Source organism: Rodentibacter myodis (assembly GCF_001999305.1).
GTDB lineage: Bacteria > Pseudomonadota > Gammaproteobacteria > Enterobacterales > Pasteurellaceae > Rodentibacter > Rodentibacter myodis.
This window is the reverse complement of record NZ_MLHQ01000001.1, coordinates 57,672-115,342: the sequence shown is the minus strand read 5'-3', so window position 1 is coordinate 115,342 and position 57,671 is coordinate 57,672. Positions and strand designations below refer to the sequence as shown.

The following is a 57,671-nucleotide window of genomic DNA, read 5'->3' as shown; positions in this document are numbered from 1 at the left end:
TGATAAGGCTCAACGGTTGCCCCTTCCACGGATTTCATTAAGTGTGGGGTATTGACTTTCCCATTATTGGCTAAAATTGCGGTAGCTTTTGCCACTTGTAACGGCGTTGCCGTCCAATAGCCCTGCCCGATCCCCACCGAAATGGTATCCCCCTGCACCCAAGGGCGTTTATAACGTTTTTGTTTCCATTCTTTGCTTGGCATATTTGCCGAGGCTTCTTCGTTAATTTCAATGCCGGTCGGCATACCAAAGCCAAAACGTTTCATCCAGTTTGATAGGCGATCAATCCCCAAATTGTAGGCAACCTGATAAAAATAGGTATCGGAAGATTCCGTAATGGCTTTATTTAAATCCGTGTAACCGTGACCGGATTTTTTCCAATCGCGGAAACGTTTTGTGGTGTTAGGCAACATCCAATAGCCGGGATCAAAAACCGTAGTATGTTGATTAATCACATTTTCTGTCTGTGCCGCCACCGCAATAAATGGCTTCACCGTTGATGCAGGCGGATAAACCCCTTGTGTAGCACGGCTGTAAAGGGGGCGATCGGGATCTTCCAACAACCGTTTGTAATCGGTGCTGGAAATGCCATCCACAAACAAATTGTTGTCATAACTTGGTGTGGAAACCATCGCCAACACACTGCTGTCTTTCGGATCTAACACAACCACCGCCCCTTTTTGTCCCGCCAGTAAATCGGTGATATAGCGTTGCAGCGGCAGATCGATGGTCAAATGAATACTTTTCCCTGCCACCGCAGGTTGCTCGCGTAATTTGCGAATCACCTTGCCACGGTTGTTAATTTCAACTTCTTCAAATCCGGTAATGCCGTGAAGTTGATCTTCATAGTAGCGTTCAATACCCAGTTTTCCCATATCGTGTGAGCCGGCATAATTGGCAAATTTCTCGTCTTTTTTGAGTTTTTCCACATCTTTATCATTAATTTTGCCCACATAGCCCAAAATATGCGTCATCACATCACCGTATAAATAATTACGCTTAAAATAAGGGCGAACTTCCAGACTCGGAAATTGATATTGATTGACGGCAAAACGTGCCATTTGTTCTTCCGTTAAATTTGGCTTGAGCATAATGGAAGTGTAACGGGTACCGCGGCGGCGTTCCTTTTTGAACAGCTCAATGTCTTCGTCTGTCAAGCCCACAATATAGCGAAGTGCTTCAAAAGTGCGGTCTAAATTTTCGGTTTTTTCCGGCACAATATATAAGCCGAAGAAGGTGAGATTTTCGGCTAATAATTCGCCATTACGATCGTAAATCAGCCCACGGGTGGGCGGAACGGGTAACAGTTTAATTCGGTTGCCGTTAGAACGGGTTTGGTAAGTCTCGAAATTAACAACTTGGAGATGATAAATATTGGCAAAAAGCACGCAGGTCAAGGCAATAATCCCAACAAACGCCACCAAAGTACGGCGTGCAAAAAGATTCCGCTCCGCTTTTTTATCGCGAATCGGCTCATTCGTAGGCGTTACAAAGAATTTCTTAAAATTCATTGAAAATTGACCGCACTTTTATTCTCGATGATAAGGATGATTGGTGGTGAGTGACCACGCACGATATAAACTTTCTGCCACCACCACCCGAACAAGAGGATGTGGCAAGGTTAAAGGTGAAAGCGACCAACTTTGCTCGGCAGCCGCTTTACATTCGGGAGAAAGCCCTTCCGGCCCACCAATTAATAAGCACAAATCACGTCCATCGTTTTTCCACGCTTCCAACTGTTCGGCAAGCTGTGGCGTTGTCCAAGGTTTGCCCGGAATATCCAATGTCACCACTTTTCCCTTTCCACAAGCCGCCAACATTGCTTTACCTTCTTGCTCCAAAATGCGTTTAATATCTGCATTTTTCCCCCGCTTACCTGCCGGGATTTCAATCAGTTCAAAAGGCATCTCTTTCGGGAAACGGCGTTGATATTCCTCAAAACCGGTACTGACCCACGCCGGCATTTTTGTTCCCACTGCGATTAATGTGATTTTCACAAGGATTCCTTAATGAATAAAAATTCCGTCAAAATTGACCGCACTTTACGCCCAAAGTTTCTCTAATTGGTACATTTCCCGAGCTTCACGTTGCATAATGTGAACAATGGTTTGCCCTAAATCCACCACAATCCAATCGGCGGTATTCTTCCCTTCTTCACCAAAGGTTTCGACACCGGCTTTTTTACATTCTGCGATTAAATTATCCGCCATCGCAGAAACCTGACGACCGGATGTACCGGTGCAAATCACCATATTTTCCGTGATAGACGATTTTCCACGCACATCAAAATGTACAATATCCGTGCCTTTTAAATCGTCCAATTTATCGATGACAAATTCAACTAATGACATTCTTTTCCTCACTTATAAAAGCGCGAAATTCTACCATTGAATAAGCGGAAGGACTAGGTGAAGGGGAAGAAAAACCCCAATAAATAGAAAAAACAAGTAAAAAAATAACCGCACTTTAAAAAGTGCGGTCGATTTAACAATTATTTTTATGCCAACGCCCAACCGCCCGCATAAAACACCACTAACACAATCGCAATAAGTACAGTGCCAAGGTTTAAACATTTAATCTCACCGCTGACAATTCGACCAATTACTAAAGCGGCAAAGCCAAGCATAATGCCGGTGACGATATTGGCGGTGAGGACAATAAATACCGCACAAATTAAACCGCTCATTGCTCCCTCAAAATCCTCAAAATCCAGCTTGCTCACATTGCTTAGCATTAACAACCCTACATACATTAATGCCGGAGCAGTGGCATAGTTTGGTACTAAGAAAGCCAATGGTTGGAAGAAAAGCATAAATAAGAACAGAACACCCACCACAATCGCCGTGATCCCTGTTTTACCACCGGCCGCTGTGCCTGCAGCAGATTCAATATAAACGGCAGCGGGCGCGGTGCCGAATAATCCCGATAATAAACTGCTGACAGAATCGGACGTTAAGGCTTTACCGCCGTTGATGATTTGTCCGTCTTTGTCCAATAAATTTGCCTGCCCTGCCACCGCACGGATTGTCCCTGTCGCGTCAAAAACCGCAGTCATTACCAAGGCAAAGACCACAGGTAAAATTGCCGGTTGTAATGCACCTTGTAGATCTAACTGTAAGAACAGGGAATTTTCACCAAAGGTTGGCATTTTGAATACTTCACCGCCAAATTTTACGTTGGGATCAAAAATCAATCCGATAATGGTGATGGCAATAATCACCCATAAAATACCGCCTTTCACCTGCATTTTTTCTAAGCCGACAATAAATGCCAAACCAATTAATGACATCATCACCGGGAAAGAAGTGAATTCACCAAGTTTTACCGGCAAGCCGGCTTGGTTGCTCACTACCAACCCCACACCATTTGCGGCGATTAACAGTAAAAATAAACCGATACCGATTCCCGCACCATGCGCAATATTGGCAGGCAAATTGCGAAGAATCCACGCCCGAATCCCTGTTGCAGAAATCAGGGTGAATACCAATCCCATTGAGAACACCGCACCTAAAGCAACCGGAATGGATACGCCTTGGCCAATCACCAAACTAAACGCAGTAAATGCTGTGAGGGAAATGGCACAACCAATCGCCATTGGTGCATTCGCCCATAAGCCGATTAAAATTGATCCCAACCCCGCCACCAAGCAGGTTGCGATAAACACAGATTCTGCCGGAAAGCCTGCCGCACCAAGCATATTGGGTACGACAATCACCGAATACACCATCGCTAAAAAGGTCGTTAAACCTGCAATGATTTCTTGACGAATCGTTGAGCCACGTTTTTGAAGTTCAAAGATTTTTTCTAACTTGGACATCGTTGCCTCTAAAAATAGATAAGTATAAAAAAGGGCGGTATTTTACCGAAAGTCTATAAGATGTAAACGTTTGCGTAAAAGCAAAGTGCGGTGATTTTCTTCAATAAAAATTTAGTGCGACAAAATCACTGAAAAACTGCTATACTTCCGCCGTTTTTAACTCAATCAAAGAAAGGAAAAACAATGGCTGATTTTAATCAAATTTTAACGCCCGGTGATATTGATGCGGGCATTATCAACGTTGTAAACGAAATCCCTGAAGGTAGCTGCCACAAAATCGAGTGGAATCGTAAAGTTGCCGCATTCCAATTAGACCGTGTTGAACCGGCAATTTTTGCCAAACCAACCAACTACGGTTTCATCCCACAAACTTTGGATGAAGACGGTGATGAATTAGACGTGTTATTACTTACCCGTCAACCGCTTGCCACAGGTGTATTCCTTGAAGCAAAAGTGATTGGTGTAATGAAATTTGTTGATGACGGTGAAGTGGACGATAAAATCGTGTGTGTACCGGCAGATGATCGCGACACCGGCAATGCTTACAACAGCCTTGCAGATGTACCGGCACAATTAATCAAACAAATTGAATTTCACTTCAATAACTACAAAGCATTGAAAAAACCGGGTTCAACCAAAGTTACCCACTGGGGTGATGTAGAAGAAGCGAAACAAGTGATTCGTGAATCTATCAAACGCTGGAATGAGCGTTAATTCAAAATAATGATGAAGAAAAGGCATCTGTTGATGCCTTTTGTCATATTGGGTGGGAACGACACAAAGTGCGGTCAAAATAGCGAAAGTTTTTGCAGCACGCATAAATGTTATGATCCCCCAAAATAAGGAGTAAAAAATGGCAATTTTAGTCACCGGTGGCGCAGGCTATATCGGTTCGCATACCGTTGTAGAATTATTAAACGCAGGCAAAGAAGTCGTAGTATTGGATAATCTTTGCAATTCATCCCCAAAATCCCTTGAACGGGTCAAACAAATCACAGGCAAAACCGCAAAATTTTATGAGGGCGATATTTTGGATCGTGCCTTACTACAAAAAATCTTTGCCGAAAATAAAATTCAGTCGGTGATTCATTTCGCAGGGTTAAAAGCTGTGGGCGAAAGCGTACAGAAACCGGCTGAATATTATATGAATAATGTCGCCGGCACGGTGGTACTGATTCAAGAAATGAAAAAAGCAGGCGTATGGAATTTTGTGTTTAGTTCTTCCGCCACGGTTTATGGCGATCCGAAAATTATCCCGATCACCGAAGATTGCGAAGTGGGGGGAACAACCAACCCTTACGGCACATCAAAATATATGGTGGAACAAATTCTGCGTGATGTGGCAAAAGCCGAACCGCAATTTAGTATGACGATTTTGCGTTATTTCAATCCGGTAGGCGCACATTCAAGCGGTTTAATTGGCGAAGATCCGAACGGTATTCCAAATAATTTACTGCCTTATATCAGCCAAGTCGCCATTGGAAAATTGGCACAACTTTCCGTATTTGGTAGCGATTATGAGACTCACGATGGCACGGGTGTGCGTGATTATATTCACGTAGTGGATTTAGCGATTGGTCATTTAAAAGCCCTTCAACGCCACGAAAATGATGCCGGCTTGCATATTTATAACCTCGGCACAGGTCACGGCTATTCTGTGTTAGATATGGTAAAAGCCTTTGAGAAAGCCAATAACATCAACATTCCTTACAAACTGGTTGATCGCCGACCGGGGGATATTGCAACCTGCTATTCTGACCCAAGCCTTGCCGCCAAAGAATTAGGCTGGACGGCAGAACATGGGCTTGAACAAATGATGCAGGATACTTGGAATTGGCAAAAAAATAATCCACAAGGCTATCGCGATTAAGCCTTTACAATAACGCAATAATACTTAACCTAGGGTAATCCATTACCCTAGGCTTTCTAATTAAAACACTATGTCAAATTCTCTTTTTTCCCAAATTTTTACCCGCAAGATGTTAATTTGCGTATTCACCGGTTTTAGCTCCGGCTTGCCGTTATTTGTGTTATTGCAAATGCTGCCTGTGTGGCTAACGGATAAACATCTTTCCGTTGAACTTATTGGCGTGGTCACGGGGGTGATGTTGCCTTATGGATTAAAGTTTTTATGGGCGCCACTGTTGGATCGTTATTTTCCGTCTTTTTTAGGCCGCCGCCGTAGTTGGTTGCTGATTTCACAAGTTGTCTTATTGGTTTTGCTTTATCTCATTAGTCTGTTTGATCCTCTCACCCAACTCACTACGGTTGCCAATATTGCCTTACTCATCGCCTTTTTTTCTGCCACACAAGACATTGTGTTGGATGCCTATCGCCGTGAAATTTTAACGGATCACGAACTTGGTTTAGGCAACACCATTCACATTAATGCATATCGTATTGCGGGTTTAATCCCCGGTGGGCTTTCGCTTTACCTTGCGACCCTGTACCCGTGGGAAACGGTGTTTTTATGGACTGCGCTTTGTATGCTTGTCGGGATCTTTATGACCCTTTTTCTCGCCAAAGAACCTCAAATTGAAATCGCCAAAAATCCGCCACCTTTTTATCAAACCTTTTGGATTCCACTGCAAGAATTTTTTCAGCGTAAAGGTGTCGCACAGGCTATTGGCTTTTTACTCTTTTTATTTCTGTATAAATTTGGCGATTCTTTTGCCACAACCCTCCAAACCAAATTCATCTATGATATGGGATTCGGCAAGGAAGATATTGCCCTTGTGGTAAAAAGCACCTCACTTTGGGCAAGTATTTTATCGGGGCTTGCAGGCGGCGTGATTATGCTGAAACTCGGCATTAATCGTGCCTTGTGGCTATTTGGTTTAGTGCAAATGGTGACGATTGGTGGCTTTATTTGGCTTGCCGCATTCGGGCATTTCGCCAGCATTGGTTCATCAGAATTATGGAAACTCGGCGTTGTCATTGCGGCGGAATACATCGGTGTTGGACTTGGCACGGCAGCATTTGTGGCATTTATGGCTCGTGAAACCAATCCTCTTTACACCGCCACCCAACTTGCCCTTTTCACCAGTCTTTCCGCCTTACCCGGCAAAGGATTAGGAATGCTTTCCGGCTATGTAGTGAGTGCGGTGGGCTATTATCAATATTTTTGGCTTTGCCTGTTTTTAGCTATTCCGGGAATGATCTGTTTATACTGGGTTGCCCCTTGGAACGAGAAAAAATCGGCATAGTGGAAGTGCGGTGAAAATGACAAATAATTTGACCGCACTTGGCTTTATCAGTATCTTACCACCTTTATTTACATCGATTGATTAATGGAGATTTCTATGAAAATTATTCTTTTAGGCGCACCGGGCGCAGGCAAAGGCACGCAAGCACAATTTATTATGAACAAATTCGGCATTCCGCAAATTTCAACGGGCGATATGTTCCGTGCCGCCATCAAAGCGGGAACAGAACTTGGCAAACAAGCCAAAGCCTTAATGGACGAAGGAAAACTCGTACCGGACGAACTTACCGTTGCATTGGTGAAAGATCGCATTGCACAGCCTGATTGTGCCAACGGTTTCTTACTGGACGGCTTCCCTCGCACCATTCCTCAGGCGGATGCCTTAAAAGATTCCGGTGTAAAAATTGACTATGTTTTAGAATTTGACGTACCCGATGAAGTGATCGTTGAACGAATGAGCGGTCGCCGAGTACACCAAGCTTCAGGACGTTCCTACCACATTGTTTACAATCCACCAAAAGTGGAAGGCAAAGATGATGTCACCGGCGAAGATTTAATCATCCGTGCAGACGATAAACCGGAAACCGTGTTAGATCGTTTAGCGGTATATCACAAACAAACCCAACCATTAGTGGATTATTATCAAGCAGAAGCCAAAGCAGGCAATACGCAATATTTCCGCTTAGACGGCACACAAAAAGTAGAAGAAGTAAGCCAAGAATTGAACAAAATCTTAGGCTAAAATGTCTTAAAATTTGACCGCACTTTGATGTTCTGTAGCATTTGTACAATGAAGTAAACATAGGGACGCCACACTTGGCGTCCTTATTAAAATGCAAATAGTTTCAATAGGTTAATATAAAAAACGCCAAGCGTGGCATTTCTACCATTCAGGTTATTTTCCCTTTGTACATTGAGACATCATATTGAACATTCAACTTAAAGTGCGGTCATTTTCTTGCTTATTTTAAACATTGCTCGGAGAGAATATGACGAAAAGAAAAAAAATCACCTTAACACTTGCCGCTATTCTTGTCGCGATTGCCGGTGGGGCGCAGGTTTATACCAATCATAAAGTGGATCAGGTGTTACAAAAATTTCCTTATTCATTAGATACCCAAGCGATGTTGAGCGTGACGGAAAGCAATAAAAACTTTTTTAGCCGTGAACTCATATTTAAAGTGCAAGACAGCAGCATACAAAGCACAGAAATTATTTCCACCAAATTAACCACTCTGCCTTTCTTTATTACGGCGGAATCCCAATTATCCGATCAATTTGTTCGCCAATTAAACAAAACGTTAAACATTACAATTGATAAAAATACAATCAACAGTAAATTTTCACCGGTGGGGGATTATTTACAATCGAATATTTTGACGGAATTTCGTGATTTTGCGAATAAACCACAACAAATTGAGATTGCCTTAAACCTGCTTAACAATAATGAAGTAGAATTGAAAGCCAACTTGAGCGGTTTTCACTACGACAACGACAGTAAATTGGAAAAGGTGGAAGGTAAAGCACGCCTTGTTCCCATCCATCATAATCAATATGAGATCACGAATATTGAAGTCACTGCAGAAAATGCTGAATTGGCGTTATTGAATGGTGAAAATACACATCTTCAATTAAAAAATACCACCTATAAATTCAACACCAAACGTGATGAAAACACGGCAAAACGTGATTTAATGACAAAATTCAGCAGTGATATTTTGCGTATTTCCAATAAAAACCGCACCACTAAAGAAAACCAAACCACTTTTGGCGGTTTAAACCTTTTCTTAACCCAACAAGGCGTGCCAAGTGCGGTCAATTTTTACAACGAATTTAAAAAACTCAACGCCAACAATCAAAATATTAAAGACGGCGTGCATTTGCTCACCGCTATCTTGACAAAAAACGATTATTTTGACGGAAAATTATCCGTGCTTTCGGTCAATGCGCCGAAAAATCAAAAACCTTATTTCAATTTGAAAGAAGGGGAAGTGGCATTGAAATTGATCAATACGGATCTTACAAAAGCCAATCTTCATTTCCAATTCAATGTGGAAAATGTTAAACAAACCCCGGAAGATGAAAACCAAAAATGGGAAGCTAAAAAAGGAAAACTGGCAATCCAACTGAATGATTACAACCTTGCCAATGAATTAGCTTTCGTGCCGTTGTTTTTAGAAACCTTAACAATGAAAGCACCGCCACAAAAAGACAATAAAGATTTACTGAATTTAAAAGAAAAGTGGGCAAAAGAATTTTCTGGTAATACGAATATTGATTTCTCACTGGATTCTTTTAATTTAGCCGCATTTACGCTCGATCAGCTTACATTTAGCGATAAAAACGAATCCTTAGAAAAAGATCAATATAATCAAAATATTACACTGGATGTGAAAAAAATTGCTCTACCGGATAATCAGGCACAACTTGAATCCTTCAGGTTTAGCCTACCCTTAAAAGGGAATTATCGCCAATCTTCATTATCTTCCACATTTTGTTCCGGCTATCACACCGTACTTTGCGCTGCTTATTTAACCAAAGAAACACAGGAAAAATATGCTGCGAACAAATGGAAAGATTTAGATCTGATTGTTGATAATGCCAAGTTGGCTTTTCATTTGAATACACTTCCGGAAACGAAAGGTTATCCTATTAATCTTGAACTCAACGGCATTATTAGTAAAACGCCGGAAGATCAATCCCCAACGAATACCCAAGAATCATTCACCTTATTGCAAAATAGCGAGGGAACACTGGAAATAAGCCTTGATAAAAAATTAATTGATGATCCGAATGAAAAAACAGCACAAATCAGAAAATCAAGTGGCTTATGGACGTTCCTAAAAGACAACATTAAACCACAAGGGAATTTATTGCCTTTCTTTGCGGAAGAAGAAAACAATTACATTCTAAAAATCGAAAAAAATGAAAATACCTACCAAATTAACGGCAGAACCCTTGAAGATATACAACAAGAAAGCCTAATGAAACAAGAAAACGAGCCTCAAATCAAAATATCGGAATAGGGCAAATGCCCGCAAATCAAGCGGGTGTTTTTTCAAGAATCATCCTAAAAAATACCCCAAAATTAGACCGCACTTTTCCTTTACAAATAATGAAATCCGCCTACAATACGGGGCTTTTGCACGGTCTGCCGAAAGCAGACTACTGACTTGAAATCAGACAAGAGAACATTATGACAACCTCATTCAAACCCGAATTACTTTCGCCGGCAGGCTCTTTAAAAAATATGCGTTATGCTTTCGCTTATGGGGCTGATGCCGTTTATGCCGGTCAACCGCGTTATAGTTTACGCGTACGCAACAATGAATTTAATCACGCCAATTTAAAAATCGGCATTGATGAAGCCCACGCCCTTGGCAAAAAATTCTATGTGGTCGTCAACATTGCGCCACACAATTCTAAATTAAAAACCTTTATTAAAGATTTGCAACCTGTCATCGATATGAAACCGGATGCCCTCATTATGTCGGATCCCGGTTTAATTATGCTGGTGCGTGAACATTTTCCCGATATTGATATTCATCTCTCCGTACAAGCCAATGCCGTAAACTGGGCGACCGTGAAGTTTTGGAAACAAATGGGGTTAACCCGTGTGATTTTATCCCGTGAACTTTCTTTGGAAGAAATTGCAGAAATTCGCCAACAAGTACCGGATATTGAATTGGAAATTTTCGTACACGGCGCACTTTGTATGGCGTATTCCGGTCGTTGTCTGCTTTCCGGCTACATCAACAAACGCGATCCAAACCAAGGCACTTGCACCAATGCTTGCCGTTGGGAATATAAAATGGAAGAAGGCACCACAGATGATGTGGGAAATATCGTGCCAAAAATCGATCCTGCCCAACAAATCGAGGTGAAAAACGTTGCGCCAACATTGGGGGAGGGAAGTGCTACCGATAAAGTATTCCTGTACACCGAATCACAAAAACCGGATGAACAAATGACGGCATTTGAAGACGAACACGGCACTTATTTTATGAATTCAAAAGATTTACGTGCCGTTCAGCACGTAGAAAAATTGACCGCACTTGGTGTCCATTCCTTAAAAATTGAAGGCAGAACCAAATCTTTCTACTACTGCGCGCGTACCGCCCAAGTTTATCGTAAAGCCATTGATGATGCGGCAGCAGGTAAACCGTTTGATGAAAGTTTAATGGATACTTTGGAATCACTGGCACACCGTGGTTATACGGAAGGCTTTTTACGCCGCCATACTCACGATGAATATCAAAACTATGAATATGGCTACTCCATTTCCGATCGCCAGCAATTTGTCGGTGAATTTACCGGTAAACGTAATGAACAGGGAATGGCGGAAGTTACCGTTAAAAATAAATTTTTATTAGGTGATAACGTAGAAATGATGACGCCGCAAGGCAACATCAATTTCAAAATTGAGAGAATGTTAAACCGTAAAAATGAAAATGTGGATGCTGCACTCGGGGACGGGCATTTTGTGTTCTTGGATGTGCCGGAGGACATTCATTTAGACTATGCACTCTTAATGCGTAATCTCGTTAATACAAACACACGCAATCCTCACAATTAATTGTAAAAAAAATGTTGCATTTATTTTAAATATTACTATAATACACCGCATACCTGATTTGTTAATTCAACAACTCATAGTATGACTCCAAATGTTTTGCCCTTTCACCTTTCGAAAGGGCTTTTTTTATCCCTAAAAATAAAAAAGTGATATTCAAACTATTAAACGAAATTTAAGTTTAGAATGTTTATAAGATGAGAAATATTACAAAAGGAGAATAATCTAAAACAACATGCAAAGTTCAAAATGAACTTGCCCTCTCCCTTACTTTTTTGTCATTTTCGTATTAGATTTTCTGATTATTCTTTATCATTTAATCTTTGCTGTACTTTTTCCCTTTTCTTCTGTTCACGTCGTTTTTGGAAAAATGCACTAAGTTTTTGACTACATTCTTCCGCAAGTACGCCGGCTGTGATTTCTAACGTGTGGTTCATTTTATAATCATCGAAGAAGTGAAAGCGAGAACCCACTGCGCCGGTCTTATAATCTGAAGCGCCGAATACCAAGCGTTTAATGCGACTATGCAAAATCGCCCCTGCACACATTGTGCAGGGTTCAAGGGTGACATAAAGGGTGGTGTTGAGCAGGCGATAATTTTGGCGGTGTTGTGCGCCGTTGCGTAGTGCCATAATTTCAGCGTGTGCAGTGGGATCGTGATGAATGATAGATAAATTCCAGCCCTCACCAACAATATTGCCTTCTTCATCTACCAACACCGCCCCAACGGGAATTTCGCCCAAGGCTTCCGCCTTATCTGCAAGCACAAGGGCGTGGCGCATAAATTTCTCGTCTAAATCCGACCGCACTTTGCCGCCTTAAACCGAGAAGGGATATTTGATCGGTGCGTGAGATTGGTAGCCCACCACCTTGAAATCATCCATCGTGACCCAGCTTTCCAAATCTTCCAATGTTTTAATATCCGGATTAATTTCAAGTTTTGGCAGTGGGAAAGGTTCACGTTTTAGTTGAACATCACGCATCAATTCCAGCTGATCTTCATAAATATGTGCATTCACAATTTTATGGAAGGCTTTTCCGGCTTTTTTGCCGGTGATTTGTGCCATTAATGCCAAGAAGGTAAACACTTGGATTTGATTGAAATTTAAGCCTAACGGCACATCGCAGGAACGTTGATAACTGGTGAGATGAAGGGTGTCGCCCACAAGTGAGAAAGTATGGGTGTGCATACAAGGACGTAAGCAACCAAGATCGATTTCCCCCGGGTTGAAAAAGGTCATTATTTCACCACGATCGTCAATTCCTTTGCTAAGGTTATTTACAATTTTACGCAGTTGATCCACCGTCTCGCCGTTCGGCTTGCGCCAAGCACGCCCTTGAACGCCATACACACGTCCCATATCGTCAGTGCCTTTGCGGTGCGGGTTTGCAAGCCAAGCGGCATTTTCATTTGCATTTGCATCCCAAGTTTTGGTACCGAGTTTACGAAAATCTGCCGCATTATCATAGCCACGAATATAGCCCAAAAATTCCGCAATCGCCGCTTTCCAATAGCTTTTACGGGTTGTGATGAGTGGAAATTGGTTATTCGCCACATCGTATTCTAAATCCGCATTAATCACGGTTAAGCACCGTTTTCCGGTACGCTCATTTGCCACCCATTCGCCTTCATCCACAATACGGCAACAAAGATCAAGATATTGTTTCATCAAAACTCCTTAGGATTTAACCGCACTTTTGCGTGAATACGCCCAAAACATAATAAGCCCGCCGCCAATGATCATTGGCAAGCATAACGCCTGACCACGTGTCATAATGCCTAAGAAGGATTCCACTTCGGGTTCGCGTACATATTCCACCATAAAACGGAACACGCCATAGCCGATTAAAAATAAGCCGGCGACCGATCCCATTGGACGTGGTTTTTTGATAAAAAGATTAAGAATGGCAAACAGCACCACCCCTTCTAAAAAAGCTTCGTAAAGTTGTGAAGGGTGGCGTGGTAATAATTGTGGATCTGTTGGGAAAATCATTGCCCAAGGCACTTGGGTTTCTCTGCCCCAAAGCTCGAGGTTGATAAAGTTACCGATACGTCCTAATCCTAAGCCAAAAGGAATAAGTGGTGCCATAAAATCGGCGGTTTGCCAGAAACTTCGTTTTTGGGAACGGGAAGTCCAGATCATTGCCACAATCACCCCAAGTAAACCGCCATGGAAAGACATTCCGCCTTCCCAAACGCGGAATAAATAAAGCGGATCTTGTAAGAAATGATCAAAATTATAAAAGAACACATCCCCAATACGACCGCCTAAAAATACCCCCATAAAACTATTAAAAAGTAAGGTATCCACTTGTTCAAGCGTCCAGCCGCTATTAGGGCGATTCGCACGGCGTACTGCCAACCAACGGGCAAACACAAAGCCGAGCAAATACATCAATCCGTACCAACGCAAGCCGATATTGCTATCACCAATGGTGAAAATAGTCGGATCAAAGTGAGGAAGCATTAAATACTGGTTCATAATTTTCCTTATTGTAGAAACATATCAATGGCAATCACAATGAGTAATAAGGCAAAGCCTTTTTTCAAGGTTGGAACCGGTAATTTAGCGGTCATGGTTGCCCCTAATTTAGAGGTAAAAAATGAAGCGCCGGTAATACTGAATACTGCCGGTAAATAAATATAGCCTAAGGAATAATCAGGTAAGTTCGGATTTCCCCAGCCGCTCGCCATATAACTCAACATACCGGAGATACCAAGTAACATTCCGCAAAAAGCGGAAGAACCGATGGCTTTTTTCATATCCAAACCGCGTGAATTTAAAAATGGCACAATAAACCCGCCGCCACTGATACCCGCCGCACTTGAGATTAATCCAATGATTACACCACCGATAACTGAGGATGTTGGGGTAAGGGTTTTAGATGATTCGGCAGATTTTGGTCGAACAGACATCGCCATTTTCACGGCTAAATAAACCACCAAACAAGCGAATAATTTTGCCGTAATTTCACGATCTAAATTACCGATAAATAATCCGCCGATAAATACGGTGATGACAATCACAGGGGCAAGAATTTTTACCGCATCCCATACAATATTGCCTAATTTATGATGGCGTTGTGCCGAAGAAAAACCGGTGATCACAATACTGGCAAAAGATGTGCCAAGTGCCGTTGACATTAACAAGGATTCGGGAATACCCACCATAGGTAATAAATAAACCAATGCAGGGACAACAATTAAGCCGCCACCGATACCGAAAAGTCCGGCAAGAAAACCGGCAAGACTACCTACAAATAAACAAATAACAATAAAAGTCAGCATTATTTTCCCCCTTTATTATTAAACTGACGCTTGGAATATTTAGAATAATTAGATTTACGGGAAGGGATAAATTTGGGTTCATACACCGGCGAATATTCCACAGATTTTTCTTTTTCACCCGAAAATAAAAATCCGGCAAATTCTTTCATTGCACGGCGATACACTTCCTTCTTAAAAGACACGACTTGACGTACGGGATACCAAAAACTCACCCAACGCCAACCGTCAAACTCCGGTGATTTGGTGGTTTTCATATTGATATTTTTTTCATCGGCAACCAACTGTAATAAAAACCATCGTTGTTTTTGTCCGATACACATTGGCTTGCTGTCATAACGCAATAAACGCTTTGGCAATTTATAGCGTAGCCAATGTTTTGATACATATAAAATACGCACGTCTTTTGGTTGCAAGCCAACTTCCTCGTATAATTCGCGATACATTGCTTGCTCGGCACTTTCGTTATCATTAATGCCGCCTTGCGGGAACTGCCAAGAATTTTGTCCGCAGCGTTTCGCCCAAAGCACCTGCCCTTTGCGATTGCAAATCACAATACCCACATTTGGACGGTAGCCATCAAAATCGAGCACGATCGTTCTACCTTAAATTTTTTACACAAAAATAATCTGCGGATTGTTTCATAAATTAGGGTTTTTATCAACCGAGGGGCAAAAGCCCCCAGCCCTCTTTACATTGTGGATAAAACTGTGATTAACCCTAAAGTTATACACAATAATATTGTGTAAAAGATCTTGAAGATCCTTTTCTAACCTTATGTTATTTCATTTTGTAAATATCTTGTGAAAAAGATTCTTTTAAAAATTAAACCGCACTTTATTTAAACAAAGTGCGGTCAAAAAACCTTCTATTTTTAAAAAGGAAGAGGAAAGATAAAGAGATCTGATCAGTCTTGTGAGTTATTCAATATTTCTGTGGATAAAATTGTGGCTGAGAAAATTAGTAATAGGGTATAACTTTTTCAAACGACCTTATTCAATTTTTAAAGCAAACTTAATGCTTTATAATTCAGTAAGTTACAAATTCAAACCTGAGAAAATTGAGGTGTGAATAAGCACCTCAAATTCAGTGTTTATTTTTTAACCAATAAAATGAAGGCTGTTTAAATAACGTTTCCAATCAAAATATTGACCGGGATCGATCTTACGATCGGGGGCAATATCTGCGTGGCCGACAATACGATCTTGGGTGATTTTTGGATAAGCCTTTATGATCTTTTGCGTAAGTTGTTGTAATGCCTGATATTGGGCTTCCGTGAAAGGTTGTTCGTTACTGCCCTCAAGTTCAATACCAATAGAAAAATCATTGCATTTTTCCCGCCCCTGAAAACTTGAAACACCCGCGTGCCAAGCCCGATCATTAAAATTCACATATTGGGTAATCACGCCATCGCGATCGATGAAACAATGTGCCGAAACACGAACTTGGTAGATCGATTCAAAATAGGGGTGAATGTGAGGATCAAGTTTGCCTTGGAAGAAATCATCAACATAGCCACCACCAAATTGCTCCGGTGGCAGGCTGATGTAATGAATCACCAACAACGAAATATCTTGCGGATCGGGGCGTTTATCAAAATGAGGGGAAGGGATTTGACGACAATCTTGCAGCCAACCCGATTCAATATTCTTCCGTTTTTTCATTTTTTCTCCTTATTTTTGCGATATGGCTCGCAGAAAAAGTGCGGTTGTTTTTACAAATATTTTTCCTTTTTTCATAATCTCGGCGTTCATATTTGTTCCCCTAAATTTAACAAAAAGGAAAACCAATGAAACTGACATTTCAACGAAAATTAAAAAAAGGCTTTACGCTTATTGAGTTAATGATTGTGATTGCAATCATCGCAATTCTCGCCACCATTGCAATTCCTTCTTATCAGAATTATACAAAAAAGGCGGCTATGTCTGAATTGTTGCAAGCCGCATCTCCTTTTAAATCCGATGTAGAACTCTGCATTTATGGCACAGGAAATGCCGCAAATTGTAGTAGCGGTTCAAATGGAGTTGCTACCGATATTACTACGCCAAAAGGCTATGTGAAAAGTATCACTACCAATGCCGGCGTGATTACCGTGGTCGGTAACGGCACATTAGACGGCGTACAATATACCTTAACCGCAACAGGTGATAATGCCGGCGGCATTAATTGGACAACCGCCTGCACCGGCGACAGTGCATTATTTCCGGCAGGATTCTGTACAAGATGACGGATTATTCGTTACTTCACACACCTCGTGCGATGGCACAAAATGGCGAGATCTTTGTGATCCCGCCTGATTTGTGGGAACGTAACCAACATCAACACGCCCTTTTCTTACGCTACTTTGCTCTTCCTTTGCGGGAAGAAGAAAACCGTTTATGGCTTGCCGTTGATTCTCTTTCCAACCTTTCCGCTTGTGAAACCATTGCTTTTATGAGTGGGAAATTGGTTGAACCCGTTTTACTGGATAGCCCACAACTTAAAGCCCTTTTACAACAACTTGCACCGCAAACACTGCAGGTGGAAGAGCAAATGAGTTTTTATCATCATCAAGAACAGGCGCAAGATGCAAATGATGATGAACCGGTGATTCAATTACTCAATCAGATTTTTGAATCGGCAATGCAAAAAAATGCCTCGGACATTCATTTAGAAACATTGCAACACAGTTTTCAAGTGCGGTTCCGAATTGATGGTGTGTTACAACCTCAAGTGCCGCTCAGTAAAAACTTGTCTAACCGTCTTATTTCACGTTTAAAATTGCTTGCCAAATTGGATATTAGTGAAACCCGACTGCCGCAAGACGGACGTTTTCAATTTAAAACCACCTTCTCCGATGTGCTTGATTTCCGTTTATCCACATTGCCTACCCATTGGGGTGAAAAAGTCGTGCTTCGTGTGCAACAAAATAAGCCGATAGAACTGAGTTTTGCCGAATTAGGAATGACAGAATCCCAACAGCACGCCTTTCAACAGGCATTAAGTCAACCACAAGGGCTTATTTTGGTGACCGGCCCGACCGGCAGTGGAAAAAGTATCTCACTTTATACCGCCCTTCAATGGTTGAATACTCCCGACAAGCACATTATGACTGCAGAAGATCCTATCGAAATAGAATTAGACGGTATTATTCAAAGTCAAATTAATCCACAAATTGGGCTGGATTTTAGCCGTTTATTGCGTTCATTTTTACGACAAGATCCCGACATTATTATGCTTGGGGAAATTCGTGATGAAGAAAGTGCCGCAATGGCATTACGAGCCGCACAAACGGGGCATTTAGTGCTTTCCACATTACACACCAACGATGCCATTTCTGCCATTTCACGCCTACAACAACTTGGGATTAAACAACACGAAATCGAAAGCAGCCTACTTTTGGTGATTGCACAGCGTCTGTTGCGCAAACGTTGTCAAAAGTGCGGTCAATTTTCTGCAAGTTCTTGTGATTGTCATCAAGGTTATCTTGGACGTATTGGGGTATATCAATTTTTGCATTGGCAACAAGATGGCTACCAAACAGATTTTGTCGATCTCCGACAAAGCGGATTGGAAAAGGTGAAGCAAGGCATCACGGATGAAGCGGAAATTTATCGTGTTTTAGGCGTGGCATAATATGGCGAAAAAACTTTTCTACTATCAAGCACAAAACACGCTAAAGCAAGTGCAAAAAGGTTCAATTATTGCGGATTCTCAACAACTGGCGCAATTTCAATTAATCAATCGTGGTTTGACAAATATTAAACTGCAACAAAATTGGCAACTGAACACGAAACCAAAAAATACAGAAATTAGCACCCTATTAAATCAACTTGCTACGCTATTGCAATCAGCCATTCCTCTCAAAAATAGCTTACAAATTTTACAACAGAATTGTACTCAACTCGCTTTAAACGCGTGGTTAGAACAGCTTTTGCAAGGCATTGAAAGCGGACTTTCCTTTTCACAAAGTATCGAACAACAGGGAAAATACCTCACCCGGCAAGAAATTCAATTAATTCAAGTGGGGGAAATGACGGGCAAATTAGCCCTTGTTTGCGGCAAAATTGCCTCCCGACGAAGTCAATCATTAGCATTGCAACGAAAATTGCAAAAAATTATGCTTTATCCCTCAATGGTATTGGGAATTTCTCTATTGCTCACAATCGCCCTTTTGCTCTTTATCGTGCCACAGTTTGCCGAAATGTATCAGGGCAATAACACGGATTTACCGGCATTAACCGGTGTATTGCTGGCAATGTCCCATTTTCTTAAAAATAGTATGGGAAAAGTAACGATCATATTCACGCTACTCTTATTGCTTTATCATTTCAAATTTAAGCACTTTCCTTGGTTTCAGCAATTAAAAGCACGGATAATTAGTGCAACACCTATTTTCGGCAATATTCAACAGCTTTCCCGCTTAGTCAATTTCAGCCAAAGTTTACACATTATGTTGCAAGCGGGCGTACCGCTTAACCAAGCATTGGAGAGTTTTCTACCGCACACTCAAACGTGGCAAACCCAAAAGACGGTGATAACGGATTGCGTGCTGGATAGCGAAGTGCGGTCAATTTTACAATGGGTTTCGCAAGGTTATGCTTTTTCCAACAGCGTCAGCAGTAACCTCTTTCCAATGGAAGCCCAACAAATGTTACAAATTGGCGAGAAAAGTGGAAAACTTGCGCTGATGTTGCAACATATTGCAGAGAACTATCAAGAAAAACTAAATCATCAAATTGATCTGCTTTCACAAATGCTTGAACCTTTAATGATGGTGATTATCGGCAGCCTTATCGGCATTATTATGACCGGAATGTATTTACCGATTTTTAATATGGGATCGGTGGTGCAATGATTCTCTTGGCGGCATTTTTATTGGGCGGTACTTTCGGTGTGGGGTTGTGGCTTTATATCTCAGGTTTTATAACAAGGCTACAGGCAGATATTTACAACAATTACATTGAATTATTCCCGAAAAAACGCCCCTTATTTCAACCGCACTTTGCCACAATTCAACAAAAAAAGTGCGGTCATATTTTGCGTTATTTTTTTATCACAGGATTCCTTTGTGCATTGCTCACCGCGCTTGCGGAAAATCCACTTTTTGCCTTGTGGCTTGGAGGAATACTTATCTTACTCTGGGCTATCGCCTACCTTGATTGGCAATATCAACTGATTTCTCCCACGCCTTGTTTATGGCTGCTTGCATTCGGCTTATTCGGGGCAGCACAATCCTTTTCCCCTTTGACCTTAGAACAAAGCTTGCAAAGTGCGGTGATTTTTTTCCTTATTTTTTATGGGATTTATTGGATCGCAAAATGGTATTACCAAAAAGAAGCGTTCGGACAGGGAGATTATTGGCTCGCCCTTGGTATCGGCAGCTACTTACCGTTGGAAGATCTTCCCCTCTTTCTTTTTATCGCCAGTGCATTGGGAATTTTATTGGCGATTTTTAGCAAAAGAAAAGATAACTTTTTACCCTTCGCACCTTTTTTATGCCTTGCAGTTCTTGTAGTATTCTCGCTTAATTATTAACAACGGCTTTCAATCAGAAATGATGAGTTATATCGTAGGACTTACCGGCGGCATTGGTAGTGGAAAAAGCACCGTCACCAATTTATTTATGGAACTGGGCGTACCTTGCATTGATGCGGATATTGCCGCACGTGATGTGGTGAAAAAAGGTTCGCCATTATTAGCGGAAATTGTAGAACATTTTGGTGAATCGATATTGTTAGAAAATGGCGAACTCAATCGAGCGGCATTACGACAACGGATCTTTGCCAATGAAACGGAAAAAAATTGGCTGAATGGCTTACTGCATCCGGCAATTAATCAGGCAATGATGACACAACTTGCCGCCCAAACCGCCCCTTATACCTTATTTGTCGTCCCACTTTTAATTGAAAATCAATTGACCCATCTTTGTGATCGTATATTAGTGATTGATGTTACAGCACAAACCCAGCTCGCCCGTGCCGCAAAACGGGATCAAAATAATCTCGAACAAATTCAACGCATTATGGATGCACAAGCAAGCCGAAGCGAACGCTTAACGTATGCAGATGATGTGATTAATAACGACAAGGATTTGACTGAAAATTTACCGTTCTTAAAGCAAAGAGTGCTAGAATTGCACCGTTTTTATCTACAACAAGCGGAAATCAAAAATGTCTGAAGAAATCATTGAAGTACCTTGTCCTATCTGCCATCAAGCCGTACCTTGGTCAAGCGAAAGTCCTTATCGTCCTTTTTGCAGCAAACGTTGCCAACTGATTGACCTAGGGGAATGGGCGGCAGAAGAAAAAGCAATTCCGAGTGAGACGGCAGATTTTGCAATGGATCCGAATTTAAGTGATGAATGGAGCATAAAATGAAGATTCAACACAAAGAATTTCACCAACAGGGTGAATTTTTTATTCTAGATGAACAGGGGAAAAAAATCGCCGAGCTTACCTACTTTTACGAAACCGATAGCAAAATTAATGCCAACCATACTTTTGTGTCGGATCAACTCCGCGGGCAAGGTGTCGCCGATAAACTGTATCAAGCGTTAATTTCGTTCATTCAAGAAAAACAATTAACCCTACACCCCACTTGTAGTTATATTGAGCGAAAATGGCAACGGGACAATCAAAAATAAAGAACAATGGATTATTTCTATTGTTTTTTATTTACCGTTCGGTCTGTTTTTAATCTTTTATCCTTTACTCGGTAGGCAATTTTTGGGGAATTTTTCCATTCGTGCTATCCTACGCGGAATTTTTCAAAAGATGTGATTTTTTATGCAACAAAATTATTTAAGTCAGCAACGTTTTGCTGATTTACCTCTACATCCTACCGTTTTACAAGCCCTAAAAGGTAAAGGTTTCGAATATTGCACACCTATTCAGGCGCTTTCTTTACCCATCACCATCCAAGGCAAAGACGTTGCCGGTCAAGCCCAAACCGGTACAGGGAAAACAATGGCATTTCTCACGGCGGTTTTTCATCATTTACTCACTCATCAAGATGGATATTTCAATGATAGCCAACCGCGCGCATTGATTCTCGCACCAACCCGTGAACTTGCCGTGCAAATTAGCAATGATGCAGAACTATTGGCAAAAATAAGTGGATTAAAAACCGCTCTTGCCTATGGCGGCGATGGCTATGACAAGCAATTACAGGCGATTGAACGTGGTGTCGATATTTTGATTGGGACAACAGGGCGTGTGATTGATTATGTTAAACAAGGAATAATTCGATTAGATCACATTCAAGTGGTGGTATTAGATGAAGCGGATCGAATGTTTGATCTCGGTTTTATTCGTGATATTCGTTATTTATTACGGAAATGTCCTGCACCACAAGAACGCTTAACGATGTTGTTCTCTGCCACCCTTTCCTACAAAGTGCGCGAACTCGCCTTTGAAGATATGAATGAGCCGGAATATATCGAAATTGAGCCGGAACAAAAAACCGGACACCGTATTAAAGAGGAATTATTTTATCCCTCTAATCAAGACAAAATGGCACTTTTGCTTACCTTAATGGAAGAAGAATGGCCGGAGCGTTGCATTGTGTTTGCCAATACAAAACACCGTTGCGAGGAAATTTGGGGTTATTTGGCGGCAGATGGCCATCGTGTTGGCTTGCTCACCGGGAATGTGGCACAGAAAAAGCGTTTATCACTCTTGAAACAATTCACGGACGGCGATTTAGATATTTTGGTAGCAACGGATGTGGCGGCACGAGGCTTGCACATTCCCGATGTAACCCACGTGTTTAACTATGATTTGCCGGACGATCGTGAGGACTATGTTCACCGCATTGGACGTACCGGTCGGGCGGGTGAAAGTGGCGTTTCCATTAGTTTTGCTTGTGAAGAATACGCGATGAATTTACCGGCGATTGAAGAATATATCGAACATTCTATTCCCGTTAGTCAATATGATTCGGCATCTTTACTCGATTTGCCAAAACCATTTCGATTAAAATCACGAGTGAATAATAATTCCAGAATGAGCATAAGAAATCGTTCGTCTTATCGGCGATAAAAAAAACGGTTGATCGTAAAATAACGATCAACCGTTTTTCTAACTTATCGCGTGAAAATTTATTCAAAAGAATCTTTCAAACGTTCATCAGCACGGCGGGCTTCACCTTTGTGTTGAAGTTTATTAAGCTGACGTTCTAATTTTTCTTCCACATCATTAATTGCCTTATACATATCATCGGCAGTTGCGCTGGCAAGTAGGTTACCAAGCGGCGTACCGATGGATGCTTCAACCGTGAAACCATTTGGCACTTTATTTAATACAAAATGCGGATTAATTAACTGTGTATGCCATTTTTCTAATTTTGCCAAACGACCTTCCACGTGTTCACGAATTGCAGGGGTGATTTCCATTTGTTTGCTGGTAATATTTAATGTCATAACATTTACCTCTTGCGTTGTTAAGAACCTTTCGGTTCGGTTTAATTTTGTATCAAAATAGCCTCTACAAACCGCTTTTTCAAGTCATTTTTTAGGAAAAAAAGAAGTAATATTTAAAAATATGATCTAGCTCTAATTTTCAAACATTGCACATTTTCTTCCGAGGGAAAGTTGTTATGATTAGAGGTTGAAACAAAAAGGATGTCTTATAACATCCTTTTAAACCTTCACTAAAATTTACACGATTTCATCTTGATCGTGGTGATTAATTTTCAAACGGTTGAAATAATCTTTTGTTTCTTCAATCACAACTTTACGCAATCCGATTAACGCAACTAAATTCGGAAACGCCATTAGTCCATTCACAATATCGGCAAGAATCCAAATCAAATCTAATTTTAGGAATGACCCAATCCCCACTAAAATAATAAACACCAAACGATACAAACGAATGCCGCGCGTGCCGACTAAATAAACAAAACAACGTTCGCCGTAATAACACCAGCCTAAAATGGTCGTAAATGCAAAGAATAATAAACCAATCGTGACAATAGTCGCTCCCGCCGAAGAACCTAAACCTTGTGAAAAGGCGGCATTGGTAACCGTTGCACCGGCAAGATCAGCATTGCTCCACGCACCGGTAATCACCAGCACGATCCCCGTCATCGTACACACAATAATAGTATCTAAAAAAGTACCTGTCATGGAGATTAAACCTTGACGAACAGGCTCACGGGTTTGTGCAGCCGCAGCGGCAATGGGCGCACTTCCCAAACCCGATTCATTAGAGAAAATCCCCCGAGCCACGCCGGATTGGATGGCTTTCATTACGGTGAACCCCAACGCCCCACCTAAAGCCGATTGTGGATTAAAGGCACTATGAATAATCAGTGAAATGGCAGTCGGCACTTTTTCTAAATTTAAGAAAATAATTGCAAGAGAAACCAATACATAAGAAATTGCCATAAAAGGAACAATAATGGCGGAGGTGCTGGCAATACGTTTTACTCCCCCTAAAATAATCATCGCAACCAACACGGTGACCACAACTGCCGTGATAATCACCGGAATATGAAAAGTATCTTCCATTGCGTGCGTGATCGCATTAACTTGCGGGAATGTGCCGATGCCGAAAAATGCCACCAACAAGCCGAATATGGCAAACATTTTCGCCAGCCATTTAATGCCTAGCCCCCGCTCAATATAATACATTGGCCCGCCGGACATAAAACCAAGGCGATCTTTCACACGGTATTTCACCGCAAGCAAACATTCGGCGTATTTGGTTGCCATTCCAAGTAACGCGACAAGCCACATCCAAAAAATCGCCCCCGGCCCACCTGCCTGCACCGCCGTTGCTACCCCAACGATATTTCCTGTGCCGATGGTTGCAGCCAATGCGGTAAATAACGCGGCAAAAGAGGAAACATCGCCCTTTCCGCCACGATCTTTTTTGAATAAATAACCGAGTGCCCGCGGCAAGTAACGAATTTGAATGAAACCTAAACGTAAAGTGAGATAAAGTCCCGTACCCGATAATAAGATTAATAGCGGAGGGCCCCAAATAAAACTATCAATGGTTGATAAGATTGTCGTAAATGACATTGTGATTCCTCGTCGTCTAAAAAAATAAATGCGACAAGGAGACGAAAAGAATCCGTGAGAAATAAAAAATACAGATTGTCTTTTAGCCCCTGTCCTTTTGCCTGAGCGTTTGAAAAACGGTGTGAAAAACAACCGCTCTTTTGCGCCTTCGGCGTCCATTTACACATTTGTGTAACGGATCTCTCCAAGGGTTCGTCCAGTAACAGTCCCTGCGCTTACGCGCGCCTGAAAGATTTTACATCGTCGGCGTAGGGGCAATTCCCCACTCTCCAGCTACCTTCATCCGAACTCATTTTCCCTAATACATCAGAAAAACGGGGCGGATTTTAGCAAAATCAAGGGGGGGTGGTCAATCATTTGGAAAAGAAGAAAAACTAAAGTGCAGTCAAAATTTCTGATATTTCTATATTCTAAGCAATTCCACCAGTTTTTTTAAAACTGTGATATTCAGTACGATTGGGAAAATAAAGATAATAACTGGGATAAATACATTTCTAATCGCTTAATATACTGCAAAATCTGTCTAATTAGATATCAACTTTAACCTCATCTATCATTCCCCACAAAATTCCTATATTATCTAGGACAGGACAAAGTTGGTTAACTGTCAAACTACCTTGCATTGCCAATTTGAAGCATTTGCGTAACCAACGGTGCGTGGCGGTCTCCATTGGAAGGCCAAACATAGTAACTACTGGATATTTAATGCAAAGTGCGGTCATTTTACCGATAGTTTTCATCGTTGCATTTTGCAATATAATTATTGGTATCACTCAGGCGATAAAAAAACGCGTTAACTCATCAATTTTTTTAAATAACCATATTTTGAGGAGAGAAAAATGAAAAAATGGTTCTTTACGGCAACCGTTATCACACTTACCGGCTCTGCCATAGCTCAAAATTTACGTACTTTGGATTTAGTCGATCCCGAATACCGTGAATCGGCGAAAAACTGGGTGGTAGATTTTTCCGATGCCAAAGTACGCGAAATGTTTGAAGCCGATAATCAGAAAAGCGTCCTTGAAAACAAACATGCTGTTCATTGGATTGTACCGTCAGAAGGCAGTCAACCTGCGGTAAACCTATATGTTTATAAACCGCAACAGGTTAAAGGCAAATTGCCTGTGATCTATTTTATTCACGGAGGCGGCTATGTTATGGGTAATGCCAAAAGTGGCGGCGACAGCCTACAAACTATCGCAGATCGTCAAAAAGCAGCCGTCGTCAGCCTTGAATACCGTTTAGCAAGCGAAGCACCTTTCCCTGCGGATTTAAACGATGCCTATCACGGTTTGCGTTATATTTACCAAAATGCTGAAAAATTAGGGCTGGATAATCAACGTGTGGTGTTAATGGGGGAAAGTGCTGGTGGAGGTTTAACGGCACGTCTGGCACTTTATACTCGTGACCAAAGAGAATTTGCCCCTGAAGGACAAGTATTGATTTATCCGATGTTAGACTACCGCACTGGAACGGATACTTCACCATATCGCAATCCTTATAGCGGTGAATTTGCGTGGACAGCTGCTGCCAACCGCCTTGGTTGGACGGCCTTACGTGGTGGGCAAAGCATTTCTGACGGTCAAATGCCTTATTTTTCACCAGCAATGGCGAAAAAACTGGATAACCTACCACCAACCTTTATCATGGTGGGCGATTTGGATTTATTCGTGAATGAAGATATTGATTATGCGAATAAATTAATTCAAGCTGGCGTGCCAACCGAATTATTTGTGATTCCGGGTGTATTCCACGTTTTTGAAATGGCAAATCCTGAAGGTCAAAAAACGAAAAATTACTTAAATTGGCGTAGCAATGCTATCGACCAAATGTTTAAAAATTTGCGTCCTGAACCCAAAACAATGAAGTGATGAAATTAGTATTGGGTGGGATTTAGCGTGGATTATCTATAAAGTGCTCCTAAACCAGAAAATCACGAAAAACACAATATGTTTATCGGCGGATGCAGCTTAAGTAAATGAACGCATTTTTAAAGAAAAGCATTGACAATTTGGTGAGATACCCAATGAACTTAGAATTTTACGCTATATTACTGGCTGCTAATTTTATAAGACAGGGAAAGGATTGAATGCTACTCCCACAAGAGAATGGAATAAAAAAATGGGTGGGAAATATCCCACCCTATTCAACTAAAATTAAAGAATTTCCTTCGCGGTTGCTACCACATTATCTACCGTAAAGCCGAACAATTTGAATAATTGGTCAGCCGGTGCGGATTCGCCGAAACCGTTCATTCCAACGATACGACCGCCAAAGCCTACATATTTATACCAGAAATCGGAAATGCCGGCTTCAATGGCGACACGTTTTGTGACGGATGATGGCAATACGCTTTCACGATAGGCTTCGTCTTGTTTATCAAAGCGGTTCGTGCTTGGCATTGAAACCACGCGTACATTTTTGCCTTCTGCGCTTAATACTTCAGCTGCTTTTACGGCAAGTTCAACTTCAGAACCGGTGGCAATGAAGATTAAATCCGGTGTGCCTACACAATCTTTTAAGATGTAGCCACCACATGCCACATTGGCTAATTGCTCGGAAGTGCGGTCAATTTGCGTTAAGTTTTGGCGGGTGAAAATCAAGGCACTTGGGCCGTCTTGACGTTCAACCGCTTGTTGCCACGCCACTGCCGACTCTACTTGGTCGCAAGGTCGCCAGGTTTCAAGGTTTGGAATTAAACGCAATGCGGCGGTTTGTTCTACCGGTTGGTGGGTCGGGCCGTCTTCACCCAAGCCGATTGAATCGTGGGTGTACACAAAGAGGTTACGCAATTTCATTAATGCCGCCATACGCACCGCATTGTGGGCATATTCGTAGAACATTAAGAAAGTTGCGCCATAAGGAATAAAACCGCCGTGCAATGCGATACCGTTCATAATGGCTGACATACCAAATTCACGCACGCCGTAGTTGATATAGTTACCGTCCAGATTTTCGTGAGCGCGGATTGGTTTTGAACCGCTCCATAAGGTTAGGTTGGAACTTGCTAAGTCTGCAGAACCGCCTAAGAATTCAGGTAAGAGGTGGGCATAGGCTTCGATAGCATTTTGTGAGGCTTTACGGCTGGCGATATTCGCCGGATTGGCTTGTAATTTTTCGATAAATGCTTTGGATTCTGTCGCCCAGTTTGCCGGTAATGCACCGGAAACACGACGTTTAAATTCAGCCGCTAATTCAGGGTAGGCTTTTTCGTATGCGGCAAATTTTTCTTGCCAAGATTTTTCTGCTGCCACACCTTTGGCTTTCGCATCCCACTCGGCATAGTATTCGGTCGGAATTTCAAATGGGGCATAATCCCAATTTAATGCTTTGCGGGTTAAAGCGATTTCTTCATCACCCAACGGCGCACCGTGGCTATCGTGTAAACCGGATTTATTTGGTGAACCAAAACCAATCACGGTTTTGCAAATAATTAAAGTCGGTTTTTCTTTTTCCGCTTGTGCCAACACGGTTGCCGCACGAATTTGTTCTGCATCGTGGCCATCCACATTGCGGATAACCTGCCAGCCATAGGCTTCAAAGCGTGCAGCGGTATCATCACTAAACCAGCCATCCACGTGACCATCAATAGAAATATTGTTGTCATCATAAAAAGCAATTAATTTGCCTAAACCAAGAGTTCCCGCTAACGAACAAGCCTCGTGCGAAATGCCTTCCATTAAACAACCGTCACCTAAGAACACATAAGTGTGGTGATCCACAATGTTATGCCCTTCACGGTTAAATTGGGCAGCTAGGGTTTTCTCGGCAATCGCCATACCCACCGCATTAGTAATGCCTTGACCAAGTGGGCCTGTTGTGGTTTCCACACCCGGTGCATAGCCATATTCAGGGTGACCCGGTGTTTTAGAATGAAGTTGACGGAATTGTTTTAAATCTTCAATGGAAAGATCATAACCCGTTAAATGTAACAAGCTATAAATCAACATAGAACCATGACCGTTAGACAATACAAAACGGTCGCGATCAGCCCATTTAGGATTGGTTGGATTGTGTTTTAAAAAATCACGCCATAACACTTCGGCAATATCTGCCATTCCCATTGGTGCGCCGGGGTGACCGGATTTTGCTTTTTGCACGGCATCCATTGATAAAAAACGAATTGCATTGGCTAATTGTCTGCGAGTTGCCATATTGTTCTCCTGTATGAAAAAATAGTTTCGGCTATTCTACCTTATTTACTTTGCGATTTAAGGAATAAATGCAAATTTTTATGTAATAGTTTTGATCTATCATAACTTATGCTCTACGGCGTTTTAAATGATAACGTTGGCTATTTGATTTAAGTGATAAATTGACCGCTCTTTTCGGCTCGTGAGAAGTGCGGTAAGCCCGGCGATAATGACTGACAAAATAATGAACAGAACTAGCCAACAACACGCCAAGTAAAAATACCACAATTAATTCGCCATAAAGTCGGCTAAAGATTTGATTAATTTTGCTTTGGGAAGATTGGGCATATTGCGTATCAAATGTCACCCGTAAAAAACCTTTGATACCTGAATTGGAATAAATCGGCTCGACAATTTGCTGGCGACCGTTTTCTTTTTCATTTTCTTCTACCAGCCCTAAATGTGAACGTAAATTTTCAGAACCAGTGCTTTGCGCCAGTAATTTGCCTTGTGCATTATAAATGGCGGCATCCAACACAAAATGCTCTTGCACCAAATTATCAAGATTTTCCGTCAATTTTTCGGATTTTGCATTATTAACCAACAAAACAGAAAACAAATTTGTCTGTTGTCGCACCAAAATATGGGATAAATTGGAAACCTGTTTTACGCCAGCGAGCTGAGAACCAATTTTAAATTGTTGAACACCAAATAAAATAATAGTCAAAGCCCCCAAAATAAGGATAACAATCAGTGCAAGCATCATCGATTTGGTTAATTTTTCTTTCATTAAATGCAAGTTATTTTTCCCCAACTCACCATTAAATCGGCTAGAATAGTTTTAACTATCTACAATTTACAGGATTCTCTATGCAAATTCAAAACCTTGCAAGCATTACGCAAAAATATCCACAATTTCCCACCGCACTTTTGCCTAATATTCCCTCCGCTCCCAACAAGGATGCTTTTATTGTTTATGGCACAAATCTAGATTTGACGGCACTTTCCGCTTTTCAACAAAAGTGCGGTCAAAATTTTCAATGTTTTGACGCGTGGAATGTCGCAAAAAATACAGTCGTATTGCTGAAAGGCGAATGGCAAGATACGTTTCTTTCCACCGCACACGAACTTAGCTTAGACATCGCGCGGCTCAATTTTGAGGCAAAATTATCAGAAAAGGGCTTATTGGTGATGGATATGGATTCCACCGCCATTCAAATTGAGTGTATTGATGAAATTGCCAAACTTGCCGGCACGGGAGAATTGGTTTCGGCAATCACTGAAAGTGCAATGCGTGGTGAATTGGATTTTGAGCAAAGTTTACGCCGCCGTGTCGCTACCTTAAAAGATGCCTCCGAAAGTATTCTGCAAGAAGTGCGGGCCAAATTGCCTTTAATGCCGGGCTTGGTTGAAACCATTCAAACCTTGCAACAACAGGGTTGGAAAACCGCTATTGCTTCGGGAGGTTTTACTTACTTTGCAGATTATTTGAAAACATTGTTAAAACTGGATTTCGCCGCCTCAAATCAATTTGAAATTGTGAATGGAAAATTAACCGGCTTGGTAAAAGGTGAGGTGGTTGATGCGCAATATAAAGCGGATACACTTCAACGCCTGCGTGATGAATACCGGCTTGAACCGAAAAACACTCTTGCCATCGGAGACGGTGCAAATGACTTGGCAATGATGAACGTAGCGGGCTTAGGCGTGGCTTTTCACGCAAAGCCGAAAGTGCAACAACAAGCGCAAATTGTGGTAAACTTCGCCGACTTTACCGCACTTTTGTGTCTTTTAAGTGCGAATGACAGAATGTCGGTGTGATTCAATCGTGCATAAATAATTCGGCAAAAACGTGGGATACCACACGGATGTCCCTAAATATTATTTATGCTTTGACGACATCATACCGAAGAATTTTAAATGAATGAGGAAAAACACTATGCCATCTTTTGATATTGTCTCTGAAATTACGATGCACGAAGTGCGCAATGCGGTAGAAAATGCTAATCGCGTTTTAAGTACCCGCTATGATTTCCGTGGGGTTGAAGCCGTGATTGAACTTAATGAAAAAAATGAAACGGTGAAAGTGACCACCGAATCCGAATTTCAACTTGAGCAACTCATTGAAATTTTAATCGGTGCATTTGTAAAACGTGGTATTGAACACAGCTCGCTTGATATTCCGACAGAAAGCGAACATCACGGCAAACTTTACACCAAAGAAATTAAACTTAAACAAGGCATTGAAACTGAGATGGCGAAAAAAATCACGAAATTGGTGAAAGATTCAAAAATCAAAGTTCAAACACAGATTCAAGGTGAACAAGTACGTGTAACAGGAAAATCACGCGATGATTTACAAGCAGTGATTCAATTAGTGAAAGGTGCAGATTTAGGACAACCGTTCCAATTTAATAACTTCAGAGATTAATTGCTCAATGAAGTTTTTTGGAAAAAATAGGGACGCGGTGTCGTACCCCTACCGCTCACATTATTTTGGTTTTGTGCATTGTTCAAATCAAACTAAAAGTACGGTCAAATTTGACCGCACTTTTCGTTCGCTTTTACGCAAATCGTTGTTTGGCTTCCGCAATGGCTTCCGCCACACGCAATGGCGACACGCCACCTTTCGCACAACGTTTATCCAAACAAGATTGAAGTGAAAGAATATCATACACATCATCGCCCACCACCTCGCTGAATTGACGAAATTCCGGAATCGTGAGGTCTTCCAAGCCTTTTCCTTTCTCAATGGCGTAAACTACCGTTTCACCCACAATATGATGGGAATCACGGAACGGCACACCTTTTGCCACAAGGTAATCCGCCAATTCGGTTGCGTTGGAATAGCCTTTCAAGGCGGCTTCACGGGTGCGTTCTACATTGACTTTTAATTCATCTAACACGAAAGTCGCCATATCCACGCAATCTTGCCAAGTATCCAGTGCATCAAAAATGCCTTCTTTATCTTCCTGCATATCTTTGTTATAGGCGAGCGGCAAACCTTTCAATGTCATTAACATACCGGTTAATGCCCCCATCACCCGCCCAGCCTTACCACGAATCAATTCGCAAGCGTCCGGATTTTTCTTTTGCGGCATAAGTGACGAACCGGAAGTCACACGATCGGACAATTCAACAAAATTGGCTTCGCCGCTGTTAAAAATAATCATATCTTCCGCAAAACGGGAAAGGTGTGCCATACTTAATGAGGCGGTAGAAAGGAGTTCTACAATGTGATCTCGGTCAGAAACGCTGTCTAAGCTGTTACGTGTTGCAAAGGCGAATCCTAAATCCTGTGCCAAAGCATCACGATCAACCGCATAGGCTGTCCCTGTCAATGCCCCACTACCAAGCGGGCAAGTATTCATTCGTTTATAGGCATCGGTTAAACGTGTGTAATCACGATCAAACATTTCCACATACGCCATACACCAATGGGCGAAAGTGATCGGTTGGGCACGTTGTAAATGGGTGTAACCCGGCATCACGGCATCTTGTGTATTTTCTGCGGTTTGTACCAAATGACGTTGTAATTGGCGAAGGGATTGTTGCAGTTCAATTACCCGTTGCTTACACCACATTTTGATATCAAGTGCGACTTGGTCGTTACGACTACGTCCTGTATGTAATTTTTTGCCAAGATTACCCACTTTGTCGATCAGTTTACTTTCTACCCAACTGTGAATATCTTCCGCTTCATCCTGCAAAATCGCCTGCGGATTTGACCGCACTTCAATCAATAATTCATTTAAGGCTTGTTCGAGCTGTTGTTGTTCTTCCGGCGTTAATACCTTCACTTTCACCAACGCCTTTGACCAACCGATTGAGCCTTCAATATCCTGTTCTGCCAAACGATAATCAAAACGCAATGAATCATTAAAATCTTTAAAACGTTTGTCTGCGGCTTGCGTAAAACGACCACCCCAAAGTGCCATAGTTTATCCTCTTATGTGTGTTTTGAGCGGTAATAAAACGCCCAACAATAATTAATTATTCTAATCTAATGCATATTTATTCATAAATCAATGAATGATTCGGAAATTGTAAAACTTCATAAAAATCGACCGCACTTTATCATAAAAAAGCCTGAATTTTTACAACAAAAACTAGACACAATGAGCTTTTAGTGATACTTTACGCACCGATTTTAGGGCGTTAGCCCACCATTCAATTATTCAACTCTAATTTAATCCCAACAATTATTCATTATGCATTTAACAGAACTAAAAAATACGCCGGTTTCAGAGCTTGTGAAACTTGGCGAAGAGCAAATGGGCTTAGAAAATTTAGCACGTTTGCGTAAACAGGATATTGTCTTTGCCATTTTAAAACAGCACGCCAAAAGCGGTGAAGATATTTTCGGCGGCGGTGTGTTAGAAATCCTGCCCGATGGTTTTGGTTTTCTCCGTTCTGCCGACAGTTCCTACCTTGCTGGCCCTGATGATATCTATGTTTCCCCAAGTCAAATCCGCCGTTTCAACCTCCAAACCGGTGATAAAATCGAAGGTAAAATCCGTCCACCGAAAGAAGGCGAACGCTACTTTGCCTTATTAAAAGTCGATCAAGTGAATGACGATAAACCGGAAGTTTCCCGCAGCAAAATTCTGTTTGAAAACCTCACTCCGCTACACGCCAATTCCAGATTAAGAATGGAACGCGGCAATGGTTCAACAGAAGATTTAACCGCACGAATTTTGGATTTAGCTTCACCAATCGGGAAAGGTCAGCGTGGTTTGATCGTAGCCCCCCCTAAAGCCGGTAAAACAATGTTGTTACAAAACATTGCACAAAGCATTACGCACAACTATCCGGAATGTGAATTAATCGTGCTATTGATTGATGAACGTCCTGAAGAAGTAACAGAAATGCAACGTTCGGTGAAAGGCGAAGTGATCGCTTCTACCTTTGATGAACCTGCCGCCCGTCACGTTCAAGTGGCAGAAATGGTGATCGAAAAAGCGAAACGCTCGGTAGAACACAAAAAAGATGTGGTTATTTTGCTTGATTCCATCACCCGCTTAGCCCGTGCTTACAACACCGTTACCCCTGCTTCCGGTAAGATTTTATCCGGTGGTGTGGATGCCAATGCATTACATCGACCAAAACGTTTCTTTGGTGCGGCACGTAATGTGGAAGAGGGCGGAAGTTTAACCATTATCGCGACCGCCCTTGTCGATACCGGCTCTAAAATGGACGAGGTGATTTTCGAGGAATTTAAAGGAACAGGGAATATGGAGCTTCACCTTTCCCGTAAAATTGCTGAAAAACGTGTGTTCCCGGCGATTGATTTCAACCGCTCCGGTACCCGTAAAGAGGATTTACTCACCACCCCTGATGAATTACAAAAAATGTGGATTCTCCGCAAAATTCTTAATCCAATGGGTGAAGTGGAAGCGATGGAATGGCTCATTGATAAGCTCGCCGTGGCAAAAACTAACGAGGAATTCTTTGAAATTATGAAACGTTCGTAAGAGATCGTTAAACTAAAACAAAGAAAAGGCTATTCACTCTAGAATAGCCTTTTTAATGCAATAAATTATCACTTTTTAGTTTTCCATAATGCTTCACCATTTTTTATTGCCACAATGATTAATCCCTCCACTAGCGGCCCCCGTTTTTCAAAAAATGCGTTCCATCAATAGTTAATAAGAAAAAAGCACCATGAAGGTGCTTTTTTCTGACAATGTCGTTTTATCGAATAATAAATTCTGCAATGGTAACTCCCACCAAACAGGCGGTGATAACGCCGATTAAACCGGGAATCATAAAACTGTGGTTAAAGTAGTATTTCCCGATTTTGGTTGTACCGGTCACATCAAAGTTCACCGTGGCAATATCGGAAGGGTAATTTGGAATAAAGAAATAAGCGTAAGTTGCCGGCATTAAGCCGATTAATAAAGGTGCCGGCAAGCCTAAACCAATTCCCACCGGTACCATCATTACGGCAGTGGCTGCTTGGCTATTAATCACTACTGAAACGGCAAATAAGGCAAGGGCGAATGTCCAAGGATAGGATTCTACCATTGAGGTAACAGCGGCTTTAAATTCCGGCATTGCATATTGGAAGTAAGTATCACTCATCCACGCAATACCAAAAATCGCTAAACCTGCCACCATTCCGGATTTAAACACTACGCCATTTGGCACAATTTGCGGATTGACTTTACAGGCTAACAAAATGATCCCACCGAAACAAAGCATAACCATTTGAATCACGACACCCATTGAAATGGGTTTGGCTTCACCAATTGTGCGAATTTCAGGAATCATTGCCACAACAACAATAAATACCAAAGACAAAAGGAACAAATAAACAGAATATTTTGCTGCTTTTGGTAATTCGTCATCCAGTAAAGTGTTTGTCGTGTTGAGAATTCGCTCACGCCAAATGGGATCTTGCAAACGGCGTTGATATTCAGGATCTACCTCTAATTCTTTACCCCGTTTTAGGCTGTAAAGCGACATCATCAGTGTGCCTAATAAGGTGGCAGGCACGGTAACCGCCATAATTTGTAATAACGAAATATGCTCAAAACCCGGTAATTTTGCGATTGCACCGAGATAATAAACTAATACGGCAGAAACCGGGCTGGCGGTAAGGGCGAGTTGAGAGGCAATAGAGGCAACGGCCATTGGGCGTTCCGGACGGATTTTATTTTTTAACGCCACATCGCCAATAATCGGCATAATAGAATAAACGGCGTGTCCTGTGCCAAGCATTATTGTCATTGTGTAAGTGACTAAAGGGCCAAAGAAGGTGACCCGTTTTGGATTGTTCCGCAAAATACGTTCTGCAATTTGCAACATAAATTTAAGCCCACCGGCTGCCTCTAACACAGCGGCACAGGTTACCACGGCAAGGATGATTAAAATAACATCAACCGGTGGTTTACCTATTGGCATACGAAGTATAAATACTTCAATCGCCAAGCCAATACCAGATACTACGGCAAGCCCAATACCACCAAACCGGCTGCCCATATACAGCATCAGTAATAAGAACAAAAATTCTAAATAAAGCATAAAAATACCTCAAATAAAGTAAAAAAACGGCAAGATCATACTTCTTTTGAAGTATAACGCCAAGCGAAATCATATTTTGTTAAAAACGATAAAGTAAGAAGAGAGAGGGCAGAAAGAAAGTACGGTTATTTTAAGGCGTGTTTTTCGGGCAAAAATTAGGCGACTTAAAAAGTCGCCCAACTTGAAATTATTGATTGTTTTGCACGTAGTCAATCGCAGATTGAACAGTTGTGATTTTTTCAGCTTCTTCATCAGGAATTTCGATATCAAATTCTTCTTCTAAAGCCATTACTAATTCAACTGTGTCTAAAGAATCCGCACCTAAATCTTCAACGAAAGAAGCTTCAGATTTCACGTCTTCTTCTTTAACACCTAATTGTTCTACGATGATTTTTTTTACGCGTTCTTCAATACTCATTTGTTTTTCCTATGTTGTTTTAACTCATTTCTGAGCGGTTAGTGTATAAATTTCCGATAACCTTGCAACCGTTTCTTGAGTGGTCGCACCACGAAAGGACAAGCAGAAATAGATACAAAGAAAATAGTTACATACCTTTGCATACGCTCAAGACGTAACCAAATTATGTTGCGGCGCAGATTTTAACATTATCCAAAATCTTTGGCTATGATTTTATCGAGGAAAATCCACCACCTTAAATCGCCATTCCGTGGCGGAATTAGCTCATATATAAACCGCCATTTACGTGTAATGTTGTGCCGGTAATGTAAGCAGCATCATCTGAGGCGAGAAAGGCGACGGCTTTTGCAATATCTTTTGCTTCGCCTAAACGTCCTGCAGGTACGTTAGACAAAATGCCCGCTTTTTGTTCTTCTGTAAGTACTTCCGTCATATCCGTTGCAATAAAGCCCGGTGCAACAACATTCACCGTAATGCCACGTGCCGCCACTTCTTTTGCTAAGGATTTAGAAAAACCAATCACGCCGGCTTTTGCCGCACAATAGTTTGTTTGCCCCGGATTTCCCATTGAACCGACTACCGAACCAATATTGATAATACGACCAAAGCGTTTTTTCATCATTGAGCGTAGCATTGCTTTTGAAAGATGATAGATTGAACTTAAATTCGTTTGCATAATATCGAACCATTCTTCATCTTTCATTCGCATTAATAAATTATCACGGGTGATACCGGCATTGTTCACAAGAATATCAATATCGCCAAAATCATTTTTGATTTGCTCAAGCACTGCTTCAATTGAGGCTTTATCGGCAACATTTAGCACTAAGCCTTTGCCTTTCCCACCTAAATAGGCTGAAATTGATTCTGCCCCTTTTTCAGAGGTTGCCGTACCAATGACAAATGCCCCTTTCGATACCAATTCTTCTGCAATCGCACGTCCAATACCACGTGTTGCCCCGGTTACCAACGCAATTTTACCTTGCATTATTTCTCTCCTTTTATGCTAATAATTCTTCAATGACATTAAGTGATGCCACATCATTTACGGATGCAGCCTGTAAATCACCAACAATACGTTTGGTTAAACCGTTTAATACCTTGCCCGGACCAATTTCAACTAACACTTGCACGCCATCTTGTGCCATTTTTTCCACGCTTTCTGTCCAACGAACCGGACTATAAAGCTGACGAATAAGGGCATTACGAATTGCGCCACTTTCTGATTCGGCTTTAACATCGACATTATTAATCACGGCGCTTGATGGCGTGTTAAGCGTGATATTTTCCAATGTTACCGCTAATTCATCCGCGGCAGGTTTCATTAATGCACAATGAGAAGACACGCTTACCGCCAACGGTAAAGCACGTTTCGCGCCGGCTTCTTTACATAAAATAGCCGCACGCTCTACCGCAGCTTTGGCACCGGCGATAACAACCTGTCCCGGAGAATTAAAATTCACTGCCGATACCACTTCGCCTTGTTCTGCTTGCTTGCAGGCATTGATAATTGCTTCATTATCTAAACCGATAATCGCATACATTGCTCCCGTACCTTCCGGCACCGCTTGTTGCATTAATTTACCGCGTAATTCCACCAGTTTTATCGCATCTTGGAAATTTAATACACCGGCGCAAACTAATGCCGAATATTCACCCAAGCTATGTCCCGCCATCATTTCCGGTTTTAATTGTGGATATTTTTCCTGCCATACACGGTAAATCGCCACGGAAGCAGCTAAAAGTGCGGGTTGGGTTTGCCAAGTTTTATTAAGTTCTTCGGCAGGGCCTTGTTGAACCAAATTCCATAAATCGTATCCCAATACTTCAGAAGCCTGTTTGAAAGTTTCAGTTACCACAGGATATTCGGTAGCCAGTTCAGCAAGCATTCCGACCGTTTGAGATCCTTGTCCCGGAAAAACCATTGCGAATTTTTTCATTATATTTTCCTATTTTGTTTTACTAATGCACCATTAAGTGGTGTGCGTTTTTCTTTGTTTACTTTCTTTTACATAAATAAAAGAGAATAAACCGCCAGCGGCGAAAGTAAAATCCAACACCAAAAGTGCGGTCAAAATCAACCGCACTTTTTAAATACCGGCAGGATTTTAGCAAACTTATTAGAATCGTACTAACGCAGAACCCCACGTCCAACCACCGCCAAAGGCTTCCAACAAGAGCAACTGCCCGCGTTGGATACGACCATCTCTAACCGCTTCATCTAGAGCAACAGGGACGGTTGCCGCACTATTGTTGGCGTATTTATCTAAAGTGACGACCACTTGCGACATATCCATTTCCAATTTTTTTGCTGTTGCTGTGATAATACGCAAATTAGCTTGATGCGGTACAAGCCAATCTAAATCTTTTTTCTCAAGATTATTTGCTGCTAATGTTTCTTCCACCACATTTGAAAGCTCGCGCACCGCCAGTTTGAAAGTTTCATTACCTTGCATTTCAATATAACCGGATTTTTCACTACCACGTTCAGGCTGAGATAATACGAGAGTATTGTGCTTATCCGCAGAAGCGTGCAAATGCGTTGAGATAATCCCTTCTTGCTCGGTTGCTTCCAAAATTACCGCTCCCGCACCATCACCAAATAACACTACGGTGCTACGATCAGTTTCATCAAGTTTGCGGGAATTAAGATCCGAGCCGATCACTAAGGCTTTTTTCACCTTACCACTACGAATAAATTGATCCGCCACCCCTAATGCATAGACAAAACCGGTGCAAGCGGCGGCTAAATCGAAAGAAATAGCATCTTCAATTTCGAGCATTCCTTGTATTTGGCAGGCTGCACTTGGATAAGCGTAAGAATGACTGGTTGTCGCCACAAGAATAAGCTCAATTTCTTGAGGATTGATTTGAGCGGTTTCAATGGCTTTTTGAGCTGCTTCAAAGCCCATTGTTGCGACAGTTTCATCTGCTGTGGCGATACGGCGTTCACGGATGCCAGAGCGGGTGACTATCCACTCATCGGAGGTATCAACCATTTTTTCTAAATCAGCATTGGTACGGATATGACTTGGTAAATAACTACCGGTAGATAAAATTCTGCTATTCATAATCAAATAAGTTAAGTTATTAATAACGAGGGAGTCCCGCCAATATTTTTTTAGGGAGTTGATGGCGGGCCTGAAAAGCGGCATCGGCGATGGCGTGTGCAAAGGCATTAACATTGGCACTACCATGACTTTTCACTACCACGGCGGTTAAGCCGATAAGCGATGCGCCATTATATTCATCAGGATTAATGCGTTTCAAACGTTGATACGTTGCTTTAAAAAAATGACGCATAACCCAAGAAAAAATCGGCTTTAAGAAATATTGTTTTGATTGTCCTTTAAATAAAGACAACACATTTTTTGCCGCCCCTTCCAAAGTTTTAAGGGCAATATTACCGGAAAAACCATCGCTAACAATCACATCTGCTTTACCATTAAGTAGCGCATCGCCTTCGATGAAGCCAATATAATTAAGTGCGGTCGATTTTTCTAATAAATTTGCCGCATCACGGAGAGATTGACGACCTTTAATTTCTTCCACGCCAATATTCAGCAAACCAATTCGGGGATACACCAAATTTAAGCGATACTCGGCAAAAATTGCACCCATTATAGCAAATTGGTAAAGATTTTCCGCATTACATTCCACATTCGCACCAAGATCTAACATCACCGATTTTTCACCCTCAATGGTTGGAATAAGCGAAATAAGTGCAGGTCTGGCAATGCCTTTTAGCGGTTGCAATAAAATTTTAGACAATCCCATTAATGCACCGGTATTGCCTGCACTCACACAGCCTTGTGCAATGCCTTGTTGTACGGCTTCCAATGCTAAACGCATTGAGGTTCCCTTACTTTGCCGTAGGGCGTGAGAGATGCCTTGGTTGTTATTAATCACACCTGTGCAATGGTGAATTTGAATGCGATCTAAAAGATGAGTAGCGCAGTTTTTAAGAAAAGGGCTGATTTGTTGGCGGTCGCCGAATAAAATCAAAGAAAGCATCGGATCTTTTTCCAATGCTAGAAAGGAGGCTGGGATAGTAATACGGGGACCAATGTCCCCGCCCATCACATCTAACGCCAAGGTTAGACGATTCAAGTGAATACCTATAAGTAAAAATTACTTATTGATCACTTTACGACCACGGTAGTAACCGTCTGCAGTTACGTGGTGGCGTAAATGTGTTTCACCGCTTGCTTTATCCACTGATACTGCAGCAGTAGTTAATGCATCGTGTGAACGACGCATATCACGACGTGAACGAGATTTTTTGTTTTGTTGAACAGCCATTGGCTATACTCCTAAATTTAATTTACTTTTGCTTTAAATTAGCTAATACAGCGAACGGGTTCGGTTTTTTTGCCAATTCTTCAGGCAATTCGCCAAAAACCTGTTCCTGCGCGGACACTTCACAGTGTTCAGATGAATGCATTGGTACAAGCGGTAACGATAAAATTAATTCGTCTTCCACCGTACCAAGTAAATCTATTTCACCAAACTCATTAAATTCGATTGGCTCATAAATTTCGGGCAATACATCAGCCTGATCCCAATTAGCAACCGGACTGTAAACAAATTCACACTCCAATGTTTGCTTGAATGGTTCGCCACAACGCTGACATTCGAGTTCGACTTCAACTTGGGCTTTACCTTTCATCACCACTAATTTTTGTGGATCAATATAAAACGATAATGTTACCCGTGCATCGCTTAGCACATTTACCACTGATTCCGCTAAACGCTCAAGCTGGCTAATGGCATAGTAGCCAACGTAATCAAGCCGTCTTTGAGCATCTTTTACCGGATCAACGGTTAGGGGTAGTTTTACCTTTTGCATAGGACGTGAATATTACTCGTTGTAAAGAAAATAGTCAAAGGGAAATCACATTTATTATGCACTAATACATAATAAATTTTCGTTAGAAATTAACTTTTACAAGAGTTTCCTTTTTTCATTACTTTGCCAAAATCATTTTTTGTATCGGGTTTAAGCATATTATTCGGCGCACCTTTTTGTACCGGATAAATGGAGTCCATTTGCCATTGATTCCAACCGCCGTCATACACCACGGTATTTTGCCAACCGGCAAGTTGGGTCATAAACCAAGACACACCGGCACGCCAGCCCGTGCCACAATAAAAAGCTAATTTATCGCCTTTCTCAATACCTTGTGTTTTCCATAATGCAAAAATTTCATTTGGGTTACGCAATGTGCCATCGGGATCATAATAATCCGCCATATTAGACGAATCCGTTCCGGCAAAGCCCCAAATTGCCCCTTTCGGTTCACCTTTTCCCGGAATGTAATCATAGCCACTCACTTTGCCGATATATTCATCCCACGCCCGATTACTAATAAGTTTCATTCCTTGCTGTTGTGCGGCAATCATTTCTTTTGGCGTTTCAATATCAATTTGTGGATTTGCCGGAATGCTCACACCAAAACGGTTTTCAGGTGAAGGTATATTCACCGTGGTTTCGGTTGGTAAATCTTCATCCATCCAAGTGGAAAGATTACCATTTAACACACGAACATCTTTCACGCCCGCCCATTTTAATGCCCAGAAAACCCGGTAAGCCGCCAGTTGATTATCGGAATACAAAATAATGGTTTTATCGGCGGTAATTCCATTTTTTAATAAATGTTGTTCTATCACATCCGGCGCAGATAAATTCCAAATCGGGCCGTTTTCAATCCAATCCGTATCAAAATGATAAGCGCCAACAATATGTTGAACATAACCTTGCGCTTTTTCTAACGGCCCCCAAGACACTTCAAAAATCGCAAATTTATCATTCTCGTAAGTTTCAGGTTTTTCTCCTTTCAATACGGCATTAATCCATTGTGGTGAAACGCTATATTGGAAATTCGGGAAAAATTCTAACGGATAATCCGCATTGGCATAACTCACAAAATCGTTAAAAATACGGGTTTTATAACCTTTTGCGGCAAAATCGGCACTAATACAGGCAAGATTATCCGGATTGGAATCATAAAATACCAAGGTTTTGTCTTTTGTAATGCCCTTACCTGCGGCAAAAGATTCAAATTTATCCGGCGCAATCGCATCCAACCAAGCACAGGAAAATTGTATTGCCCCCGGAATGTGTCCGCCTCGGGTCGCATTGTGATCTTTAAAACCGTTATAAAGACTGTCTTGACGTGAATCAATAATCACATAATTCGGATTGTTTAAATTATCCAACAATTCCTTCGTTTCAATCACTTTTACCGATTGATCATCACAAGCCGTAAGGGACATTAATACGCCCAAGCCAACTAAAGTGCGGTTAAATTTCATCATCTTTTTTCCTTTTATCTTTTCACAATCCATTTATTGCCAAGCCAAAATCCAATTAAAATACACCCTGTGGCAATCCAGCCCTGCCAAGAAAAATAAGCCGTTGCAACCAATGTATTGGTCACCGAGCAACCGCCGGCAAACGCTGCCCCTAATCCCATCACAATACCGCCTAAAATTCGGCGTAATGCTTCTTTCGGGGCAGGCATTCTTAAGCAAAAATCACCACTGATTTTCGCCATTAAAAAAGCCCCAAGAGGAATGCCTAGCACAAAGAAACTACCCCAGTTTAAATAACGCTGTTGTCCAATGACTAAATATTGCACAACATTGGCGGAAGGCACGGCAATGCCATAACCGTAATGACGCCCGGTTTGCGCACTCAAATACCACGCGACTACACCAAGTAAACTAATTAACAATCCACCCCAATAAGGGTGCCAAGGTTGTTTAAAAGTGCGGTCAAAAAAAGAAAGATTTTTACTTTGTGATAGATTGTCGCGCCGAAGCAATAAAACGAATGTAGATAGCACTAAAGCCGCCACCAACCACCAAGGTGAAATAGACAAGGTTAAGTAAATGTTATCCCATTCTGTCGTTTGCTGTGTCCAACGGTTTACAAATTGGTGAAGACTTCCTGTTTGTGTCGCCGCCATTGTGATGGCAAAGGCAACTAAGGCAAGCAGGCTACCCAACGCCCCTTCTGCCGAACGAAACCAAGCACCACTTCCACAGCAATTACTCAGCACCATACCAATACCAAACAATAATCCGCCCGCCACCGTTGCGACAATCGGCAACGTTGTATTCGGAATGTTGATGAGTTCTAATTCGGCAAGCCCAAATAAACCGATAGATTGCACCGTCACGGCAAGCAAAAGTGCGGTTAAAAATCGGGTATTTTTTTCAAATAACAAACGGCGAAAGCCTGAGACAAAACAGAATTGTGTTCGTTGAAGGAGGATGCCAAAAGCCATCCCGATAAGAAGTCCCGTAAACATTGATTAAACCTTAATACTGATGTTTAGAAAGCGTGGATGATAGCAAATAAAAAGGCGGCTGAAAACAACCGCACTTTACTGAAGAATCATCAATCAAATTATTCCAAGCGTTTCGCCACTTCTAACCAATCGGCTTTAAATTCGCGGCGCATATTATTGATCGCATCAATAATATCGTGGTGAACAAGTTGTTCGTTTTGAATTCCTACGCAGTATCCCCCTTTTCCTTGAAGAAGAAGATCCACCGCATAAACGCCCATACGTGAAGCCAAAATACGGTCAAAGGCACAAGGCGTACCGCCACGTTGAATATGCCCTAATACGGTTGCACGGGTTTCGTGTCCTACGCGTGCTTCAATTTCTTTGGCAAGGGAATGAACATCGGTAATCAATTCGGTAATTGCAACAATGGCGTGACGTTTTCCACGAATAATGCTACGTTCAATTTGTTGGATTAACTCTTCACGGTTAAATTCCATTTCAGACGCCACAATATATTCACAACCACCTGCAATACCGGCTGAGATGGTTAAATCGCTACAATGACGACCCATAATTTCAACAATCGAAATACGTTGGTGTGAACTGGACGTATCACGCAAACGGTCGATCGCATCCACCGCAGTTTGTAACGCAGTTTGATAACCAATGGTGTAGTCTGTACCAGCCACATCGTTATCAATCGTTCCCGGAATACCAACACAAGGGAAACCGTGTTCTTCCGTTAAAAGTTTCGCCCCCATATAAGAACCGTCACCACCAATTACCACAAGGGCATCAATGCCGTGAGAACGTAAAATTTCCGCACATTTCGCCCGTACCGCCGGATCTTTAAATTCCGGGAAACGTGCCGAGCCTAAAAACGTACCGCCACGGTTAATAATATCGGATACGCTATAACGATTGAGTTGTTTGATATTGTTGTTATATAACCCTTGATAACCATCAAAGATACCAAACACTTCCAAGCCTTCGGCAAGGGCTGCGCGTACTACACCACGGATTGCGGCGTTCATACCCGGTGCATCACCACCACTTGTTAATACTGCAATTTTTTTAATCATATACAACCTACTTTGTATTAAATTTAAGAAATAAGAAACGTTGCTAAGGTTACACCATTCATATCTGCCACTCTAGAAAAAATTTGAGAAATTCATTCACCTTTTGATCTAGGTAAAATTTTATTCTCGATTTTGGCAATGCCATTGCCACGGCATCTTCTCTAATGCTTTCATTTCTTTGGTAATCAAATATTTTTGCAAATGTTGCAACACTTTTTCCTCGCTCAAATGACGGCTATTTTTCACTTTTTGCGAATACTGAAACTGCACAAAACCACATTGTGGCATTTCTTTTCCCGTCATCACATCCACTTGCCACAAAGGGTCGGTTTGTGAAGGGGCATACACCACATAACCGATCAACCCCTCATCTTTTTTACCTTGAGTATCCTTCACCGGGCTTAATTTAAAGGTTTTCACCTCAGTATTACGATAGACCCGCTCACGCAAAATAATACGATCTTTGATAGAACGATGTTGTGCATTGCGATCAAACAAAACCTCAATTTGCGACGTCCAATTCGTTAAAGTATCGGGTTTGCTCAAATAAACATAACGTGCCACCGTGCCTAAATCCTGCCCATTTGCCAAGCGATAGGTTTTATTTTGGTGTTTAATTTGTTCCGGCACATCAAGCTGTGTAGGCTTGGCGGCACAGGCAGAAAGGAAAAGTGCGGTCAAAATAACAAAAATTTTATTCATTATGATCTCGTTTAAATACCAATTCTTTTGAGGAAGAAGAAACACTGTCAAACCAATAGCCGCCAAGGTCAAAGTCCTTTAGTTGCTCCACTTGGGTTAAACGGTTTTGGATGATATAGCGGCACATTAAACCACGGGCTTTTTTCGCATAAAAGCTGACCACTTTATATGTACCATTTTTATTATCCAAAAAAATCGGCTTCACAATTTGAGCATTCAATTTGCTTTCTTTGACGGATTTATAATATTCATCGGAAGCAAGATTGATCAACACCTTATCACCTTGCTTATCCAAGGCTTGCTGCACCGATTGTGTAATTACATCACCCCAAAACGCATAAAGATCTTTGCCTTTGGTATTTGCCAATTTTGTTCCCATTTCCAAGCGGTATGGCTGCATCAAATCAAGGGGTTGCAACAAACCATACAAACCGGAAAGCATACGAAGATGGGATTGTGCATAATGAATATCTTCGTCCGATAATGAATCCACATCCAAACCGGTATAAACATCGCCTTTAAACGCAAAAATCGCCGGACGTGAATTTTGTTCATTATGATCCGTTGTCCACTCGGCAAAACGGGCGGCATTTAAACCGGCCAGTTTATCGCTAATCGACATTAAAGAGGCAATCTCTTGCGGAGAAAGACGGCGGCAAAGATCAATTAATTGCTCGCTATAATCCGTTAAGTGCGGTTGAAAAACAGGAAATTTTCTGACCGCACTTTCAAAATCCAAGGTTTTGGCGGGGGAAATAATCGCTAACATAGCTTCTCCTAAAAAATGAAGGCGTCATTTTAGCACAATTCTACACACGTTTATAAAGCCCGTTTTCACACAAAATCAAATCCTGTAATTCCAAATCCAAAAGTTGAACCAACAACACATCAACGGATAAACCAAATTCCTGTGCCAAATCATCAATGCTCACCGGCGTATAGCCTATTCGGGCGTAAAGTTTTGGATGACTTGGCGATTCAACCACACGGCGGGGATTCGGCGGCGGAGTGTAATTTTCAACCGCAATTTGATCAAAATCGATTTCTGTTTGGCTATGAATTGAATGTTGATACAGGGTATCCAAAATATCCTTCACATTTTCCACCAACATCGCCCCTTGCTTGATCAAGTGATTACAGCCTCGGCTAAATTCACTTTGAATATTGCCCGGCACGGCAAAAATTTCCCGATTTTGTTCTAAAGCATAACGTGCCGTGATCAGCGAACCGCTTTTTTCCGTGGCTTCAACCACCAATGTCCCCACCGAAAGCCCACTAATAATCCGATTACGGCGGGGAAAATTTGCCGCAATCGGGGGCTGATGAGGTAAAAATTCTGAAACCAACGCCCCATTGTGCGATAAAATTTCATCCGCCAAAAAATGATGTTTGGTCGGATAAATATTCTCAATGCCACTGCCTAACACCGCAATCGTCTGCCCTTTTATCTCCACCACCGATTTATGGCAATAACCGTCAATGCCCAATGCCAACCCACTGGTAATGGTGAATCCTGCAAGGGATAATTCCGTGGCAAAATATTTCGCCCAATATTCGCCGTAAAGGGAACAATGCCGACTACCTACAATTGCCATTTGCCGTTGTGAAATCGCCGTTATATTTCCTTTTACAAACAAAAGCGGCGGAAAACTCGCAATTTGCTTCAATAAAAAAGGATAAAAAGGGGAAAAATAATTCACTAAATGATTGCCCTCTTTTTCCGCCCATTCCAATACGGGATCAATAAATTTTCTCTCCGGCTTAAACCAACGGCGAATCTGAATCCCCGTCCAACCGAGTTGCGATAACATCCCTTTGTCATAATTCAACAATTCTTCCAACGTAATGTTCGCCAAAATCCTCTCAATCGCCACGCCCCCAATCCTTGGCACTTGCATTAAACGAAGTAGTGTTTCATTAATGTTATCCATTTCTTTTCCTCCCTCTTTCAAAAAATATCCGATTATGAAACAAATCAAAAAATACACGAGTTTTTCACCGCACTTTTGCGATCGATTTCCCAGAAATAAAGAAAAATGAATTATTTTTCACAAGATTGGAATCATAGAGGAAAAAAGGGACGAAATTTGATTTTCTAGTGCAATATGCTAAGAATGAAAAATTTAGAAGAAAAATCCACTATTTATTGTTTAAATACAGCTTAAATTCAGGCATAAAACACTAAAAAAGCATTTGACAGCCTTTTATTTATTCGTAAGATAGCAAACGTTTTACACAAGATTTTCATAGGATTTTTTATGTTTTTTTCCGTTTCTTTATCACTCAATCTGCTGCTCACACATTCTTTGTGCGGCTAGGTTGTGGATAAGAAATTGTTATATGTAAATCTCCTCATTGTTAACCCGCACGCCATAAAGCTGCGGGTTTTTTTGTAAAAAAATGCAGAAAATTGACCGCACTTTCGGCACTATTTAAAAGGACATTTTTAAAGGACATCGTTATGACAGATCGCGTAATTATTTTTGACACCACCTTGCGTGACGGCGAACAGGCATTGAAAGCCAGTTTGACGGTAAAAGAAAAATTGCAAATTGCTTTGGCGTTAGAACGCTTGGGCGTGGATGTGATGGAAGTGGGCTTTCCGGTGTCTTCTCAAGGGGATTTTGAGTCTGTTCAAACCATTGCCCACCATATTAAAAATTCACGGGTTGCCGCCTTATCCCGTGCGGTCGATAAAGATATTGATGCGGCTTATGAAGCCTTAAAATTGGCGGAAGCCTTCCGTATCCATACTTTCATTGCCAGCTCCGCATTACACGTTGAAGCTAAATTAAAACGTTCTTTTGATGATGTGGTGGAAATGGCGGTCGCCGCAGTAAAACGCGCGCGTAACTACACCGATGATGTGGAATTTTCTTGCGAAGATGCAGGGCGTACCGGTATTGATAATATTTGTCGTATTGTGGAAGCGGCAATCAATGCCGGCGCAACGACGGTGAATATTCCCGACACGGTGGGTTATTGCTTGCCAACGGAATACGGCAACATTATCGCCCAAGTAAGAAACCGTGTGCCGAATATCGACAAAGCCGTTATTTCTGTGCATTGCCATAATGATTTAGGAATGGCGACCGCAAATTCCTTAACTGCGGTGCAAAATGGCGCACGTCAAATTGAATGTACCATTAACGGTATTGGTGAACGTGCCGGCAATACGGCATTAGAAGAAGTGGTGATGGCAATTAAAACCCGCCAAGAGTTGTTTGGTGTGGATACCCGTATCAATACGCAAGAAATTCACCGTGTCAGCCAAATGGTGAGCCAACTTTGCAATATGCCGATTCAACCGAACAAAGCCATTGTGGGATCTAATGCTTTCGCACATTCTTCCGGTATTCACCAAGACGGTATGTTGAAAAACAAAAATACCTACGAAATTATGTCGCCGGAAAGCATTGGCTTGAAAAAAGAAAAATTAAACTTAACCGCCCGTTCCGGTCGTGCAGCGGTGAAAGGTCATATGACGGATATGGGCTACACCGAGCAAGACTACGATTTGGATAAATTGTACGATGCCTTCTTGAAATTGGCGGATAAAAAAGGTCAGGTATTTGATTATGACTTGGAAGCCTTGGCGTTTATTGATATGCAACAAGGCGATGAAGATCGTTTAGTGTTGGATAAATTATCCGCTCATTCCACCAAAGAATATCCGGCAACCGCATTCGTGCAATTAAAATTAGACGGCGAAAAATTAAGCACCTCTTCTATCGGTGGTAATGGGCCGGTTGATGCGGTTTACAATGCGATTTTGAACTTAACCGGTCTTGACATCAAAATGTCCCATTATAACTTAACCGCCAAAGGCGAAGGCGCGGAAGCATTGGGGCAAGTAGATATTGTGGTTGAACACGAAGGCCGCAAATTCCACGGTGTGGGCTTGGCAACGGATATTGTGGAATCTTCTGCGTTGGCGTTAGTTCACGCTATTAATGCGATTTATCGTGCGCATAAAGTGGCGGATATTAAGAATCATAAACATCATTAACTTTCGTTTCGGATTTCGCCCGAAAGGGCGACCTTCTTTCTTTTGCTTGCCCAAAAGAAAGAAGGCAAAGAAAAAGGCTCCCGGCTTTTCCTTGTTTCCTTTGTTCCATTGAATTTGCTTAACGGAAATTTTCTGAACTCGCCACTATGTGGCTCAAACAGACGAAAATTTCCTACAAATTCAATTCCACAAAGGCGGAAAAGAAGGGAACCCGATAAAGTGCGGTTAAAATTTTAGATATTCTTATATCTTAAAAATATTGTTAAAACTAACCGCACTTTTCAAATAATGTGCCGATTAATTCGGGGTCCCATATAAATTGCCTTTGCGACTTTCAATTTTTAGGCAATTTTCGTCTGTTTGAGCCGTTTACGGCGAGTTGAGAAAATTGCCGTCAAGAAAATTGAAACCAAGCAAAGATTAGCAATTTAACTGGGGTGTGTTTCTTTTGCCTACTTTGCTTTGCACAAGCAAAGAAAAGTAGGTCGCCCATTGGGCGAAACCCCAACAAACAAAAATAGTTACTTTTCTTTGGCGAAGCAAAGAAAAGTAATTCGTAAACAAAATAGGAAAAATAAAAATGAAATCATACAACATCGCAGTCCTCCCCGGTGATGGTATCGGGCCGGAAGTGATGGCAGAAGCCATCAAAGTATTAAATAAAGTCCAAGAAAAATTCGGCTTTAAATTAAATTTTAATGAATTTTATGTGGGTGGCGCAGCGATTGATCACTGCGGCACGCCTCTACCAGCCGAGACATTAAAAGGTTGCGAAGAAGCAGATGCGATTTTGTTCGGTTCGGTCGGTGGCCCTAAGTGGACAAATCTTCCGCCCGATCAACAACCTGAACGTGGTGCCTTATTGCCATTACGTAAACATTTCAAATTATTCTGCAATTTACGTCCGGCAACCCTTTACAAAGGCTTGGAAAAATTCTGTCCATTACGTGCGGATATTGCCGCGAAAGGTTTTGATATGGTGGTGGTGCGTGAACTCACCGGCGGTATCTATTTTGGTCAACCAAAAGGCCGTGAGGGCGAAGGGTCGCAAACCAAAGCATTTGATACGGAAGTCTATTACAAATACGAAATCGAACGTATCGCCCGCGCGGCATTTGATGCCGCAATGAAACGCCGTAAACACGTTACTTCCGTGGATAAAGCCAATGTGTTACAAAGCTCAATCTTGTGGCGTGAAACCGTGGCAGAAATCGCCAAAGAATATCCTGAGGTCAGCGTTGAAAATATGTATATCGACAACGCTACAATGCAATTAATCAAAGCCCCTGAAAGTTTTGATGTATTGCTTTGTTCTAACATTTTCGGCGATATTATTTCCGATGAAGCGGCAATGATCACCGGTTCAATGGGAATGTTGCCTTCGGCAAGTTTAAATGAAGAAGGCTTTGGCTTATATGAGCCAGCGGGCGGTTCTGCCCCTGATATTGCCGGCAAAGGCATTGCAAACCCTATCGCCCAAATTCTTTCTGCGGCAATGATGTTACGTTACAGCTTCAATTTAAACGAAGCCGCCGATGCTATTGAAAATGCCGTACAAAATGTGCTTTCGGCAGGTCATCGCACCGGTGATTTGGCGGATAATTCCACCCCGATTTCCACAGCGGAAATGGGAACATTTATTGCAAACGAAATTTAAACGAAATCTGCTTTTCTTGATTTATAAGAAAGCAACATTTTTCAAAGTGCGGTTAAAAACACCCTCAATTTTGACCGCACTTTTCCCTAACGATTGAGAAAAACATTATGGCAAAAACACTTTACGAAAAATTATTCGATTCCCATATCGTGTATGAAGCAGAAGGCGAAACGCCGATTTTATACATTAACCGTCATTTGATTCACGAAGTTACCAGTCCACAAGCCTTTGACGGTTTGCGTGTTGCCGGTCGTCAAGTCCGTCAGGTTGGCAAAACTTTCGGCACAATGGATCACAGCATTTCCACCCAAGTGCGTGATGTAAATAAATTGGAAGGTCAGGCGAAAATCCAAGTATTGGAACTTGAGAAAAACACCCGCTCCACCGGTATTCAATTATTTGATATGAACACCAAACAGCAAGGTATCGTTCACGTGATGGGGCCGGAACAAGGTTTAACCCTGCCGGGTATGACAATCGTTTGTGGTGACTCACACACCGCAACCCACGGGGCATTTGGAGCATTGGCGTTCGGTATCGGCACATCCGAAGTGGAACACGTTTTAGCCACCCAAACTTTAAAACAAGCCCGTGCTAAAAGTATGAAAATTGAAGTGCGTGGCAAAGTCGCGGCGGGGATCACGGCAAAAGATATTATTCTTGCCATTATCGGCAAAACCACTATGGCAGGTGGCACGGGTCACGTAGTGGAATTTTGTGGCGAAGCCATTCGCGATCTTTCAATGGAAGGGCGGATGACTGTATGTAATATGGCAATCGAAATGGGGGCAAAAGCAGGCTTAATTGCACCGGATGAAACCACCTTTGCTTACTTAAAAGATCGCCCTTATGCGCCAAAAGGGAAAGATTGGGATGAAGCGGTTGAATATTGGAAAACCTTAAAATCCGATGATGATGCACAATTTGATACGGTGGTAACACTGGAAGCAAAAGATATCGCCCCACAAGTTACTTGGGGAACCAACCCCGGACAGGTGATCGCCATTACCCAAAAAGTGCCGAATCCGGCTGAAATGACTGATCCTGTACAACGTGCTTCGGCGGAAAAAGCCTTGCAATATATCGGGCTGGAACCGGGTACCGATTTAACGGAAATTCCTGTTGATCAAGTATTTATCGGTTCTTGCACCAATTCACGAATTGAAGATTTGCGTGCGGCGGCGGCGGTGATGAAAGGTCGCAAAAAAGCCGATAACGTCAAACGTATTTTGGTTGTGCCGGGTTCCGGTTTGGTGAAAGAACAGGCAGAAAAAGAAGGCTTGGATAAAATCTTTATTGCCGCCGGTGCACAATGGCGTAATCCGGGCTGTTCAATGTGCTTGGGAATGAACGATGACCGTCTTGGTGAATGGGAACGCTGTGCTTCCACTTCCAACCGTAATTTTGAAGGCCGTCAAGGACGTAACGGACGCACGCATTTAGTCAGCCCGGCAATGGCAGCCGCCGCGGCAATGTACGGTAAATTCGTTGATATTCGTGATGTAACATTAAATTAAGGAGCGAAAAATGGCAGGATTTAAACAACTTTCAGGCTTAGTAGTGCCATTGGATGCCGCCAATGTGGACACCGATGCCATCATTCCAAAGCAATTTTTACAAGCCATTACCCGCGTGGGATTTGGTAAACATCTGTTTCACGAATGGCGTTATTTAGATGCGGAAGGCACACAACCGAATCCGGAATTTGTACTGAATTTTCCACAATATCAAGGCGCAACCATTTTATTGGCACGCAAAAATTTGGGTTGCGGTTCTTCCCGTGAACACGCCCCTTGGGCATTAGCCGATTATGGTTTTAAAGTGATGATCGCCCCAAGTTTTGCGGATATTTTCTACAACAACAGTCTAAACAACCATATGTTGCCAATTCGATTGAACGAAGAAGAAGTGGAAGAAATTTTCCAATGGGTGTGGGCAAATGAGGGAAAAACAATTCACGTAGATTTAGAAGCAACGACCGTCACCGTAGGTGACAAAATCTATCGTTTTGAACTGGATGAATTCCGCCGCCACTGCTTGTTAGAAGGCTTGGATAATATCGGCTTAACCCTTCAACACGAAGACAAAATTGCCGAATTTGAGAAAAATATTCCGGCTTTCTTACGTTAATTTTTTAAATTGCCTATAAAGTGCGGTCAAAAATCCCCTATTTTTTGACCGCACTTTCTTTCATCATATTGCCATTTGACACGCCCCTGCCTTCCTCCTATTATCTTTCGCGCTATTTTATTGTCATATTTCAAGGAACAACGCAATGATTGCTTATGCCTTTCTCTCTTTATTTACGATTGCGGCGGTGATTTTTATCATTAATTCCCATTACCGCTGGACTTATTTTTTCGCCATTTCCCTGTTTATTTTTTTCTTTGGTGGAATGCTCGCTTTCACGGGGCAATGGCAACGGGCGTTAAACTTCACCTCTGTGCTTTTTGTTGCCTTAATGCTGTTCCATCGTTTAAAAATTCATTATTACAAACAGCCCCTGCTTATTTCAGATTTTTTCCTCGTGGTGGATTGGCGAAACTGGGAAACGCTAATGCACTATAAAGGCGCATTAGGCGGCGTAGTGGGGTTGCTTGCTTTACTGGGGTACGCCATTTTAGGTTGGTCGGATGTTGAATCCCTTGGTATTTGGGGGCATTTACTTGGCACGGTACTTTTTATCGGGAGCTTTGCTTTAATGTGGCATTATTCTAAAAATCCAAATGCCTTACAGGTTTGGCTTGACTCCTTGCCTGATGATGGGCGTGATGTGTTCTTAAACCTGCCAATGTCTTGCCGCGGCATTTTCTTTAAAGTACCGCAGTTTCAAGGCAATGCGGAAAATTTTCGTGCAAAATTGACCGCTCTTTCATCTGAAGAAAAAACATTGATGCCACAAAACAAACCGGATATAGTAGTAGCGTTATTGGAATCCACACTTAATCCCCATCAGTTTGCTTTTACGCAACAAAATATCCCTCCTTTGCCAATGTTTGAACGCCAAGCCGACACCGCATTTATTTCACCATTGCGGGTGCATACTTTTGCCGGTGCAACGTGGAAATCCGAATTTGCCTTTCTTGCCGGCGTGCCTTCCACCGATTTTGGTGCATTAGCCAGTGGCGTGTTTTATTCCGTGGTGCCACATTTGCAATCGGGACTCATCAAAAACCTACGTTCTCAAGGCTACTTTTGCGTGGCGCTTTCCCCTTTTACCAAAGGCAATTACAACGCCAAATCCGCCTACGATCATTTCGGTTTTGATTTAATGCTGCAGCCACAAGATTTAGGCTACCCCGCCCCATTAAGTAAAAATTTGTGGACGATCAGCAGTGAAGAAATGATGACTTACACAAAAATGATTTTAGAAAAACGCCATCCGGCACTCGAAAATATCAATCAACCGATGTTTGTATATGTATTAACAATGCGTGAACACGGGCCTTATCGCCTTGATATGGAAAATGACTACAATCTGGAAATGCCGAATCTTGGAGAAAAAAGCATTGCAGCCTTGAATGATTATACCCAACGGATTGTGGCACTTAATGATGCCATTGAAGGAATAAATAATTACTTACACCAACGGAATAAACCCTTCGTATTCGGTTATTTTGGCGATCACCAAGTGGCATTTGATAACACCATTCCGGCGAAAAAAGGGGATTTTCCTTCCCCTGATTACATTACGCAATTTGTTGTCAGAAGTAACTGCGCCACTCAATTTAAACAAGAACAGAATTTCTTGGATCTCGCCTTTGCCGGTGGGGTACTATTGGATATTGCAGGCTTGCCACCGCAAGATGATTTTATGAAAGCCAACCAAACGATGTGTCAATTAAGTGATGGGAAATTAGAAGATAGTGCCGATCCGCAATTTGTGAACGATTACCGCACTTATCTTTATCAAACCTTAAAAATTGCGCAATAAAAATGCAAATTGCTTGTAAAATTTTATCGGATTTTTATCCAAAATTGACTACAATAAAACACGAGTTTATTCAAAATAAGGAGATGATATGAAAACGCTCATCGCATTGGTAATCGGTGCAGTATGTGCAAGTAGCTTTGCAAACGCGCACGAACATAGTGATATGAAACCAACCAGTGAAACAATTGAAGTAAAAGTAGAACAGCTTGATCCAGCAAACGGTAACAAAGATGTAGGGACGATTACGATCACCGAATCCAACTACGGTTTAGTTTTCACCCCAAATCTGCAAGGCTTAACAGAAGGTTTACACGGCTTCCACATTCACCAAAATCCAAGCTGCGAAGCGAAAGAAAAAGACGGTAAACTCACTGCCGGTCTTGGTGCAGGCGGTCATTGGGATCCAAAAGAAACCAAACAACACGGCTTCCCATGGCAGGATGATGCACATTTAGGCGATTTACCGGTATTAACCGTATTACATGATGGCACAGCAACAAATCCGGTTTTAGCACCACGTCTTAAACACTTAGACGAAGTTCGTGGCCACTCAATTATGATTCACGCAGGCGGTGATAATCACGCCGATCGCCCAACTCCACTTGGTGGTGGCGGTGCGCGTATGGCGTGTGGGGTGATTAAATAATCTGATTTTTGAGATAAAAAAGTGCAGTCAAAATTTTGAATATTTTTGACCGCACTCTTATATTTTTTCCATCTCTTTACTCAATATAATAGGCGGCTTTTTATATTCCATTAAGGAGGGTTTTATGGATAGTAATTTCTCTTTTGTTTGGATTCAAGATGCATTTCAAATTAGCGATAATCAACAAGAAAAAGTATTAATTTTGGTTTATGCCGATAATGCCGAAATTGCAAAAAATTATATTCAATATTATCAACAAAAACATCAACTCCGCTTCTCTTTTCCATTAGAAATATTATCATTAGAAAATTATATACAATTTCATACGGATGAAATATTAGCTGAAATGCTTTATTCCGAAGCGGAAAAACTCTCGAAAAATCAACCGCTCTTTTTATTTTATCTTCGTCGTAATAATCTTCCTCAAACAAGCTTACCTAATTTACGAAAACAAATTTATGCCATTCCTTCTTGGTCAGAACAAATTTCGATTTCAAGATTTGCACTATTTGAAGTGCCACCAGTCATTGAATCCCGCTTATGGAATAATGGAGCAAAAGACAAATGCTATGCAGTAATTAATGCGGCAACAGCACGTTTCTTTCCTGATTTATTTCGTACTGAAAGTGTCAGTTATACCTGTTTATTTCAAGGTGAAAAAGCAAAAACTTATGCGAATAATGCGCCTTATTTAGTCGAACTTCCCAAAGAACATGGCATATTACCCCGTTTATTTTGTCGCAATGGTGAAAACTATGTAGAGGGAATTAATTATGGTGAACGTAATATTGGTATATTTTTTCATTCAAAGGCAACATCTGATGAATTATTAAACCATTTCCGAAAATGGTTTATATTACCAGATTATACAGAACACTTTTATTATTTTCGCTTTTTTGATCCGATTGTTTTAGAAGAATATCTCGATCGTTTACAAACCTATCCAACTAAATTAGCGGCGTTTTTTAATGGAAATATGATTGAAAAAATATTTTGCATTAAACGTGGAGATGAATTAATTGAGTATGAACCCAGTGTTGATTTATCGACATTTAAAAAAGCCAACAAACAGTTTGATAAGTTTGAAAATGAAGCATTTATCGCAAAGCGTAATAATTCACTTTGTGAAGATATAATTAGAGTATTGATGATACAACATCCGGAATTTGCCGAGGCTTATGGTAAAGAGATTGTAGAAAAAACGGTCAATCATGCTTATCGTTTGGTAAATACCGCAAGAATGAAAGAAAGCTCTAGCATTTTGCAGTTGGCATTAGCCAATTTGATTTATGGTGATTCGGTCAACTATTTAGATCCGGAAAATAAATTGAATGAAATTTTGATGAGTGATTTAACCGAACAAGAAAAGCAATTTTATTTAGAAAAACGCTTTGATGAACTGGAAAAACAAGGGCGTATTTACTATCAATTACAAGCTAAAGGAGCAAGCCATGTCTAGTATAAAATCCCTACATGTTGAAATGATGAAAAATTACCATTCTGAACAGATAGACAGGGTTGCCGATATGTGCCGTGCCGATGTGATGATTTATCATTATGATACGTTAAGAACGCCCAATAACCCACGCCGGCTTCCTGATGGCATCGAAGTAACAGTGTTTGATGAATCAGGTACGCCGTTTCCAGCGAAAATTGAAGAGGGTAAAAGTGTACACTATGGCGTACGTTGTGGTTATATTTCATGGCAGCTTTCGGGCGGCAAAGCGGCATCTTCTACTTATATAAAGCCATTTGACAGAAGAAACGGAACATACGCCATTTAAGGCTTCGGATGGACGAGTATTGGTGAAAGTACGGAATAAAATGTCAGATACGGATTTTATTAAATCGAAAGAACCCCTCAAACAACTCGCCAATC

55 protein-coding genes, 1 pseudogene and 1 riboswitch (2 of these 57 cut by a window edge) are annotated in these 57,671 nt (G+C 41.6%); of the genes and pseudogenes, 27 read left to right on the top strand and 29 right to left on the bottom strand.

The window, feature by feature from the left end; genetic code table 11:
• The 4 genes from mrdA to BKL49_RS00510 all read right to left on the bottom strand — a co-directional run.
• Positions 1-1,511, bottom strand: partial view of a penicillin-binding protein 2 gene (mrdA, locus tag BKL49_RS00525; protein ID WP_077422696.1) — the 5' portion only. 451 nt of this gene lie to the left of the window's left edge; 1,511 of the gene's 1,962 nt are visible here — the first part of the coding sequence; it begins with the start codon at positions 1,509-1,511; its stop codon lies beyond the left edge, outside the window.
• A gap of 18 nt (positions 1,512-1,529) precedes the next feature.
• Positions 1,530-1,997 carry a 23S rRNA (pseudouridine(1915)-N(3))-methyltransferase RlmH gene (gene rlmH, locus BKL49_RS00520; protein ID WP_077422695.1) on the bottom strand — a complete coding sequence of 156 codons (468 nt, stop codon included), beginning with the start codon at positions 1,995-1,997 and terminating at the stop codon, positions 1,530-1,532.
• Between the two features lie 45 nt (positions 1,998-2,042).
• Positions 2,043-2,351, bottom strand: a complete 309-nt coding sequence (gene rsfS, locus BKL49_RS00515; RefSeq protein WP_077422694.1) for a ribosome silencing factor — start codon at positions 2,349-2,351, stop codon at positions 2,043-2,045.
• A 146-nt stretch (positions 2,352-2,497) separates the two neighbouring features.
• Positions 2,498-3,817: an NCS2 family permease gene (locus tag BKL49_RS00510; protein ID WP_077422693.1), complete on the bottom strand. Its 1,320-nt coding sequence runs from the start codon at positions 3,815-3,817 to the stop codon at positions 2,498-2,500.
• A gap of 183 nt (positions 3,818-4,000) precedes the next feature.
• Here BKL49_RS00510 and BKL49_RS00505 point away from each other — a divergent pair, with 183 nt between their 5' ends.
• The 6 genes from BKL49_RS00505 to trhP all read left to right on the top strand — a co-directional run bounded on the left by BKL49_RS00505 (position 4,001) and on the right by trhP (position 11,598).
• The gene (locus BKL49_RS00505) at positions 4,001-4,531 is read left to right on the top strand and encodes an inorganic diphosphatase (protein WP_077422692.1); all 531 of its coding nucleotides are present in this window, start codon (positions 4,001-4,003) and stop codon (positions 4,529-4,531) included.
• 139 nt (positions 4,532-4,670) lie between these two features.
• Positions 4,671-5,687 (top strand): UDP-glucose 4-epimerase GalE, encoded by a 1,017-nt coding sequence (gene galE / locus BKL49_RS00500; protein WP_077422691.1) that lies wholly within the window; start codon positions 4,671-4,673, stop codon positions 5,685-5,687.
• A gap of 70 nt (positions 5,688-5,757) precedes the next feature.
• Positions 5,758-7,023 carry an MFS transporter gene (locus tag BKL49_RS00495; RefSeq protein ID WP_077422690.1) on the top strand — a complete coding sequence of 422 codons (1,266 nt, stop codon included), beginning with the start codon at positions 5,758-5,760 and terminating at the stop codon, positions 7,021-7,023.
• A gap of 96 nt (positions 7,024-7,119) precedes the next feature.
• Positions 7,120-7,764: an adenylate kinase gene (adk, locus tag BKL49_RS00490; RefSeq protein ID WP_077422689.1), complete on the top strand. Its 645-nt coding sequence runs from the start codon at positions 7,120-7,122 to the stop codon at positions 7,762-7,764.
• A 247-nt stretch (positions 7,765-8,011) separates the two neighbouring features.
• Positions 8,012-10,048 carry a hypothetical protein gene (locus BKL49_RS00485; RefSeq protein WP_077422688.1) on the top strand — a complete coding sequence of 679 codons (2,037 nt, stop codon included), beginning with the start codon at positions 8,012-8,014 and terminating at the stop codon, positions 10,046-10,048.
• Positions 10,049-10,218: 170 nt separating this feature from the next.
• On the top strand, positions 10,219-11,598 hold the full coding sequence (gene trhP / locus BKL49_RS00480; RefSeq protein ID WP_077422687.1) for a prephenate-dependent tRNA uridine(34) hydroxylase TrhP: 1,380 nt from the start codon (positions 10,219-10,221) through the stop codon (positions 11,596-11,598).
• Between the two features lie 299 nt (positions 11,599-11,897).
• Here trhP and tadA read toward each other — a convergent pair whose 3' ends face one another.
• From tadA to ampD, 6 genes and pseudogenes are all read right to left on the bottom strand, one after another.
• Positions 11,898-12,404 carry a tRNA adenosine(34) deaminase TadA gene (gene tadA / locus BKL49_RS00475; RefSeq protein ID WP_143530781.1) on the bottom strand — a complete coding sequence of 169 codons (507 nt, stop codon included), beginning with the start codon at positions 12,402-12,404 and terminating at the stop codon, positions 11,898-11,900.
• A gap of 9 nt (positions 12,405-12,413) precedes the next feature.
• Complete coding sequence (locus BKL49_RS00470) at positions 12,414-13,265, bottom strand: thymidylate synthase (protein ID WP_077422685.1); 852 nt, start codon at positions 13,263-13,265, stop codon at positions 12,414-12,416.
• Positions 13,266-13,274: 9 nt separating this feature from the next.
• On the bottom strand, positions 13,275-14,078 hold the full coding sequence (gene lgt / locus BKL49_RS00465; protein ID WP_425271856.1) for a prolipoprotein diacylglyceryl transferase: 804 nt from the start codon (positions 14,076-14,078) through the stop codon (positions 13,275-13,277).
• 8 nt (positions 14,079-14,086) lie between these two features.
• Positions 14,087-14,884 (bottom strand): sulfite exporter TauE/SafE family protein, encoded by a 798-nt coding sequence (locus BKL49_RS00460; RefSeq protein ID WP_077422683.1) that lies wholly within the window; start codon positions 14,882-14,884, stop codon positions 14,087-14,089.
• A gap of 121 nt (positions 14,885-15,005) precedes the next feature.
• Positions 15,006-15,474 (bottom strand): annotated as a pseudogene (gene rppH, locus BKL49_RS00455) (RNA pyrophosphohydrolase); the annotation flags it as partial.
• 507 nt (positions 15,475-15,981) lie between these two features.
• Positions 15,982-16,545 (bottom strand): 1,6-anhydro-N-acetylmuramyl-L-alanine amidase AmpD, encoded by a 564-nt coding sequence (ampD, locus tag BKL49_RS00450; RefSeq protein ID WP_077422681.1) that lies wholly within the window; start codon positions 16,543-16,545, stop codon positions 15,982-15,984.
• A gap of 125 nt (positions 16,546-16,670) precedes the next feature.
• On the opposite strand from ampD, the gene ppdD reads away from it, so the two are divergent.
• The 8 genes from ppdD (at position 16,671) to rhlB (ending at position 22,902) form a co-directional block, all read left to right on the top strand.
• Positions 16,671-17,108 (top strand): prepilin peptidase-dependent pilin, encoded by a 438-nt coding sequence (gene ppdD, locus BKL49_RS00445; protein ID WP_077422680.1) that lies wholly within the window; start codon positions 16,671-16,673, stop codon positions 17,106-17,108.
• Entirely contained in the window at positions 17,105-18,496 is a 1,392-nt protein-coding gene (locus BKL49_RS00440) for a GspE/PulE family protein (protein ID WP_077422679.1), read from the top strand. The genes ppdD and BKL49_RS00440 overlap by 4 nt, the downstream gene beginning before the upstream one ends.
• Before the next feature lies 1 nt (position 18,497).
• On the top strand, positions 18,498-19,718 hold the full coding sequence (locus BKL49_RS00435) for a type II secretion system F family protein (RefSeq protein WP_077422678.1): 1,221 nt from the start codon (positions 18,498-18,500) through the stop codon (positions 19,716-19,718).
• Positions 19,715-20,398, top strand: coding sequence for a prepilin peptidase (locus tag BKL49_RS00430; RefSeq protein WP_077422677.1), 684 nt, complete (start codon positions 19,715-19,717; stop codon positions 20,396-20,398). The genes BKL49_RS00435 and BKL49_RS00430 overlap by 4 nt, the downstream gene beginning before the upstream one ends.
• Positions 20,399-20,420: 22 nt before the next feature.
• Positions 20,421-21,041 carry a dephospho-CoA kinase gene (coaE, locus tag BKL49_RS00425; RefSeq protein WP_077422676.1) on the top strand — a complete coding sequence of 207 codons (621 nt, stop codon included), beginning with the start codon at positions 20,421-20,423 and terminating at the stop codon, positions 21,039-21,041.
• A complete protein-coding gene (gene yacG / locus BKL49_RS00420; RefSeq protein WP_077422675.1) occupies positions 21,034-21,240 on the top strand; it encodes a DNA gyrase inhibitor YacG in 207 nt (68 codons plus the stop codon). Before coaE ends, yacG begins: the two co-directional genes overlap by 8 nt.
• Positions 21,237-21,506, top strand: a complete 270-nt coding sequence (locus tag BKL49_RS00415; protein WP_077422674.1) for a GNAT family N-acetyltransferase — start codon at positions 21,237-21,239, stop codon at positions 21,504-21,506. The genes yacG and BKL49_RS00415 overlap by 4 nt, the downstream gene beginning before the upstream one ends.
• Positions 21,507-21,648: 142 nt before the next feature.
• On the top strand, positions 21,649-22,902 hold the full coding sequence (rhlB, locus tag BKL49_RS00410) for an ATP-dependent RNA helicase RhlB (RefSeq protein WP_077422673.1): 1,254 nt from the start codon (positions 21,649-21,651) through the stop codon (positions 22,900-22,902).
• Between the two features lie 59 nt (positions 22,903-22,961).
• Here the strand turns inward: rhlB and raiA are convergent, their stop codons facing one another.
• Both raiA and BKL49_RS00400 read right to left on the bottom strand, forming a co-directional pair.
• On the bottom strand, positions 22,962-23,282 hold the full coding sequence (gene raiA, locus BKL49_RS00405; protein WP_077422672.1) for a ribosome-associated translation inhibitor RaiA: 321 nt from the start codon (positions 23,280-23,282) through the stop codon (positions 22,962-22,964).
• A gap of 237 nt (positions 23,283-23,519) precedes the next feature.
• Positions 23,520-24,887: an alanine/glycine:cation symporter family protein gene (locus BKL49_RS00400; RefSeq protein ID WP_077422671.1), complete on the bottom strand. Its 1,368-nt coding sequence runs from the start codon at positions 24,885-24,887 to the stop codon at positions 23,520-23,522.
• Positions 24,888-24,966: 79 nt separating this feature from the next.
• Positions 24,967-25,085, bottom strand: a riboswitch (glycine riboswitch).
• Between the two features lie 641 nt (positions 25,086-25,726).
• Here BKL49_RS00400 and BKL49_RS00390 point away from each other — a divergent pair.
• The gene (locus tag BKL49_RS00390; protein ID WP_077422669.1) at positions 25,727-26,758 is read left to right on the top strand and encodes an alpha/beta hydrolase; all 1,032 of its coding nucleotides are present in this window, start codon (positions 25,727-25,729) and stop codon (positions 26,756-26,758) included.
• Positions 26,759-27,043: 285 nt separating this feature from the next.
• Here the strand turns inward: BKL49_RS00390 and tkt are convergent, their stop codons facing one another.
• On the bottom strand, positions 27,044-29,041 hold the full coding sequence (gene tkt / locus BKL49_RS00385) for a transketolase (protein WP_077422668.1): 1,998 nt from the start codon (positions 29,039-29,041) through the stop codon (positions 27,044-27,046).
• Between the two features lie 106 nt (positions 29,042-29,147).
• Entirely contained in the window at positions 29,148-29,819 is a 672-nt protein-coding gene (locus BKL49_RS00380) for a YtjB family periplasmic protein (RefSeq protein WP_077422667.1), read from the bottom strand.
• 71 nt (positions 29,820-29,890) lie between these two features.
• Between BKL49_RS00380 and serB the strand changes: the two genes are divergently transcribed.
• A complete protein-coding gene (gene serB / locus BKL49_RS00375) occupies positions 29,891-30,841 on the top strand; it encodes a phosphoserine phosphatase (protein WP_077422666.1) in 951 nt (316 codons plus the stop codon).
• Between the two features lie 118 nt (positions 30,842-30,959).
• On the top strand, positions 30,960-31,451 hold the full coding sequence (locus BKL49_RS00370) for a YajQ family cyclic di-GMP-binding protein (RefSeq protein ID WP_077422665.1): 492 nt from the start codon (positions 30,960-30,962) through the stop codon (positions 31,449-31,451).
• A gap of 133 nt (positions 31,452-31,584) precedes the next feature.
• On the opposite strand, the gene argH is transcribed toward BKL49_RS00370, so the two are convergent.
• The gene (gene argH, locus BKL49_RS00365) at positions 31,585-32,958 is read right to left on the bottom strand and encodes an argininosuccinate lyase (RefSeq protein ID WP_077422664.1); all 1,374 of its coding nucleotides are present in this window, start codon (positions 32,956-32,958) and stop codon (positions 31,585-31,587) included.
• A gap of 273 nt (positions 32,959-33,231) precedes the next feature.
• Between argH and rho the strand changes: the two genes are divergently transcribed.
• Positions 33,232-34,494 carry a transcription termination factor Rho gene (rho, locus tag BKL49_RS00360; RefSeq protein WP_077422663.1) on the top strand — a complete coding sequence of 421 codons (1,263 nt, stop codon included), beginning with the start codon at positions 33,232-33,234 and terminating at the stop codon, positions 34,492-34,494.
• 220 nt (positions 34,495-34,714) lie between these two features.
• On the opposite strand, the gene BKL49_RS00355 is transcribed toward rho, so the two are convergent.
• The 14 genes from BKL49_RS00355 to dprA form a co-directional block, all read right to left on the bottom strand.
• Positions 34,715-36,046 (bottom strand): anaerobic C4-dicarboxylate transporter, encoded by a 1,332-nt coding sequence (locus tag BKL49_RS00355; protein WP_077422662.1) that lies wholly within the window; start codon positions 36,044-36,046, stop codon positions 34,715-34,717.
• Positions 36,047-36,233: 187 nt separating this feature from the next.
• A complete protein-coding gene (gene acpP / locus BKL49_RS00350; protein ID WP_005627318.1) occupies positions 36,234-36,464 on the bottom strand; it encodes an acyl carrier protein in 231 nt (76 codons plus the stop codon).
• 259 nt (positions 36,465-36,723) lie between these two features.
• On the bottom strand, positions 36,724-37,452 hold the full coding sequence (gene fabG / locus BKL49_RS00345; RefSeq protein WP_077422661.1) for a 3-oxoacyl-ACP reductase FabG: 729 nt from the start codon (positions 37,450-37,452) through the stop codon (positions 36,724-36,726).
• A gap of 13 nt (positions 37,453-37,465) precedes the next feature.
• Positions 37,466-38,404 carry an ACP S-malonyltransferase gene (fabD, locus tag BKL49_RS00340; RefSeq protein WP_077422660.1) on the bottom strand — a complete coding sequence of 313 codons (939 nt, stop codon included), beginning with the start codon at positions 38,402-38,404 and terminating at the stop codon, positions 37,466-37,468.
• A gap of 180 nt (positions 38,405-38,584) precedes the next feature.
• Positions 38,585-39,535 carry a beta-ketoacyl-ACP synthase III gene (locus BKL49_RS00335; RefSeq protein ID WP_077422659.1) on the bottom strand — a complete coding sequence of 317 codons (951 nt, stop codon included), beginning with the start codon at positions 39,533-39,535 and terminating at the stop codon, positions 38,585-38,587.
• Between the two features lie 19 nt (positions 39,536-39,554).
• Positions 39,555-40,574 carry a phosphate acyltransferase PlsX gene (plsX, locus tag BKL49_RS00330; RefSeq protein ID WP_077422658.1) on the bottom strand — a complete coding sequence of 340 codons (1,020 nt, stop codon included), beginning with the start codon at positions 40,572-40,574 and terminating at the stop codon, positions 39,555-39,557.
• A gap of 21 nt (positions 40,575-40,595) precedes the next feature.
• Positions 40,596-40,766, bottom strand: a complete 171-nt coding sequence (rpmF, locus tag BKL49_RS00325) for a 50S ribosomal protein L32 (protein ID WP_005544470.1) — start codon at positions 40,764-40,766, stop codon at positions 40,596-40,598.
• Positions 40,767-40,788: 22 nt separating this feature from the next.
• Positions 40,789-41,313, bottom strand: coding sequence for a 23S rRNA accumulation protein YceD (gene yceD / locus BKL49_RS00320; RefSeq protein WP_077422657.1), 525 nt, complete (start codon positions 41,311-41,313; stop codon positions 40,789-40,791).
• A gap of 89 nt (positions 41,314-41,402) precedes the next feature.
• The gene (locus BKL49_RS00315; RefSeq protein ID WP_077422766.1) at positions 41,403-42,779 is read right to left on the bottom strand and encodes a rhodanese-like domain-containing protein; all 1,377 of its coding nucleotides are present in this window, start codon (positions 42,777-42,779) and stop codon (positions 41,403-41,405) included.
• Between the two features lie 14 nt (positions 42,780-42,793).
• Positions 42,794-43,780 (bottom strand): YeeE/YedE family protein, encoded by a 987-nt coding sequence (locus BKL49_RS00310; RefSeq protein ID WP_077422656.1) that lies wholly within the window; start codon positions 43,778-43,780, stop codon positions 42,794-42,796.
• 98 nt (positions 43,781-43,878) lie between these two features.
• Positions 43,879-44,844 carry a 6-phosphofructokinase gene (pfkA, locus tag BKL49_RS00305; protein ID WP_077422655.1) on the bottom strand — a complete coding sequence of 322 codons (966 nt, stop codon included), beginning with the start codon at positions 44,842-44,844 and terminating at the stop codon, positions 43,879-43,881.
• Positions 44,845-44,964: 120 nt separating this feature from the next.
• Positions 44,965-45,546, bottom strand: coding sequence for a hypothetical protein (locus tag BKL49_RS00300; protein ID WP_077422654.1), 582 nt, complete (start codon positions 45,544-45,546; stop codon positions 44,965-44,967).
• Positions 45,539-46,315, bottom strand: a complete 777-nt coding sequence (yaaA, locus tag BKL49_RS00295; protein ID WP_077422653.1) for a peroxide stress protein YaaA — start codon at positions 46,313-46,315, stop codon at positions 45,539-45,541. Before yaaA ends, BKL49_RS00300 begins: the two co-directional genes overlap by 8 nt.
• A 40-nt stretch (positions 46,316-46,355) precedes the next feature.
• Positions 46,356-47,477, bottom strand: coding sequence for a DNA-processing protein DprA (gene dprA, locus BKL49_RS00290; RefSeq protein ID WP_077422652.1), 1,122 nt, complete (start codon positions 47,475-47,477; stop codon positions 46,356-46,358).
• A 530-nt stretch (positions 47,478-48,007) separates the two neighbouring features.
• On the opposite strand from dprA, the gene leuA reads away from it, so the two are divergent.
• The 9 genes from leuA to BKL49_RS12530 form a co-directional block, all read left to right on the top strand.
• Positions 48,008-49,555, top strand: coding sequence for a 2-isopropylmalate synthase (gene leuA, locus BKL49_RS00285; protein WP_077422651.1), 1,548 nt, complete (start codon positions 48,008-48,010; stop codon positions 49,553-49,555).
• A 580-nt stretch (positions 49,556-50,135) separates the two neighbouring features.
• Positions 50,136-51,212 (top strand): 3-isopropylmalate dehydrogenase, encoded by a 1,077-nt coding sequence (leuB, locus tag BKL49_RS00275; RefSeq protein ID WP_077422650.1) that lies wholly within the window; start codon positions 50,136-50,138, stop codon positions 51,210-51,212.
• A 107-nt stretch (positions 51,213-51,319) separates the two neighbouring features.
• Positions 51,320-52,729, top strand: a complete 1,410-nt coding sequence (leuC, locus tag BKL49_RS00270) for a 3-isopropylmalate dehydratase large subunit (protein WP_077422649.1) — start codon at positions 51,320-51,322, stop codon at positions 52,727-52,729.
• Positions 52,730-52,739: 10 nt separating this feature from the next.
• Positions 52,740-53,342, top strand: coding sequence for a 3-isopropylmalate dehydratase small subunit (gene leuD, locus BKL49_RS00265; RefSeq protein WP_077422648.1), 603 nt, complete (start codon positions 52,740-52,742; stop codon positions 53,340-53,342).
• 145 nt (positions 53,343-53,487) lie between these two features.
• Entirely contained in the window at positions 53,488-55,146 is a 1,659-nt protein-coding gene (locus BKL49_RS00260; protein ID WP_077422647.1) for an LTA synthase family protein, read from the top strand.
• Positions 55,147-55,234: 88 nt separating this feature from the next.
• Entirely contained in the window at positions 55,235-55,792 is a 558-nt protein-coding gene (gene sodC / locus BKL49_RS00255; RefSeq protein WP_077422646.1) for a superoxide dismutase family protein, read from the top strand.
• 124 nt (positions 55,793-55,916) lie between these two features.
• The gene (locus tag BKL49_RS00250) at positions 55,917-57,251 is read left to right on the top strand and encodes a DUF4123 domain-containing protein (RefSeq protein ID WP_244151922.1); all 1,335 of its coding nucleotides are present in this window, start codon (positions 55,917-55,919) and stop codon (positions 57,249-57,251) included.
• Positions 57,244-57,576, top strand: a complete 333-nt coding sequence (locus tag BKL49_RS12535) for a hypothetical protein (protein WP_244151921.1) — start codon at positions 57,244-57,246, stop codon at positions 57,574-57,576. Before BKL49_RS00250 ends, BKL49_RS12535 begins: the two co-directional genes overlap by 8 nt.
• Positions 57,545-57,671, top strand: the beginning of a protein-coding gene (locus tag BKL49_RS12530; protein ID WP_244151920.1) for a hypothetical protein. It continues 398 nt past the right edge of the window; only the first 127 of its 525 coding nucleotides appear in the window; it begins with the start codon at positions 57,545-57,547; its stop codon lies beyond the right edge, outside the window. The genes BKL49_RS12535 and BKL49_RS12530 overlap by 32 nt, the downstream gene beginning before the upstream one ends.

Bases quoted from the DNA above. Each gene is read 5' to 3' on its own strand.
- rsfS (WP_077422694.1), bottom strand. From the start codon at position 2,351: ATGTCATTAGTTGAATTTGTCATCGATAAATTGGACGATTTAAAAGGC.
- BKL49_RS00510 (WP_077422693.1), bottom strand. From the start codon at position 3,817: ATGTCCAAGTTAGAAAAAATCTTTGAACTTCAAAAACGTGGCTCAACG.
- BKL49_RS00505 (WP_077422692.1), top strand. From the start codon at position 4,001: ATGGCTGATTTTAATCAAATTTTAACGCCCGGTGATATTGATGCGGGC.
- galE (WP_077422691.1), top strand. From the start codon at position 4,671: ATGGCAATTTTAGTCACCGGTGGCGCAGGCTATATCGGTTCGCATACC.
- BKL49_RS00495 (WP_077422690.1), top strand. From the start codon at position 5,758: ATGTCAAATTCTCTTTTTTCCCAAATTTTTACCCGCAAGATGTTAATT.
- adk (WP_077422689.1), top strand. From the start codon at position 7,120: ATGAAAATTATTCTTTTAGGCGCACCGGGCGCAGGCAAAGGCACGCAA.
- BKL49_RS00485 (WP_077422688.1), top strand. From the start codon at position 8,012: ATGACGAAAAGAAAAAAAATCACCTTAACACTTGCCGCTATTCTTGTC.
- trhP (WP_077422687.1), top strand. From the start codon at position 10,219: ATGACAACCTCATTCAAACCCGAATTACTTTCGCCGGCAGGCTCTTTA.
- BKL49_RS00470 (WP_077422685.1), bottom strand. From the start codon at position 13,265: ATGAAACAATATCTTGATCTTTGTTGCCGTATTGTGGATGAAGGCGAA.
- lgt (WP_425271856.1), bottom strand. From the start codon at position 14,078: ATGAACCAGTATTTAATGCTTCCTCACTTTGATCCGACTATTTTCACC.
- BKL49_RS00460 (WP_077422683.1), bottom strand. From the start codon at position 14,884: ATGCTGACTTTTATTGTTATTTGTTTATTTGTAGGTAGTCTTGCCGGT.
- ampD (WP_077422681.1), bottom strand. From the start codon at position 16,545: ATGAAAAAACGGAAGAATATTGAATCGGGTTGGCTGCAAGATTGTCGT.
- ppdD (WP_077422680.1), top strand. From the start codon at position 16,671: ATGAAACTGACATTTCAACGAAAATTAAAAAAAGGCTTTACGCTTATT.
- BKL49_RS00440 (WP_077422679.1), top strand. From the start codon at position 17,105: ATGACGGATTATTCGTTACTTCACACACCTCGTGCGATGGCACAAAAT.
- BKL49_RS00435 (WP_077422678.1), top strand. From the start codon at position 18,498: ATGGCGAAAAAACTTTTCTACTATCAAGCACAAAACACGCTAAAGCAA.
- BKL49_RS00430 (WP_077422677.1), top strand. From the start codon at position 19,715: ATGATTCTCTTGGCGGCATTTTTATTGGGCGGTACTTTCGGTGTGGGG.
- coaE (WP_077422676.1), top strand. From the start codon at position 20,421: ATGAGTTATATCGTAGGACTTACCGGCGGCATTGGTAGTGGAAAAAGC.
- yacG (WP_077422675.1), top strand. From the start codon at position 21,034: ATGTCTGAAGAAATCATTGAAGTACCTTGTCCTATCTGCCATCAAGCC.
- BKL49_RS00415 (WP_077422674.1), top strand. From the start codon at position 21,237: ATGAAGATTCAACACAAAGAATTTCACCAACAGGGTGAATTTTTTATT.
- rhlB (WP_077422673.1), top strand. From the start codon at position 21,649: ATGCAACAAAATTATTTAAGTCAGCAACGTTTTGCTGATTTACCTCTA.
- raiA (WP_077422672.1), bottom strand. From the start codon at position 23,282: ATGACATTAAATATTACCAGCAAACAAATGGAAATCACCCCTGCAATT.
- BKL49_RS00400 (WP_077422671.1), bottom strand. From the start codon at position 24,887: ATGTCATTTACGACAATCTTATCAACCATTGATAGTTTTATTTGGGGC.
- BKL49_RS00390 (WP_077422669.1), top strand. From the start codon at position 25,727: ATGAAAAAATGGTTCTTTACGGCAACCGTTATCACACTTACCGGCTCT.
- tkt (WP_077422668.1), bottom strand. From the start codon at position 29,041: ATGGCAACTCGCAGACAATTAGCCAATGCAATTCGTTTTTTATCAATG.
- serB (WP_077422666.1), top strand. From the start codon at position 29,891: ATGCAAATTCAAAACCTTGCAAGCATTACGCAAAAATATCCACAATTT.
- BKL49_RS00370 (WP_077422665.1), top strand. From the start codon at position 30,960: ATGCCATCTTTTGATATTGTCTCTGAAATTACGATGCACGAAGTGCGC.
- argH (WP_077422664.1), bottom strand. From the start codon at position 32,958: ATGGCACTTTGGGGTGGTCGTTTTACGCAAGCCGCAGACAAACGTTTT.
- rho (WP_077422663.1), top strand. From the start codon at position 33,232: ATGCATTTAACAGAACTAAAAAATACGCCGGTTTCAGAGCTTGTGAAA.
- BKL49_RS00355 (WP_077422662.1), bottom strand. From the start codon at position 36,046: ATGCTTTATTTAGAATTTTTGTTCTTATTACTGATGCTGTATATGGGC.
- acpP (WP_005627318.1), bottom strand. From the start codon at position 36,464: ATGAGTATTGAAGAACGCGTAAAAAAAATCATCGTAGAACAATTAGGT.
- fabG (WP_077422661.1), bottom strand. From the start codon at position 37,452: ATGCAAGGTAAAATTGCGTTGGTAACCGGGGCAACACGTGGTATTGGA.
- fabD (WP_077422660.1), bottom strand. From the start codon at position 38,404: ATGAAAAAATTCGCAATGGTTTTTCCGGGACAAGGATCTCAAACGGTC.
- BKL49_RS00335 (WP_077422659.1), bottom strand. From the start codon at position 39,535: ATGAATAGCAGAATTTTATCTACCGGTAGTTATTTACCAAGTCATATC.
- rpmF (WP_005544470.1), bottom strand. From the start codon at position 40,766: ATGGCTGTTCAACAAAACAAAAAATCTCGTTCACGTCGTGATATGCGT.
- yceD (WP_077422657.1), bottom strand. From the start codon at position 41,313: ATGCAAAAGGTAAAACTACCCCTAACCGTTGATCCGGTAAAAGATGCT.
- BKL49_RS00315 (WP_077422766.1), bottom strand. From the start codon at position 42,779: ATGAAATTTAACCGCACTTTAGTTGGCTTGGGCGTATTAATGTCCCTT.
- BKL49_RS00310 (WP_077422656.1), bottom strand. From the start codon at position 43,780: ATGTTTACGGGACTTCTTATCGGGATGGCTTTTGGCATCCTCCTTCAA.
- pfkA (WP_077422655.1), bottom strand. From the start codon at position 44,844: ATGATTAAAAAAATTGCAGTATTAACAAGTGGTGGTGATGCACCGGGT.
- BKL49_RS00300 (WP_077422654.1), bottom strand. From the start codon at position 45,546: ATGAATAAAATTTTTGTTATTTTGACCGCACTTTTCCTTTCTGCCTGT.
- yaaA (WP_077422653.1), bottom strand. From the start codon at position 46,315: ATGTTAGCGATTATTTCCCCCGCCAAAACCTTGGATTTTGAAAGTGCG.
- dprA (WP_077422652.1), bottom strand. From the start codon at position 47,477: ATGGATAACATTAATGAAACACTACTTCGTTTAATGCAAGTGCCAAGG.
- leuA (WP_077422651.1), top strand. From the start codon at position 48,008: ATGACAGATCGCGTAATTATTTTTGACACCACCTTGCGTGACGGCGAA.
- leuB (WP_077422650.1), top strand. From the start codon at position 50,136: ATGAAATCATACAACATCGCAGTCCTCCCCGGTGATGGTATCGGGCCG.
- leuC (WP_077422649.1), top strand. From the start codon at position 51,320: ATGGCAAAAACACTTTACGAAAAATTATTCGATTCCCATATCGTGTAT.
- leuD (WP_077422648.1), top strand. From the start codon at position 52,740: ATGGCAGGATTTAAACAACTTTCAGGCTTAGTAGTGCCATTGGATGCC.
- BKL49_RS00260 (WP_077422647.1), top strand. From the start codon at position 53,488: ATGATTGCTTATGCCTTTCTCTCTTTATTTACGATTGCGGCGGTGATT.
- sodC (WP_077422646.1), top strand. From the start codon at position 55,235: ATGAAAACGCTCATCGCATTGGTAATCGGTGCAGTATGTGCAAGTAGC.
- BKL49_RS00250 (WP_244151922.1), top strand. From the start codon at position 55,917: ATGGATAGTAATTTCTCTTTTGTTTGGATTCAAGATGCATTTCAAATT.
- BKL49_RS12535 (WP_244151921.1), top strand. From the start codon at position 57,244: ATGTCTAGTATAAAATCCCTACATGTTGAAATGATGAAAAATTACCAT.